Source organism: Bartonella gabonensis (assembly GCF_903679515.1).
Lineage (GTDB): Bacteria > Pseudomonadota > Alphaproteobacteria > Rhizobiales > Rhizobiaceae > Bartonella > Bartonella gabonensis.
Genome location: NZ_CAHOYM010000002.1, coordinates 1 through 57,671 on the forward strand (window position 1 = coordinate 1; position 57,671 = coordinate 57,671).

Annotated in this window: 40 protein-coding genes and 1 pseudogene (1 of these 41 running past the window's edge); 21 read left to right on the forward strand and 20 right to left on the reverse strand. The window is 37.4% G+C overall.

The genetic code is table 11. The annotated features are described in order from the left end of the window. The first annotated feature begins 93 nt into the window (after positions 1-93). The 6 genes and pseudogenes from HWX04_RS00765 (at position 94) to polA (ending at position 6,925) form a co-directional block, all read left to right on the forward strand. On the forward strand, positions 94-918 hold the full coding sequence (locus HWX04_RS00765) for a pyruvate, water dikinase regulatory protein (protein WP_175868342.1): 825 nt from the start codon (positions 94-96) through the stop codon (positions 916-918). 10 nt (positions 919-928) lie between these two features. Continuing rightward, complete coding sequence (locus tag HWX04_RS00770) at positions 929-1,525, forward strand: Maf family nucleotide pyrophosphatase (RefSeq protein WP_175868343.1); 597 nt, start codon at positions 929-931, stop codon at positions 1,523-1,525. Then, positions 1,518-2,389 (forward strand): annotated as a pseudogene (locus HWX04_RS00775) (shikimate dehydrogenase). The gene HWX04_RS00770 and the pseudogene HWX04_RS00775 overlap by 8 nt, the downstream one beginning before the upstream one ends. Further along, positions 2,386-2,973, forward strand: coding sequence for a dephospho-CoA kinase (coaE, locus tag HWX04_RS00780; protein ID WP_175868344.1), 588 nt, complete (start codon positions 2,386-2,388; stop codon positions 2,971-2,973). Before HWX04_RS00775 ends, coaE begins: the two are co-directional and overlap by 4 nt. A gap of 4 nt (positions 2,974-2,977) precedes the next feature. Continuing rightward, a complete protein-coding gene (dnaQ, locus tag HWX04_RS00785) occupies positions 2,978-3,685 on the forward strand; it encodes a DNA polymerase III subunit epsilon (RefSeq protein WP_175868345.1) in 708 nt (235 codons plus the stop codon). Positions 3,686-4,015: 330 nt separating this feature from the next. Then, positions 4,016-6,925 (forward strand): DNA polymerase I, encoded by a 2,910-nt coding sequence (gene polA / locus HWX04_RS00790; RefSeq protein WP_175868346.1) that lies wholly within the window; start codon positions 4,016-4,018, stop codon positions 6,923-6,925. Between the two features lie 6 nt (positions 6,926-6,931). On the opposite strand, the gene HWX04_RS00795 is transcribed toward polA, so the two are convergent. The 7 genes from HWX04_RS00795 to ihfB form a co-directional block, all read right to left on the reverse strand. Continuing rightward, positions 6,932-7,795, reverse strand: a complete 864-nt coding sequence (locus tag HWX04_RS00795; protein ID WP_175868347.1) for an endonuclease/exonuclease/phosphatase family protein — start codon at positions 7,793-7,795, stop codon at positions 6,932-6,934. A gap of 112 nt (positions 7,796-7,907) precedes the next feature. Further along, positions 7,908-8,681, reverse strand: coding sequence for a Bax inhibitor-1/YccA family protein (locus tag HWX04_RS00800; RefSeq protein ID WP_175868348.1), 774 nt, complete (start codon positions 8,679-8,681; stop codon positions 7,908-7,910). A gap of 688 nt (positions 8,682-9,369) precedes the next feature. Then, positions 9,370-9,873, reverse strand: coding sequence for a signal peptidase II (gene lspA / locus HWX04_RS00805; protein WP_175868349.1), 504 nt, complete (start codon positions 9,871-9,873; stop codon positions 9,370-9,372). After that, positions 9,870-10,718, reverse strand: a complete 849-nt coding sequence (locus tag HWX04_RS00810; RefSeq protein WP_175868350.1) for a TrmH family RNA methyltransferase — start codon at positions 10,716-10,718, stop codon at positions 9,870-9,872. The genes lspA and HWX04_RS00810 overlap by 4 nt, the downstream gene beginning before the upstream one ends. A 2-nt stretch (positions 10,719-10,720) precedes the next feature. Next, positions 10,721-11,653: an RsmD family RNA methyltransferase gene (locus tag HWX04_RS00815; RefSeq protein ID WP_175868351.1), complete on the reverse strand. Its 933-nt coding sequence runs from the start codon at positions 11,651-11,653 to the stop codon at positions 10,721-10,723. A 177-nt stretch (positions 11,654-11,830) separates the two neighbouring features. Next, the gene (locus tag HWX04_RS00820; protein ID WP_175868352.1) at positions 11,831-12,127 is read right to left on the reverse strand and encodes a LapA family protein; all 297 of its coding nucleotides are present in this window, start codon (positions 12,125-12,127) and stop codon (positions 11,831-11,833) included. 7 nt (positions 12,128-12,134) lie between these two features. After that, a complete protein-coding gene (gene ihfB, locus HWX04_RS00825; protein WP_175868353.1) occupies positions 12,135-12,413 on the reverse strand; it encodes an integration host factor subunit beta in 279 nt (92 codons plus the stop codon). A 184-nt stretch (positions 12,414-12,597) separates the two neighbouring features. Between ihfB and lptC the strand changes: the two genes are divergently transcribed. From lptC to rlmN, 6 genes are all read left to right on the forward strand, one after another. Then, positions 12,598-13,242: an LPS export ABC transporter periplasmic protein LptC gene (lptC, locus tag HWX04_RS00830; protein ID WP_175868354.1), complete on the forward strand. Its 645-nt coding sequence runs from the start codon at positions 12,598-12,600 to the stop codon at positions 13,240-13,242. A gap of 102 nt (positions 13,243-13,344) precedes the next feature. Beyond that, the gene (locus HWX04_RS00835) at positions 13,345-13,917 is read left to right on the forward strand and encodes an LptA/OstA family protein (RefSeq protein ID WP_439330023.1); all 573 of its coding nucleotides are present in this window, start codon (positions 13,345-13,347) and stop codon (positions 13,915-13,917) included. 6 nt (positions 13,918-13,923) lie between these two features. Continuing rightward, entirely contained in the window at positions 13,924-14,718 is a 795-nt protein-coding gene (lptB, locus tag HWX04_RS00840; RefSeq protein WP_175868356.1) for an LPS export ABC transporter ATP-binding protein, read from the forward strand. 1,155 nt (positions 14,719-15,873) lie between these two features. Further along, positions 15,874-16,338, forward strand: coding sequence for a PTS IIA-like nitrogen regulatory protein PtsN (gene ptsN / locus HWX04_RS00845; protein WP_175868357.1), 465 nt, complete (start codon positions 15,874-15,876; stop codon positions 16,336-16,338). A 1,180-nt stretch (positions 16,339-17,518) separates the two neighbouring features. Further along, positions 17,519-18,022: an invasion associated locus B family protein gene (locus tag HWX04_RS00850; protein ID WP_175868433.1), complete on the forward strand. Its 504-nt coding sequence runs from the start codon at positions 17,519-17,521 to the stop codon at positions 18,020-18,022. A gap of 42 nt (positions 18,023-18,064) precedes the next feature. After that, positions 18,065-19,294, forward strand: a complete 1,230-nt coding sequence (gene rlmN, locus HWX04_RS00855; protein WP_175868358.1) for a dual-specificity RNA methyltransferase RlmN — start codon at positions 18,065-18,067, stop codon at positions 19,292-19,294. Between the two features lie 2 nt (positions 19,295-19,296). Here the strand turns inward: rlmN and HWX04_RS00860 are convergent, their stop codons facing one another. After that, complete coding sequence (locus HWX04_RS00860) at positions 19,297-19,935, reverse strand: LysE family translocator (RefSeq protein WP_175868359.1); 639 nt, start codon at positions 19,933-19,935, stop codon at positions 19,297-19,299. Between the two features lie 183 nt (positions 19,936-20,118). On the opposite strand from HWX04_RS00860, the gene HWX04_RS00865 reads away from it, so the two are divergent. From HWX04_RS00865 to trxA, 6 genes are all read left to right on the forward strand, one after another. Continuing rightward, positions 20,119-21,336: an argininosuccinate synthase gene (locus HWX04_RS00865; protein ID WP_175868360.1), complete on the forward strand. Its 1,218-nt coding sequence runs from the start codon at positions 20,119-20,121 to the stop codon at positions 21,334-21,336. Positions 21,337-21,744: 408 nt separating this feature from the next. Continuing rightward, a complete protein-coding gene (locus HWX04_RS00870) occupies positions 21,745-23,406 on the forward strand; it encodes a lysine--tRNA ligase (RefSeq protein ID WP_175868434.1) in 1,662 nt (553 codons plus the stop codon). Further along, positions 23,406-24,980, forward strand: coding sequence for a peptide chain release factor 3 (locus HWX04_RS00875; RefSeq protein ID WP_175868361.1), 1,575 nt, complete (start codon positions 23,406-23,408; stop codon positions 24,978-24,980). The genes HWX04_RS00870 and HWX04_RS00875 overlap by 1 nt, the downstream gene beginning before the upstream one ends. Before the next feature lie 460 nt (positions 24,981-25,440). Further along, entirely contained in the window at positions 25,441-28,560 is a 3,120-nt protein-coding gene (gene addB, locus HWX04_RS00880) for a double-strand break repair protein AddB (protein ID WP_175868362.1), read from the forward strand. 2 nt (positions 28,561-28,562) lie between these two features. Next, positions 28,563-32,039, forward strand: coding sequence for a double-strand break repair helicase AddA (gene addA, locus HWX04_RS00885; protein WP_175868363.1), 3,477 nt, complete (start codon positions 28,563-28,565; stop codon positions 32,037-32,039). A gap of 174 nt (positions 32,040-32,213) precedes the next feature. Next, positions 32,214-32,537 (forward strand): thioredoxin, encoded by a 324-nt coding sequence (trxA, locus tag HWX04_RS00890; protein WP_175868364.1) that lies wholly within the window; start codon positions 32,214-32,216, stop codon positions 32,535-32,537. Positions 32,538-32,717: 180 nt separating this feature from the next. On the opposite strand, the gene tsaE is transcribed toward trxA, so the two are convergent. The 11 genes from tsaE to gyrB all read right to left on the reverse strand — a co-directional run bounded on the left by tsaE (position 32,718) and on the right by gyrB (position 49,846). After that, complete coding sequence (gene tsaE, locus HWX04_RS00895) at positions 32,718-33,185, reverse strand: tRNA (adenosine(37)-N6)-threonylcarbamoyltransferase complex ATPase subunit type 1 TsaE (protein WP_175868435.1); 468 nt, start codon at positions 33,183-33,185, stop codon at positions 32,718-32,720. A gap of 11 nt (positions 33,186-33,196) precedes the next feature. Further along, positions 33,197-35,662 carry a sensor histidine kinase gene (locus tag HWX04_RS00900; protein WP_175868365.1) on the reverse strand — a complete coding sequence of 822 codons (2,466 nt, stop codon included), beginning with the start codon at positions 35,660-35,662 and terminating at the stop codon, positions 33,197-33,199. Positions 35,663-35,698: 36 nt separating this feature from the next. After that, on the reverse strand, positions 35,699-37,096 hold the full coding sequence (gene ahcY / locus HWX04_RS00905; RefSeq protein WP_175868366.1) for an adenosylhomocysteinase: 1,398 nt from the start codon (positions 37,094-37,096) through the stop codon (positions 35,699-35,701). Between the two features lie 706 nt (positions 37,097-37,802). Next, positions 37,803-38,801 carry a complex I NDUFA9 subunit family protein gene (locus HWX04_RS00910; RefSeq protein WP_175868367.1) on the reverse strand — a complete coding sequence of 333 codons (999 nt, stop codon included), beginning with the start codon at positions 38,799-38,801 and terminating at the stop codon, positions 37,803-37,805. Between the two features lie 43 nt (positions 38,802-38,844). Next, a complete protein-coding gene (locus tag HWX04_RS00915; RefSeq protein WP_175868368.1) occupies positions 38,845-40,164 on the reverse strand; it encodes a bifunctional folylpolyglutamate synthase/dihydrofolate synthase in 1,320 nt (439 codons plus the stop codon). A gap of 4 nt (positions 40,165-40,168) precedes the next feature. Beyond that, positions 40,169-41,089, reverse strand: a complete 921-nt coding sequence (accD, locus tag HWX04_RS00920; RefSeq protein ID WP_175868369.1) for an acetyl-CoA carboxylase, carboxyltransferase subunit beta — start codon at positions 41,087-41,089, stop codon at positions 40,169-40,171. Positions 41,090-42,083: 994 nt separating this feature from the next. After that, positions 42,084-42,803 carry a sulfate transporter family protein gene (locus HWX04_RS00925; protein ID WP_175868370.1) on the reverse strand — a complete coding sequence of 240 codons (720 nt, stop codon included), beginning with the start codon at positions 42,801-42,803 and terminating at the stop codon, positions 42,084-42,086. A gap of 631 nt (positions 42,804-43,434) precedes the next feature. Beyond that, entirely contained in the window at positions 43,435-44,856 is a 1,422-nt protein-coding gene (gene coaBC, locus HWX04_RS00930) for a bifunctional phosphopantothenoylcysteine decarboxylase/phosphopantothenate--cysteine ligase CoaBC (RefSeq protein WP_175868371.1), read from the reverse strand. Positions 44,857-44,924: 68 nt separating this feature from the next. Beyond that, positions 44,925-46,511: a 2-polyprenylphenol 6-hydroxylase gene (ubiB, locus tag HWX04_RS00935; protein ID WP_175868372.1), complete on the reverse strand. Its 1,587-nt coding sequence runs from the start codon at positions 46,509-46,511 to the stop codon at positions 44,925-44,927. Between the two features lie 2 nt (positions 46,512-46,513). After that, a complete protein-coding gene (gene ubiE, locus HWX04_RS00940) occupies positions 46,514-47,296 on the reverse strand; it encodes a bifunctional demethylmenaquinone methyltransferase/2-methoxy-6-polyprenyl-1,4-benzoquinol methylase UbiE (RefSeq protein ID WP_175868373.1) in 783 nt (260 codons plus the stop codon). A 117-nt stretch (positions 47,297-47,413) separates the two neighbouring features. After that, entirely contained in the window at positions 47,414-49,846 is a 2,433-nt protein-coding gene (gene gyrB, locus HWX04_RS00945; RefSeq protein ID WP_175868374.1) for a DNA topoisomerase (ATP-hydrolyzing) subunit B, read from the reverse strand. A 1,046-nt stretch (positions 49,847-50,892) separates the two neighbouring features. Here gyrB and HWX04_RS00950 point away from each other — a divergent pair. Beyond that, positions 50,893-51,807, forward strand: a complete 915-nt coding sequence (locus HWX04_RS00950) for an ABC transporter substrate-binding protein (protein ID WP_175868375.1) — start codon at positions 50,893-50,895, stop codon at positions 51,805-51,807. A gap of 10 nt (positions 51,808-51,817) precedes the next feature. Here the strand turns inward: HWX04_RS00950 and HWX04_RS00955 are convergent, their stop codons facing one another. Continuing rightward, a complete protein-coding gene (locus tag HWX04_RS00955) occupies positions 51,818-53,350 on the reverse strand; it encodes a YifB family Mg chelatase-like AAA ATPase (RefSeq protein ID WP_175868376.1) in 1,533 nt (510 codons plus the stop codon). Positions 53,351-53,739: 389 nt separating this feature from the next. Here HWX04_RS00955 and HWX04_RS00960 point away from each other — a divergent pair, with 389 nt between their 5' ends. Continuing rightward, entirely contained in the window at positions 53,740-55,704 is a 1,965-nt protein-coding gene (locus HWX04_RS00960) for an autotransporter assembly complex protein TamA (protein WP_175868377.1), read from the forward strand. After that, positions 55,704-57,671, forward strand: the 5' end (the start) of a protein-coding gene (locus tag HWX04_RS00965) for a translocation/assembly module TamB domain-containing protein (RefSeq protein ID WP_175868378.1). The gene runs 2,685 nt beyond the window's last position; only the first 1,968 of its 4,653 coding nucleotides appear in the window; its start codon is at positions 55,704-55,706; the stop codon falls past the right edge of the window. Before HWX04_RS00960 ends, HWX04_RS00965 begins: the two co-directional genes overlap by 1 nt.

Genomic DNA, 57,671 nt, shown 5'->3' on the forward strand with positions numbered 1-57,671 from the left:
TGTGCATAATAATGGAGAATTTTTCCTAAATTTTAGTTTTATAAAAAATTCTAAGGATATATACACATATCTTAACAAGGAGTTAATTTTTTTGTGATAAAAGAAAAAAAATCCTTTCATTTACACATGCTTTCTGATGCAACGGGGGAAACATTAATTTCTGTTGGAAGAGCTGTAGCAGCGCAGTATACAATGATTCAGGCAACAGAGCATATCTATCCTATGATTCGTAGTAAAATACAGTTACAAAAAGCTCTTGATGAAATACAACAAGAGCCAGGCATTGTTCTTTACACAATAATTGATGAAGAACTTAAGCTTCTCCTTCAAAAAAGATGCGAAAAAATAAAAGTTCCCTGTATTGATATATTACATCCTGTTTTTAATGCTTTTCAGTCTTACCTTGGTATGCCAACCCACTTACGTGCGAGTGCACAACATAATCTTAATGCAGATTATTTTCGCCGTATTGAGGCATTGGATTTTACAATAGAGCATGATGACGGACAGTCTTCCAATAGCTTATCTGAAGCGGATGTGATTATTGTAGGAATTTCAAGGACTTCTAAAACACCAACAAGTATTTATTTAGCAAATCGCGGAATTAAGACAGCCAATATCCCTCTTATTCCTAATATTGATTTGCCAGAATCTCTTTTAGAGGCAAAAAATTCTTTGATTCTTGGTTTAATTGCTTCAGCTGAAAGAATCTCACATATTCGTCAAAATCGGGATTTGGGAGAAGGTTTTGCTCTTGATAGTTATACGAATCGTCTTAACATAGCTGAAGAATTAATCTATGCAAAACGCATTTGCGAACGTTTTGGTTGGCCTATTATTGATGTCACAAGGCGATCTATTGAAGAAACTGCTGCGGCAATATTTGAGCTTTTATCACGATTTCGTGGAGGTAAATGAGAAAAAATTAATGAATTCAGAGATATTAATATTAGCATCTGTTAGTTTTTATCGTGCGCAATTATTGAAAAAAGCAGGTTTAAATTTTTTCATTGAAGGAGCTTCTTTTGATGAAAGAGAAGTAGAAAAAAAAGCAAAAGAAAAAACACCTAAAGAACTCAGCTGTTTTCTTGCGAGTGCAAAAGCAAAAAATGTTTCAGATCGTTTTCCTGCTGCTTTCGTTATTGGTTGTGATCAAGTGCTTGATTTGGAAGGTAAAGTTTTTCATAAAGCAACAAATATTAAGGAAGCACATCAACGTTTATGTGAGTTATCAGGAAAAACGCATTCTCTTCATAGTGCGGTAGCTTTATTTAAAAATGGTCAAAAAATTTGGGTTGAAGCTTTTAGTGCACATATGTCTGTACGTTTGCTTTCATCAAAATTTATTGAACGTTACTTAGCGCGCGTAGGAAAAGATGTTTTAAACAGTGTGGGAGTCTATCAAATTGAAGGGGAAGGGATCCATCTCTTTGAAAAAATTGATGGAGATTTTTTTACCATTGTTGGTTTACCTTTACTGCCTATACTCGTAAAATTACGTCATTTGGGGATTATTGATGGTTGACTTAACAATAAAAAAAAAAATTACCCCTGTGCTTTTGTTGTTGGTTTTCCTATTCATCATTCAAAATCGCCTAGAATTCATAATTTTTGGCTTAAACAATATGGTTTACAAGGGGAATATCTTGCACAGGAAGTAACCTCTGAAGAATTCAATCATTTTATTATGTCTTTAAAAAAAATGGGATTTTGCGGAGGAAATGTTACTTTACCTCATAAACAGGAAGCCTTTCGTTTAGCAGATTATAAAGATGAGAGAGCAACAATGATTGGTGCTGCTAATACACTTTGGTATGAAGGAGATAAACTTTGTGCCACAAATAGTGATGCCTATGGTTTTAGCGCTAATCTTGATGATTTTGTATCTGATTGGGGAGGGGAAACAGCTCTTGTTTTTGGGGCAGGTGGCGCTGCACGCGCTATCCTATATGCTTTAAAAAAACGTGGATTTGAACAGATTTATCTTGTTAACCGCACAAAACAACGCGCTGATAATTTAGCTCAGCATTTTGGAAAATCCATCAAAGTCTATGATTGGCATAAAATCCATGAAATAATTTATCAAGCTGATTTGATTGTTAATACAACTTCCATTAGCATAAAAAATCCAGAAGAAAAGAGTGCTGCTTTTTTTTGTGATTTTCATAAAGCAAAAAAAACGGCATTAGTAACAGATATTGTTTATACACCATTGATAACCCCCTTTTTACAACAGGCAAAAGCTTGTGGTCTAAGGACTGTTGATGGGTTTGGAATGCTTCTACATCAGGCTGTTATAGGTTTTGAACGGTGGTTTGGAATAAGACCACAGGTAACAAAAGCGTTACGAGCAGCTATTTTAGAGGATATGAGTAAAGAAAGAAAATGAAGATCGTAGGATTGACGGGATCAATTGCTATGGGAAAATCAACAGTTGCTGATTTTTTCAAGCAAATGGGTATTTCTGTTTTTAGTGCAGATGAGGCGGTACAACAGCTTTATAAAAGTGAGCCAGCTTTGTCACGCATAGAGCATATTTTTCCTGGTGTTGTTGAAAACGGGGAAGTTAATCGTTTGAAGCTTTCTGAAATTTTGATTGATGATAAGGAAAAATTACAAACATTAGAAAAAATAATTCATCCTTTGGTGCAAGAAAAAGAAAAAGAATTTATTGATACAACGCGCCATCAAGGAGAAAAATTAGTTATTCTTGATATTCCACTTCTGTTTGAAAAAAATGGTGAAAGTCGTGTAGATAGCGTTATTGTTGTTTCTGCTTCACCAGAAATACAAAAAGAACGTGTAATGATTCGCCAAGGTATGAATGAGAAAAAATTTGCCTTTATCAATGCGAGGCAAATGCCGGATGAAAAAAAACGGGAACGTGCTGATTTTATTATTGATACAGGGAGAGATTTGGAGAATACACGTCAACAGGTTTTTGATGTAATAAAAAAATTGCTAAAGAATTGAAGTTATGCGGGAAATTATTTTTGATACAGAAACAACAGGTTTAGATAAAGAGAAAGATCGCATAATCGAAATTGGTTGTGTAGAAATGGTTGATCGTTATCTTACGGGGCGCCAGTTTCACGTTTATTTAAATCCTGAAGGCGTTATTATTCCTGATGAAGTTGTCGCAATTCACGGATTAACCAATGAACGCTTAAAAAACGAGAAAAGCTTTAGTGATATTGTTGATGAATTTTTGGAATTTATCAATGGTGCGACCATGATTGCGCATAATGCGAGTTTTGATATAGGCTTTATTAATGCAGAATTAAAACGCGTCAAGAAGCCGCTTATCAGTGTTGATAATATTCTTGATACATTGGCTATGGCACGGCGTAAATTTCCTATGAGCCCTAATTCTCTTGATATTTTATGCAAACGTTTTGGAATTGATAACAGTCATCGTGTTCTTCATGGTGCTTTGCTCGATGCAGAGATTTTGGCCGATGTTTATATTGAACTGATTGGTGGAAAGCAGGGCGTATTGGGTTTTGAAAACAGAAGAAGTGTTGATGAATATACCCAAAATGATAAAGATACGTCTTATGCAGTTAAATCTCGTCCACAGGCTTTACCTTCAAGATTGAGTGCACAGGAAAAAAGGTTGCACGCTGATTTTATCAATAAAATGGGTGAAAAAGCGCTGTGGAATAACTTCAAAATTCACGAATAACATCCTTACCTTTTTAAAAAAATTACTTAAGATTAAAAATAAAAAATACGGATGCCAAAAAAAACGGTCGTTGTGGGGAGGGGAACACCACAACGACCTTGTCGCTACATCGTACCTCAGCTATCATAGGAGGAGCAAAATGAAAGCTATTAATCCTGTAACAGCAAAGAAAAGCTCTAGGTACGTAATATAAAGTGTAACGACTTCATGTCTTATGGAAATAAAAAATGGCTTTTTAGAGGCAAAGTGAAAAAAATTAAAATAAAAGTGAAAAAAATATATAAGGGTGATGTGTGTTTTTTTTAGCTGAAATGGAGAAATAAAATTGTCATGAAAGCAACAGATCATCTTTTGTTGGTTGACGGATCAGGCTATGTTTTTCGTGCTTATTACGCTTTGCCGCCTTTAAAACGTAAAAAGGATGGGCTTCCTGTAGGAGCAGTAGCTGGTTTTTGTAATATGTTATGGAAATTACTCTGTGATGCTCGTAATACAGCGACAGGTCTTGTTCCAACCCACTTTGCTGTTATTTTTGATTATTCATCTGATACTTTTAGGAAACAAATTTATCCTCAATATAAAGCGAATCGCTCTGAACCTCCTGAAGATTTAATTCCTCAATTTGCGTTAATACGCCAAGCAACAAAGGCTTTTAATTTGCCTTGTATTGAAAAGGAAGGCTTTGAAGCAGATGATTTGATAGCAACCTATGCACAATTGGCAACAAAGGTTGGTGCAAAAACGACGATTATCTCTTCTGATAAGGATCTTATGCAACTCGTCAATAAGCATGTATCCTTGTATGATGGAATGAAAGACAAGCATATAGGTATCTCAGAAGTTATAGAAAAATGGGGGGTTCCCCCTGAAAAAATGATCGATTTACAAGCGTTAATTGGAGATTCTACGGATAATATACCGGGTATTCCAGGCATTGGACCCAAAACTGCCGCTCAGTTGTTAAAACAGTTTGGTTCTCTTGATATTTTGTTGCAACGTGTGATGGAAATTAAACAAACAAAACGACGTGAAAACATACAAGCTTATAGTGAACAGGTTAAAATTTCTCGTGAACTTGTTAGGCTTAAAACAGATGTCCCTATAGACAGTTATTTAGATGATTTTATTTTAGAGCCACAAGATGGACCACGCTTAATTGCTTTTTTGAAAGCTATGGAATTTTCAACATTAACACGTCGCGTGGCAGAGGCAACAACATGCGATGCAGCTGTTATTGATGCACTTGAGGTAGATATTGAATGGGAAAAACTGAGTCACGAGCATGATTCTGATATAAAAAATATTGAGAAAGCATCTCTTCATAATTTTTCTGAAAATTCTCCCCAATTTTTTGCACAAAAACGCAAAGAACAAGCACTGACTCAAAAAATTACAAGAGAAGCTTATACCACAATTCTTGATGAGGAAATTTTAAAAGAGTGGTTATCACAAGCACAAGAGCAGGGTTTTTTTTCTTTTGATACTGAAACAACCTCTCTTGATCCTATGCAAGCAAAGCTTGTTGGTTTTTCACTCGCATTACAGCCAGAAAAAGCAGCTTATATACCTCTTGAACATTTTTATGAAGGAGAGGAAGATCTTTTAAGGGGTGGGCGTATTGCCTCGCAGATTGAGACTCGAAAAGCTTTAGCACTTTTAAAACCGATATTAGAAGATTCTGCGGTGTTAAAAATTGGTCAAAATATAAAATATGATTGGTTGGTGATGAAGCAATACGACATTGTGATACGTTCTTTTGATGACACCATGCTTTTGTCTTATGCTTTGGATGCTGGAACTTTGACCCATAATATGGATGATTTATCTGAACGTTGGCTTGAACACCAACCAATCGCTTATAAGGATTTAACACATAACGGAAAAAAAATTACTTCTTTTGCACAAGTAGATTTAAAACAAGCGACCCTTTATGCGGCAGAAGATGCCGATATAACGCTACGTCTTTGGCAAGTATTGAAACCGCAACTTGTTGCTCAGGGCATGACAAAAATTTATGAGCGCCTTGATCGCCCTCTTGTAGAAGTTTTAGCAAGAATGGAAGAGCGTGGAATTCTTATTGATAGGCAGATTTTATTGCGTCTTTCAGGAGAATTGGCGCAAGCTGCTTTGATTTTAGAAGAAGAAATTTACAAACAAGCTGATGAAAAGTTTAATCTTGCTTCGCCAAAGCAATTAGGCGATATCCTTTTTGGTAAAATGGGATTGCCTGGAGGCGCTAAGACCAAGGGCGGACAATGGTCAACTTCTGCACAAACCTTAGAAGAGTTGTCTGCTGAAGGTCACATTTTACCGCGTAAAATTATTGAGTGGCGTCAGCTTGCAAAGCTAAAATCTACCTATGCCGATGCTTTGCCTTCTTATATTTTACCCAAAACAGGGCGTGTTCACACGAATTATTCTTTGGCAATAACATCAACAGGGCGGTTATCATCATCAGAGCCAAATTTGCAAAATATTCCAGTACGAACTGCTGAAGGACGTAAAATTCGAACAGCTTTTATTGCTCCCAAAGAACATGTTTTGCTTTCTGCTGATTATAGTCAGATTGAATTACGCATTCTTGCACATATTGCGGATATAAAAGCATTAAAAGAAGCTTTTGCTAAAGGGCATGATATTCACGCTATAACGGCATCACAAATGTTTGGCGTTGCCATAGAGGAAATGCATTCAGATATACGACGGCGTGCAAAGGCGATTAATTTTGGTATTATTTATGGTATTTCAGCTTTTGGATTAGCCAATCAATTAGGAATTTCCCGCCAAGAAGCGAGTCGTTATATTCAACTTTATTTTGAAAGATTTCCAGGAATTAAAGATTATATGGAACAAACCAAAAGATTTGCGCGTGAGAATGGTTATGTAGAAACAATTTTTGGACGTCGTATCCATTATCCAGAAATAAAAGAAAAGAATGTAAAAATTCGTTCTCTTAATGAGCGAGCAGCGATCAATGCTTCAATTCAAGGTTCAGCGGCCGATATTATTCGCCGTGCTATGATACAGATGGAAGATGCTTTAAAAGAAGAAAAACTATCAGCAAAAATGTTGCTGCAAGTGCATGATGAACTGATTTTTGAAGTACCAGAAAATGAGCGTGAAAAAACCATGGCTGTTGTTAAAAATGTTATGGAAAATGCTACAATGCCGGTTTTATCTTTGTCTGTACCCCTTGAGGTAAAAGTTATGACGGCTCAAAACTGGGATGAGGCACATTAACTTTTTTCATTTATTTTTAAGGATATTTGTTGCGTTAGCAAGATTAAGATAAGCTTTGATTGGCAAATGATCTGAGGCAATGCGCGCAAGTGGTGAATGGTGATTTTCAAGATTTGTTACCAATTGGTGAGGAAAGGCAAAAACGCGATCAAGGGCTAAAAGAGGAAAGCGAGAGGGAAAGCTTGGTACAACTTCAAATGTGCTATCAAAATAGGGATAAAAATGATTTAAAGATGAGCCTTTTCCTATCCGCCATTCGTTAAAATCTCCAATAAGGAGTGTAGGCATAAGGGAGCGTTTTTGTAAAATTGCAAGGAGCGTTTTTGTTTGTTGTTTACGAGAATAACGTAATAAGCCGAAATGAGCCGCAATAATACGAAGAGGGCCTGCTGCCATTTCCAGTTCTACAATGATAGCTCCACGTGGTTCAATACCAGGAAGAGTGACTTGTAAAATGTCACGTATATATCCCTTTCGCAAAAAAAGCACATTCCCATGCCAACCGTGACCATGAGGTGACATAGTATTGAGAGGCACAGGGATCAAACCGGTTTCAGCTTTTAACAGCTGAAGATTAATCAAACCAATGCGTTCCCCAAAACGTTTATCTGCTTCTTGAAGAGCAAGGATATCAACTTGTAATTCAGTAATAACACGGACAATCCGTGTAGGATTAAAAATTTTATCAACACCTACACATTTGTGCACATTATAGGAAGCAACAGTCAGATCATAATGATTATTTTGGTTTAGGGTATTTGATTGATGATAAGCGCGATTATGAATAACCTTTAAAAGGGAGTTATGGAGCTTTTGTTGGATAAAAGCGCTAAACCAAGGGAATTTTTGCTTATAAGGTATTTTTGTCATTTTGCTAAAAGAATAATCCCTAAGAGGCAAAGGGTAAAAACTTACACTAAAAACAAAAGAACCTTGTCTCTTTTAGAAACAAGGTTCTTTCATTAAGCGATGATTTTTGTAATCAATCACGGTTTGAGCCGAGAAATTGTAGCAAGAAAATAAACATATTGATGAAATCAAGATAAAGACTCAACGCGCCCATAATAACTTTACGACCTCTGGTATCGTATTCATCTCCTTCATAATACATCAACTTAATGTTCTGAGTATCGTAAGCTGTTAAACCAGCAAAGATAAAAACACCAATAACAGAGATAGCAAATTGCAAAGCACTTGATCCAAGAAAAATGTTCACAACCATAGAAAGCAACAAACCAATCAATCCGATGAATAAGAACGAACCAATTGCTGTAAGATCACGCTTTGTTGTGTATCCATAAAGTGAAAGAGCTCCAAAAGTTGCAGCGGAAATGACAAAGGTTTGTACAATACTCTCTGTCGTATAACGCAAAACGATTGAAGATAATGAAAGCCCAACCAGAGCAGCATAACCAAAAAAGAGGCTACGAGCAGTATTTGTGCTCAATGCATTAATTTTAAAACTGAGGAATAAAATTGCAACAAGAGGCGCAAACATCACAATATAAGAGAATGGCGATGTATAAAATGTTACTCCAAATGATGTTAAATAAACACTGCTACTGATTTGAGCTGCTGCTTGGCTCATATCTGTTGTCGTTGCTAATGATACAATTGCATAAGCGGCAGCCGCTGTAATAAGCAAACCAATGGCCATTGTATTGTAGACGCCCAACATATAGTCGCGCAATCCCAAATCAATTGATGCATCAGCATGAGAGGCAGGCGCTGAACGTAAATTTTTAAAATTAGCCATAATATAAAATCCTTTAGCATTATGTCCCGTCAGGTATCGGGCTTTAGAGTCTCTTACATTCCAGAGACAAAGCCTTAATTTGGCGAATACAAAGAAACCTTCAGAATCACTGGCGGAATCCCAGCATATTTCCCTTTATTATGGAGATTTATTTAAAAATTACAAGAGATTTATCTAAGTAAATAACCTTACAAATTGGTAAGGAAAAGGTTTATTTTTATGAAAAATATTTCCATTTTTTTACCACATTTTTGCAAAATAAAAAGATGATAAGAAAGTTTTTTTATTATTCACAGGAACCCTATAATTTCCAGCTACAAAATATCTATTTAAAACAGTGATGAGGAGAGTGGGGCCTAATATCACGCTATTTTTCAATCTTTAAAGATTATATTTTCTCTGTCCAATAATGAAGACTTACTTGAATTGAGTTTTTATATAACACTTTGATATATAATGATATAATTAATTTTCTACTCTAAATACCCCAAAAAAATATCGTAAGATTCTCTGATGACAAATCTATTAATATTAAATCAATAAAGATCACTTTCTTGCACGACATGATCTGGATTAGCGTGCGGATAAAAAGCTGTAAAAAAGGAATAAAAAGATCTCTCATAAATCCTATTGTAATCAGGTTTACGATGGTTAACAATCTCTGTCTTTGATAAAGGCGATGAGAACCTCAATGAGAGGATGTACGGTTGGAATGACGTTTTTCTTTCATCCAAGTACATAATTCTTCAATAAGGATGGCAATAACACCGATAGTGATAAAACTATCTGCAAGATTGAAAATAGCAAAATAAAAAATGTCATCAATATAAAAGAGTATATAATCAGTGACATGATGAAAGCGAATACGATCAATAAGGTTGCCGATTGCTCCCCCAATAATAAGGATAAGGCCGAAGCGCATTAAAAATTTATGATATTCAGTGTTTTTCCATAACCATAAAAGAAAAACAATAATAACAAGCGTAATAGCAATGATTCCCCAGTGAGAAAAGGAGGAAAAAAACGAAAATGCAATGCCAGAATTACGCACATGATAAAGGGAAAGGAAAGGAATAAGCGGGATTTCTGTTCCTAAAGGCATATTGTGTATAACCCAGTACTTAACAGTTTGGTCAAGTCCCACTGTGAGGACTAGGCCCAAGAGAAGAAAAGAGAGTGATTTTCGGATCATATTTTTTCCTCACATGGTTCCAGTGTTAAATAAGGACGACGGATTTCATAAAGCATAACAGCTGTTGCTATAGCCAGATTAAGCGAGTCAGCACGTCCACTTTGTGGAATACGCGCAAGTTTATCACACCGACGTGTAAGAATGTCTGATAAGCCCTGTTTTTCATTTCCCATTAAAAGGATTATCGGACCATTTTTGAAATCAATAGTCCGATAATCCAGAGATCCTTTGAGGTGTGTGCCAACGATCATGCCTTTAAAGTGAGCTGACCATTTTAAAAAGGTGCTTTCATCAAAACGATAAAGAGGTATAGAGAAAATAGATCCCATGGTTGCGCGAACTGTTTCAGGTGAGAAAGGATCTGTTGTTTCGCCAATTAAAAAAACACCTTTAGCACCTACAGCATCAGCTGTGCGAATAATGGTCCCAAGATTTCCAGGATCACGCACGCGATCAAGCGCGATGTAAACATCTTTAGCTTGCCCTTTTATCATTTCAAGAGGGTGCCATTTTTGTGTAAAAATACCAATAACAGTTTGTGGATTATCGCGTCGAGTAAGTGATTCCATAACCTTTTGTGAGGCTTTGATAACCAAACCACCATTGGCTACAGCGCGTGCAGCAGTATTTTCGATGGTGGCATTACCAATTTCGCTTTTAGAAAAAATAAGTGTCTGTATTGTCCAACCGAGATTGAGAGCATCAATGACCAATTTCAATCCCTCTGCCATAAAAAGACCTTCTCGATGACGGTTTTTCTTTTGGTTAAGTGCTTTAAGATCTTTTATAATAGGGTTGCTAAGAGAGGTAATTTCTTTTACTCTACCAGTATTGGGACCACACATATTCAAGCAATCCAACGGCTAAAAAGAGAAGTAGAAAGGGCACGCCCCGCAACTTCTTCACGCAAAATGAGCTCTCCTGATTCGACCGTACCACCAAGATTTACAAATGCATCGCGCATTAAAGCATGAAGTGCAAAGAAGGAAGCACGAATATAATAAGCTGTAAGGACAACAGAGAGCGGCTTATCAGAGAGAAGTTTACGACAATTTTCGATCATTGCTGGTAAATGATCAAACAGTTGCCAAACTTCGCCATGGGGGCCACGCCCATAAGCAGGGGGATCAAGAAGGATCATATCATAGCTTTTTCTGCGACGCAGTTCTCGCTCAACAAATTTTACAGCATCATCGCAAATCCAGCGAATAGAATAATCGGGTAATCCTGCTCTTTCCTGATTAGCTTTTGCCCACGTAATAGCTTTTTTAGAAGCATCAACATGGGTAACGTTTGCCCCCGCTCGTGCTCCAATCAAAGAGGCAACACCTGTATAGCCAAAAAGATTCAATAGCTTTATAGGACGTTTGGCTTTAATAATTTGTTCCTCCATAGAGCGCCAATGGGCATCTTGTTCAGGAAAAAAACCTACATGACGAAAGGAAGTAAAGCGACCTAGAAAAGACAATCTATTCCAAGAAAGTGGCCATGTTTCATCAAGTGGCTTTTTAGGAAAATGCCAACGACCAACGCCTTCTTCATCACGGTTTCCTGTGAAAATAGCATCAACATCAGCCCATTGTTTTTGCGATAAAGCGGGTTTCCATAGCGCTTGACCTTCTGGTCGAATAATTCTATAAGCTCCATAACGCTCTAATTTTTGTCCATGACCAGAATCAATGAGAGCATAATTTTCACTCATACCCGTTTCTAAAATAAGAGGCAAATTTTCCTGCGGATATTTATTTTTGCGGGAGGATTGAGAGCGTTGTACAGGCATGTTTTGTATCACGGTATATGAGGTATAAAAATTATATTATAAAGCTCTTAAATGTTTTGTAAAAGTACAAAAGAGCTAAAATTAATTAAAACACGTATAGAAAAAAGAAAAAGAGCTCTTTAAACTCTGTATTAAATATAAAATACTAAAGAGTAAAAAGATTTCCTTAAAAGACCATTATACCAGATTTGTGATAGATGTTTTCAATTTTTCGATCTCGGTTTGACTTTTTTTGAGAGCTTTTTTGCATTTGTGATAGGAAAACCAACGGATCAGATTTCCTAATAAAATACCAAAACTAAAAAAAATAAAGAGCCATATAAAGAGAGGAGCGTGATAAGTAAAACTCTCAGAATTTGCTCGAAAAGGATCAAGGGTTAACGGAACTATTTGACGATTAGCTACGATAAAAACAATCAAAAACGCTGTGATTATCACACCGATACTTGTTAGAAGAATACGTTTAATGATCATAAGTTTCTCACTGATTAAGACGGTCGCGTAAATCTTTGCCCGTTTTGAAAAAAGGAATCCACTTTTCTTCAACAGCAACGGCTTCCCCTGTTCGTGGATTACGTCCATTACGGGCTGAACGGCTTTTTACAGAAAAAGCTCCAAATCCACGAATTTCAACACGATCGCCATTAGCAAGAGCTGTTGAAATTTCTTCAAAAATAGCGTTTACAATATTTTCCACATCCCGTTGAAAAAGATGCGGGTTGTGACGAGCAATAATTTGCACAAGCTCTGATTTAACCACAATAGCCTCACTTTCACACAAAAAACTTTTTATAATTGTACACTTCATGCATATTACAATATATAAACGGATAAAAGCAAAATAAAACCAAGAAAAAACAAATTTTAAGAAACAAAATTTGAAAATACCTCTTATAAAGGTTATACAGATTAGAAATGCGGGATATTTAAGAGATTAGGAGAGTATGTCCCTACACAATCATTATGAAGTCTTTTCAATGCAATCATCTGTTGGAGATGTTTTTAAAAAAGCATCTCGGCATTCGCGTCGTATTAGCCTATTAAAAATTTTTTTGCCCCTCTTAACGTTAGTTTCAGCGCTGTTTTTTTACGGGTTTACGTTTTTCTTGGTTCCCGATACTTCTAATTCTATACCTTTTAATAATGAAGAGAGTGAGGTGACCAATTTGACGATGCTCAATCCAAAATTAGAAGGCTATACGCGTGCTCATGAACCTTATTGGCTTAAAGCAGAAAAGGCATTTCAAGATCATATGCGCTCTGGAATAATTGGATTACAAAACATCACAGCAAAAGCATCTATGGGCCAACAAAGACAGGTTTTTCTCGCAGCACAAGAGGGCGTTTACGATAACATTCATGGTTTTTTACAGTTGGATAAGCCATTCACCATTACGACGAATGATGGGATGATGGCACAATTTATGTCTGCTGATATTAATTTATCTGAGGGACAATTAAAAACAGATCAACGTATTAATATTCAGCGGGACGGTTTTCATCTTGCTGCCAATGCCTTACAAATTCGAGAAAAAGGAAAAAACATGTATTTCCATGGTGGTGTGCATTTAGTGATTCAAAAGCAGTGACGCAATATCAATACAAATTTAAAAGGGATATTTAAAAGAGAAGTATGTGTATATACAAACAGAAGAATTGAAAGAATGAGACCATACAAAAGATGGATAGGTATGACGTTGGCTTTTAACATGGGAATGTTAGGAGGAGGAGCGGTTTTAGGATATGCTGAAGGAACTCATTTTGGAATAAGTTTATCAAACGACAAAGAACCGGTAGAACTTCATGCAGATTCTTTAGAAATACGTGATAAAGAAGGGATAGCGCTTTTAAAGGGTGATGTTTCAGTGGTGCAAGGGGAACGTCTTTTACGGACGGAAAAATTAGTTGTTTATTACGATAAAGCCCATAAAGGAACGGATAGAAATAAGGAAGATACAAAGGCATCATCTGTTGCTTTTTTGGGTTCGTCGGGCATACAAAAAATGGAAGCCTTAGGAAAAGTCTATATAAAAATAGCGACGCAAATTGCTACGGGGGATAAAGGCGTTTTTGATGGAAAATCAAACATGATGAGTTTAACGGGGAATCATGTTGTATTAACGGATGGTGACAATGTAGCAACAGGATGCAAACTAACGGCAAATATGGAAAGCGGAAAAGCTTTTTTAGAAGGTTGTGAGATGGCTAAGAAAAAAGGTCGCGTTTCTATTATTTTAAAACAAAATCAAAAAAATGGCCATTAAGATTTCATGTTTGGAATCAAAAGAAAAAAACAGACTGATCAGTATGATCTTGCAAGTGACGCTTCAAAAAAGCGCTTAAAAGGGACTTTGATTGCCAGTCATTTAATTAAAGTTTATCGAGGAAGACCAACTGTTAATGGTGTTTCTTTTGGCATTCGCACAGGAGAAGCCGTTGGCATTTTAGGGCCCAATGGGGCAGGTAAAACAACTTGTTTTTATATGGTTACGGGGCTCATAAAAACTGATGGAGGATCCATTAAAATTGATGGATTTGATATTACGCATCTTCCGATGTATCAACGCGCACGTTTAGGTATTGGGTATCTTCCCCAAGAAGCTTCTATTTTTCGTGGTCTTTCCGTGGAAAATAACATTAAAGCTGTTTTAGAGGTTGTAGAGAAAAAACGTCTTAAACTACGAGAAGATTTAGATGCTCTTTTACATGAATTTAAAATTGATCATTTACGCAAAATGCCAGCCCTTTCTTTGTCAGGAGGGGAGCGTCGACGACTTGAAATTGCGCGCGCTTTAGCTTCTCGCCCCAATTTTATGTTACTTGATGAACCATTTGCAGGAATTGATCCTATCGCCATTTTTGATATTCAGCAGCTTATCCGTCATTTAACGCGGCGTGGCATTGGTGTTTTAATAACAGATCATAATGTGCGCGAGACATTAGGGCTTGTCGACCGCGCTTATATTATTCACAGCGGTAAAGTGTTAGTTCACGGTCGTCCTAATGATATTATCAACAACGTTGATGTTCGTAGAATTTATTTGGGAAATCAGTTTTCTCTATGATTTTATAGCCTTGATGCGTTTTCATTTAAGTTTCACAGAAACAACATAGTCGTTACAAACACTATTTTAAATAATCAAACACATTCCAAAGGAGGCAGATGAGGTTTTATTTTGATTATTAAGAAAGCATATTATCGATATATTTCTTTACAGAAACAAAGGCAATTGTTCTTTTGCTGTAGAAACCATGATAATGTTATTAAAGGCTATAAATCAATGAAAGAATACGACTTTAGGATAAATTTTTTTAATTGGGCTGTGTAATAGGATTTTCTCTGGCAGCTGTATTTATTACATTATTATTAAAAATCTCCTTATTTATGCCAAACTTCTTTTGTGAGTATAATCTAATAAATTTTCATTAAATGGTGCAAAGGGCTTCATCACTATAAGGTGAGTTTATTGTTTTATTGGTTGAGCTTACTCATGATTGTATCATAGAAAGGATATCACGAGATTAACTTAATAATTGAGTGATAAACGAAGCTGCAAATAAATGCGTGTGTTTTTAAAAGGTGAGAGATATTCATCATATTTTCTTTGTCGAATCAAAGCACATATCTATGATGCTTTTTTGGGTATTTTGTTTAGAGCATCTGTTATATATTGCGTTTATTTAATAGGAATTGTCGTGTTTTATTGGTTTGTACGGCGTATTTAAAAATAGGAGCGCGGCGACAGATATCAGGTTAAATCTATAACTCTTTTAAAATAATTATTAAATTTCTAAAAGCCTTTAGGTTCTTGTTATAAGGCTTTGTTTAAGCTATATAGTGATTTTCAAACTAAAGGTCTATTTTGCTCAATGCGCTTCTCATTCTATTAAGAGTTTATTTAAAAAGAAAGAAAACAACCTGATGGGGAGTTATAAATTAACTCTTGTGACAAGTTTAATAAATTTATGAATAATGCCGTTTTCTAGTGTCTTAAGGAAATTAATTTTATGAACAACTTCTTTTCTCATGCTGTTAATGAGGAGCTAAAAACTATTTATTGTTCTGTTAAAAGTGATATGAGACGTATTAAGCTATCACCCATTATAAATTGGAAAATAAAAACACATGCGATGTTGCGAAAAGTGCAAGAACTTTAAGTATCGATACCGTTTATAGGTTTATTGGTGAGCATTTGAGCGTGTAAGAGGAAAATTAAAGGATGAATTTGAGTGAGTTAATAGCACCGGAAGCAATTATTCCGGCTCTTAAGGCTAATTCGAAAAAACAAGTTCTGCAAATTTTAGCCGAAAAAGCGTCTCAGCTAACAGGTCTTAGTGAGCATGTAATTTTTGATATTGTTTTACAACGCGAGAAGCTTGGTTCAACGGGGCTTGGTGGTGGTATTGCTATTCCTCATGGAAAGTTACCTGATATTAATCGGATTATTGGTATATTTGCACGTCTTGAAAGTCCAGTTGATTTTGAAGCTCTCGATGACGAGCCTATAGACCTCGTTTTTCTCCTTTTGGCACCTGAAAATGCTGGTGCAGATCACTTAAAAGCTTTATCACAAATTGCACGTATTTTACGTCATGCTGATGTTGTGCAAAAATTGCGCACTACGCATAATGCCAATGCGCTTTATGCTTTATTGCTTCAAACTTCAGAATCAAATGCGGCTTAAAAGGGAGTATGAGTGTATAAATTGCTAAATATACACCATAGAGTGTAAAAAATAATATAATTTTTATCTTAGAGGAATGATAACAGCGAATTACTTTATGCGATAGTAAAAAATTGTTTCTAAGCAAACCTTTTTTTATGAGAAAGCGACAAAGATGAAACGTTTGTCTTTTATTTTTTTCATATATTTAAGGTACCTAATCGTTATGCTTTTGAATTCGTTTATCCTTTTATGCTATAAAATAATATCATGTGAAGTATAGTGAGATAAAGCATGTAAATTTCCTTCATACATTGAGTGCGTTTAGAATACTTCGTAAATATTCTTAAGCAGGAATTTCTCGTCGAATCTTTAATTTAAGTGAATCCTATGAATTTGAAGACGAGAGAAGCGCGATTGATAAAATCCGAACTGTTGATAGGCCAGATTGAGTTAAGAATCTTCACCCTTTGAGGGCGAATAAGAAATCAACAGAAAAATTTATTTTGTGCATAGAGATTTTTGTAACAGAAACGAAGATATTCTCTAACGCACTAATAATATGGTTAAGCTTGTATAATTGGTTAAAATCATTTTAGAAATTAACAATTGGAGATGAGATAGATAGAGAAATCGGAACATAAGAAACAAAGTTGCATGTTGTTATGGAGACAGAATCTAAGATTTCTATGTTTCATGATTTAATATGTTGATAATATTTGGTTATTTTTGCAAGATATTTTAAAGATTTATGAAAAGACGATATCATGACGATATTGAATACAAAGTATGAATACACTATAATGAGTGAAAGGTGGAGTATCTTACGGACCATGTATTGAATCTGTAAAGTTGAGAAGTGATATTCACGAGGCTATGAGATTTTTTGGGAGAGTGCAGGGTATATTTTCATCTTGTTTTGAAATCTTATTGCTTAAAGAGATCGTTTTTATGCAAAAACGAAATGAGCAATATGAGATCGGAAATGTTGTTTTTTAATGTAATTATTGAATAAAAAGTTCATATTTTGGTAACGATTAAAAGGTCACAATGGAACGTAAAAATATGTTCTGGTTTCTGTGAAAATATTTCGCTTATTGAAGGAATTAGGATAATTACACATGAGTATCGAGGAGTTTTTGTTTAAACTTTTCCAATGAAGAGAATCTTGTTAGAGATTAAAGAAGTGAGCTAAATGAAGATGTTTGAAAAGAATGTTATTGCTGCGTCTGTAATGGTTCTTGTTACAGCTGGAGTCGCGTGCGCACAAACGCCAAGCCGTTTAAATCAATTTGAAGCGTGGGGAGCTTATTCTTATAAATCGTCTCAAAATACGATTTGCTATGTGTTATCTGTTCCTTTGAAGGCTCTTCCAACGACGGTTAATCATGGTGATAATTTTTTCTTAGTTACCAAGCGTTCTCAATCGCCTGTTTCTTTTGAACCGCAGTTTATGGCTGGTTATACGCTTCAAGAAGGGTCGAGAGTGACGGTGACCATTGGAGATAAGGACTTTGATTTTTTCACGAAGGATTCCTCAGCTTGGTTGGCTTCATCAGAGCAAGAAAAGCAACTTGTTTCTGCTATGCGTGCTGGAAACAATATGACAGTGAAAGCAATATCAAAACGGGGAACGTATACCACCTATACTTATTCCTTAAAAGGGGTTACTGCTGCTTTAAATGCGGCTCAAAAGTGCCATTAAAGTTTTAATAACTTCTAGAATAGTAATGTAAATTGGGAAGCAATGGCTATTTCCTATGATCTTAGACCTGTTGGTTCATATGTAGCACGAAAAACAGATAATGTAATTGTGAAGGAGAGTTCTAAGCTCTCTTTAATTGGGTTATCGCAAGATGAAATAGTGCAAGCTTTAAAGATACTTGGTGTACCAGAGCGTCAAACGCGTATGCGTGCACGTCAGCTTTGGCATTGGCTTTATGTACGTGGCGTTTCAAATTTTGATGAAATGCGAAACATTTCTAAAGCAATGCAAGAAACACTTAAACGTCATTTTTCCATTGCACGTCCGGAAATTATTGGAGAACAAATATCAAAGGATGGTACACGTAAATGGCTCTTACGTTTTCCAGCACGGGGGGCTGGAAGACCTGTTGAAATTGAAACGGTTTATATCCCTGAAGAGGGCCGTGGAACTTTATGTCTTTCATCGCAGGTAGGGTGTACATTAACCTGCTCTTTTTGTCATACGGGAACGCAAGTACTTGTTCGCAATCTAACCGCGGAAGAAATTCTAGCACAGTTATTGGTTGCACGGGATTGTTTGGGTGATTTTCCTGATAAGGATACGCCTGATGGGGCAATTGTTCCTGTTGAAGGGCGCAAAATTACCAATATTGTTATGATGGGGATGGGAGAACCTCTTTATAATTTTGAAGCAGTCAAAAAAGCTTTATTAATTGCTTCTGATGGCGATGGGCTTTCTTTATCAAAGCGTCGGATTACACTTTCAACCAGTGGCGTTGTTCCTGGAATTATTCGAACTGGAGAAGAAATTGGTGTTATGTTAGCAATTTCACTCCACGCCGTACACGATACACTAAGGGATATGCTTGTTCCTATCAATAAAAAATATCCGCTTGCTCAGCTCATGGATGCTTGCCGTCAATATCCTGGTCTGTCTAATGCAAAACGAATCACATTTGAATATGTTATGCTGAAAGATATCAATGATAGTTTAGATGATGCTCAGCGATTAATACAGTTGCTAAAAGGTATTCCAGCGAAGATTAATTTAATCCCTTTTAATCCATGGCCAGGAAGTAATTATCAATGTTCTGATTGGGAACAAATCGAGCGTTTTGTCGATGTGCTCAACCAAGCAGGTTATCCCTCCCCTATTCGGATACCACGTGGGCGCGATATTTTAGCTGCGTGTGGTCAACTTAAATCTGTTTCAGAGCGTTTACGTAAATCTGAACGTTTGCAGTTGGAAAACGCTATAAACAGCAGGTAAACTCAATTTTCGGTTATAAGAAGATGGAGAGCAAAGCTGGTAAAGGTACCAGCGATAAGCCAATTTAAAAAGCGCATATAAAGAGGATTTTGTTTGAGACTTTTGAAAAGTTTATGCGCTATAAAGACTGTTGAAATTGTGATAGGGAGAGAAATAGGAATATAAGAAAGCCCTAAGATAAGTAACTTTTGCGTTGCCATAGGGTCATTCGCATTAATAAATTGCGGCAAAAAGGTTACATTAAAAAGAATAACTTTGGGATTTAAAAGATTAATTCCAATACCAGCAAGATAGTTACGTCTAGAGCTCTTGTATTGAGAGGATGTTTTTTCAATAGAAAATGTTGATTGTTTACGTAATGCTTGAATGGCAAACCATAGAAGATAAAAAGCGCCAGCAACTTTAAGAAGAACAAAAGCACGTGGTGAAGCAAAAATAAGAGCAGATAAGCCAAGTGCTACAGCTGTTACTTGAATAGCAAAACCCGTTGCACTTCCAAGAGCACACATAATACCAGCTTTTTTGCTTTGTGTAATGGTGCGCCCTATAGAAAGCATCATATCCGGTCCTGGAATCAGTGCTAAAATCAATGATGCCACAGAAAATTGTATCAAAATAGGCCATTCAGGAAAAAATGACATATAAACCTCTTTATTATTGTGTAAAAATATTCAAATAATTCACACTTCTTACAAAAAGTGCTTCTTTACACTTTCTTGTATTTTTTTGCATCTTTTAAATATTGTTCAAAAGGAATTTATTTTCATTATTTACACAGTTTTTAAGCTTTAAATTTTAAAAAATATATATGGTGGAATTTTACAGTGAAAAAGTGGCAAAATATTAGAAAAGTTGTTTTAGCTTATTCTGGGGGGTTGGATACATCTATTATTCTTAAATGGTTGCAAAGAGAACGGGGTGCTGAGGTTGTAACCTTTACAGCTGATTTAGGGCAGGGGGAAGAATTAGCTCTTGCGCGTTGTAAAGCAGAAATGCTGGGGGTGAAAGAAATCTATATTGAAGATTTGCGTGAAGAGTTTGTCCGTGATTTTGTCTTTCCAATGTTTCGCGCTAATGCAGTTTATGAGGGGAGCTATCTTTTGGGGACGTCAATAGCGCGTCCACTCATTTCAAAACGCTTGATTGAAATTGCTAAGGAAACGGGTGCAGATGCAATTGCCCATGGGGCAACAGGAAAAGGTAATGACCAAGTACGCTTTGAACTTTCTGCCTATGCTCTTAATCCTGGTATCAAAATTATTGCTCCGTGGCGGGATTGGGATTTTAAGAGTCGAACAGATTTGATTAATTTTGCACATGTCCATCAAATTCCTGTAGAGAAGGATAAGCAAGGAGAGGCACCTTTTTCGGTTGATGCAAATTTATTGCATTCGTCATCAGAAGGAAAAATTTTAGAAGATCCCGCAATCCCTGCTCCTGAATATATACATATGCGGACTCTTTCACCGGAAGCTGCTCCAGATCAAGCAACTATCATCACTATTGGCTTTAAAAAAGGCGATGCTGTTTCGATTAATGGGAAAAATTTATCTCCTGCAAATTTACTTACTGAATTAAATAATTATGGACGCGACAATGGTATCGGTCGGTTAGATTTGGTAGAAAATCGTTTTGTTGGCATGAAATCACGGGGCATTTATGAGACACCGGGAGGAACCATTCTTTTAACGGCGCATCGGGCAATAGAATCGTTGACATTGGATCGGGGAGCAGCGCATTTGAAAGATGAATTAATGCCGCGTTATGCAGAACTCATTTATTATGGTTTTTGGTTTTCACCTGAACGCAAAATGTTGCAGGCGGCTATTGACTTATCTCAAGAAAATGTTGAAGGTGAAGTGACAGTAAAGCTTTATAAGGGTAATGTAATTGTTGAAGGACGCCAAAGCAAAAAGTCACTATATTCCAGTCAATTAGTAACTTTTGAAGATGATGAAGGCGCCTATGATCAAAAAGATGCGGCAGGTTTTATTAAATTAAACGCCTTGCGTTTACGTACATTGGCAGCGCGTTCATCATAATTATAAAGAAATGATCGCATATTTCACTGACAGTATAACAAAAGGATATTTTTTGTATAAAAGGTTTTTATTTTGTCATTTTTCTAACTTATTGATGTTGGCAAAGTGGTTTGTTGTCCAACTTTTAGTTCAATGCTAGAAGATTTTTTTCTTGCTCATAAGTGTAATAAACGAAGCCTAGAATAATAGCAATTAAAACACCAATAACCAAAATGAGCAAATTACATTTCATAATATTTATACTTCATTGATATAAAAAAACACAAGTGAAAGAATAGGGCAGAAGTTAGTTATAGCAAGAGCATAATAAAAAGATTTTTGGCAGTTTTTCGCTTGCTATTATTGACGAATGAATCCAAGAACCATACACCATACCGTTAAAGAGTTTAATTTTTTAGGATAAAGATGATGATGCGTGATCAATATGATGCTCTTAGCCTTACGTCTGAATTGAGAGATGCGGCTGCTCAATCAAAAACTTGGCCCTTTGAAGAAGCACGTAAAATTATCAAACGGTATGAGAAAATAGGTTATCCAGAAAGTGTAATATTTGAAACAGGTTATGGGCCTTCTGGTTTGCCACATATTGGCACCTTTGGGGAGGTAGCACGTACAACTATGGTGCGCCATGCTTTCCATATTCTCACAGAGAATAAGGTGAAAACAAAACTGCTTTGTTTTTCTGATGATATGGATGGTTTACGTAAAGTTCCTGATAATGTGCCCAATCGCGAAGAGATGGAAAGCTATCTTGGTCAACCGCTTAGCCGTATACCAGATCCTTTTGGTGATATTTATCCTTCTTTTGGAGCGGCAAATAATGCACGTTTGCGCACTTTTCTTGATCGTTTTGGTTTTGATTATGAATTTGCGAGTGCCACTGATTATTATAGCTCCGGTCGTTTTGATGAAACACTTTTAAAAATACTTGCCTGTTATGACAAAGTCATGGCAATTGTTTTGCCAACATTGGGTGAAGAAAGACGGGCTACTTATTCGCTCTTTTTACCTATTTCTCCATTTTCTGGTAAGGTCTTACAGGTGCCGATGATTGCTCGCAATGTTGAAAAAGGCACTGTCACCTATATTGAGCCTGAAACAGGAGAAACCATTGAAACGGAGGTAACGGGTGGCAAAGTAAAATGTCAGTGGAAAGTGGATTGGGCTATGCGCTGGACAGCACTTGGTGTTGATTATGAAATGGCGGGCAAAGATCTTATCGATTCCACAAACCTTTCTTCTAAAATTTGTAAAACACTTGGTGGAAAACCACCAGAAGGATTTAATTATGAGCTTTTTTTGGATGATAAAGGACAGAAAATTTCTAAATCTAAAGGAAATGGCTTAACGATTGATGAGTGGTTAACATATGCACCAACGGAGAGTCTAGGTCTTTATATGTTTTCAAAGCCCAAAACAGCAAAACGGCTTTATTTTGATGTTATTCCCAAAGCTGTTGATGAGTATTATGCGCATCTTTCTGCTTATGGTCGCCAAAGTTGGCAAGAACGACTTAATAATCCAGTATGGCATATTCATAATGGTTGTCCTCCACAAGTTGATTTACCCGTCCCCTTTACTCTTCTTTTGAATTTGGTAAGTGCTTCAAATGCAGAGAATAAAGACGTTCTCTGGGGATTTATTTCTCGCTATGCGAAAGGAGCAAATGCACAAACTTATCCAGAACTTGATCGGTTAGTGCAATTTTCCCTTAAATATTTTGATTTTTTTGTTAAACCCAACAAAAAATTTCGAGCAGCAGATGATCGTGAACGGGAAACATTAGCGCAAATTGATGCAAAATTAGCCAGTTTGCCTGAAACTGCTGATAGCAATATGATTCAAAATGCACTTCTTGATGTTGCGCGTTTAATAGAACGCTATCAAGATCATAACAAAAAAAGCCCTGAAGGGGGGCCGGGTGTTTCAAATGTCTTTTTTCAAATGATCTATGAAGTCCTTTTAGGTCAAGAACGAGGACCTCGATTGGGGTCATTTATTGCCTTATATGGGATTAACGAAGTGCGTGCACTGATTTCTGAAGCGCTTGCGCGACCTGTGGAGGAATAATGGAAAAGCGTGTGCAAGAGGTAAAACGGCGTCGCACATTTGCAATTATCGCCCATCCAGATGCAGGGAAAACAACCCTAACAGAAAAGCTATTATTATTTGGTGGAGCTATTCAGCTTGCCGGAGAGGTAAAAGCGAAAAAAGACCGTATTCAAACCCGTTCCGATTGGATGCATATTGAACGTGACCGCGGTATTTCGGTTGTGACATCGGTGATGACATTTGAATATGAAAATCACATTTTAAATTTGTTAGATACGCCAGGCCATGAAGATTTCGCAGACGATACCTATCGCACGTTGACAGCTGTTGATAGTGCTATTATGGTGCTAGATGGTGCACGCGGAATTGAACCAAGAACACTAAAATTATTTGAAGTGTGTCGGATGCGCGATATTCCTATTGTTACTTTTATTAACAAAATGGATCGTGAGGCACGTGATCCACTAGAGCTTTTAGATGAAATTGAAGAAAAACTAGCCCTTGATACCGCACCAATAACTTGGCCCATTGGGATGGGTAAAGATTTTGTAGGAACATTTGATCTTCATCATAATCGGTTTCGTCAAAAAGATGATGAGGTAACACAACAGAAAGTTTCTGGCCCCCATGAGGTTATAAATCTGCTTCCTGAGTATCAACGTTCAACTTTTCTTGAAGGGGTAGAACTTGCACGAAATGCTTGCAAAAATTTTGATCTTCAAGCTTTTCGTGAAGGGCATATGACTCCGGTTTATTTTGGTTCAGCGTTACGCAATTTTGGGGTTCGTGATTTGATCAATGCGCTCATTGATTTTGGTCAAAGTCCTCGTGATCAGGATGCAGATCGCCGCAGTATTGTTGCAACGGAATCTAAAATGACAGGGTTTGTTTTTAAAATTCAAGCGAATATGGACCCTAATCACCGTGATCGTATTGCATTCTTTCGGGTTTGTTCTGGAACACTTGAACGTGGCATGAAAACAAAATTGGTGCGAACGGGAAAACCTATGACACTTTCAGCACCCCAATTTTTCTTTGCGCGTTCACGCCAAATTGCTGATCAAGCCTATGCTGGTGATATTGTAGGAATTCCTAATCATGGCACATTGCGTATAGGTGATACCTTAACAGAAGGAGAAGATATCCTTTTTAAGGGGGTACCCAATTTTGCACCAGAAATCTTGCGTCGTGTGTGTTTGGGTGATTCGATGAAAGCAAAAAAACTCAAAGAATCTTTGCAACAAATGGCAGAAGAAGGGGTTGTGCAATTATTTATCCCAGATGATGGTTCACCTTCGCTGATTGGTGTCATTGGTGCTTTGCAGATTGATGTTTTAAAGAAAAGACTGAAAATAGAATATGGCTTGCCGGTAAATTTTGAACCAGCACGCTTTAATGTATGTCGTTGGATATCAGCACAAAGCAAAGATGAATTGCAAAAATTTCTCAGCAGTCACCATTCTGCCATTGCCCATGATCTGGAGGGGGATCCAGTGTTTTTAGCAGAAAATCATTTTTCATTAAATTATGAAGCAGAACGAGCCCCGAAAATAAAATTTGCAACTTTTAAAGATTATCAAGTACGCTCTTAATGTAAAGAAGAATATTTTATGTAACAATTTGCTTGATAATGATTTTTCATATTGAGTGCGGAATCTGAATATTGTTACTTTTTTCTGAAAATGATGTAGCATGTAAAAAACACTTTTAAAGTGCGTTATATGAAGAAAAAAAGTAAATTTATTTATAATATTCAATAAGTTATAATATATTTGTAAAGTCTTTTTAAATTTTAATGTTTGTTTTTTAGTGCTTATGTGAGTTAAAGAACAAGTCGTAGCCAATTCTTCATTGAAAAATATCAGAAAAATTTTGATATTTTTTTCACGATGATTTGAAGCGTAGCGGATTTTTCAATATTTTAAAAATCTAAGCTAAAAATCTCCTTTATAAATAGAGCTTTTCAGTTTTTCATTGTATGAAAATTGTATACAGTCAAAATAATGCAAATAATCAATAAGATGGAATTTGTTGTCCAAAATATGAGATCATATGACTTATAAACCACGTGTCTTTTCTATTTCTCCGGGAACTGCTTTTTTGCCTCACTTTGTTGATGCGCTGCTCTCTGGTACTCTTATTGATAATTTTGCTGCCAATGGAGATATTCAAACGGCTCTTGCCGATAGCATTATTTATGTTCCGACTCGTCGTGCGGCTCGGGCTTTGCGTTTAGCCTTTGTTGAAAGAAGCGAGACACAATCAACCTTCTTGCCAACCATTCGTGCTCTAGGAGATATCGATGAAGACAGTTTCCTTTTTGTTGAAAATTATACCAGCGCTCTCGAACCGCCTATTGGAGAAAGCGAACGCCTGCTGCTTTTAGCGCGTCTTATTCGTCCATGGCGTGAAAATTTGCCTGCACATCTGCGTGCCATGTTTGGTACAGAAGATGTGCTTATTCCTGCGCATAGTGCTGATGCAATTTGGCTTGCTCAAGATTTAGCACATTTGATGGATGAAATTGAAACAGAAGAAGCAGGTTGGACAAAACTTAAAGATATTGCCCCTGATATGGTCGCTGAATGGTGGCAAATAACGCTGGATTTTCTAACGATTGTGACGCAAAATTGGCCACAAATCTTAATGGAAAGGCAGAGAAGTAATCCCGCTGAATGGCGTAATCAAGCGCTTACAATGCATGCAGAGACTTTACAACGTGTACAATCTGATAAACCGATCATTGCGGCTGGTGTTTCAGGTTCTATTCCTGCAGTTTCTCATCTTTTAAAGGTTATAGCTTCTCTACCAAAAGGGGCTGTTGTTCTTCCTGGCCTTGATTTTCATATGGATGAAGAACAATGGAATGCACTCAGCATAAGCAATAAAGAAAAAACAGCGAGTGATTTTTTTTATCATTCAGAAAATGTTTTTAGCCATCCTCAATATCATTTAAAAAAACTTCTTTCTCTTATGGAGTGTCAACGCGATCATGTTTGCGAAATTGGCCAACAAAGTGCAACAAAGAAAAGGCGAATGGCGCTTTTATCAGAAGCATTCCGACCAGCTTCTACAACAGATAAATGGATACAAATTGTCCGTGATGATTATGAGGAAATTTGTGCAGATTGGTCATTTATTGAAGCTATAAATGAACGTGAAGAAGCTCTCGCTATTGCTGTTGCCTTACGCAAGGCTATTGAAGAACCCAAAAAAAACGCAGCCCTTATTACAAATGACCGTAATTTGGCTCGCCGTGTTGCTGCTGAATTGCAGCGATTTGGTATTGAAGCAAATGATTCAGGGGGAATACCCCTTGCACAAACATTGCCTGTAACGCTCTTACGACTGATCTTAGAAAATGTATTGCAACCTGATGATCCCGTTGCTTTTCTTTCTCTTCTTAAACATCCACTGACAACACTCCAACAAAACCGTCATCGCTTACGCGAACTGGCAGAAAATTTTGAACTTTTTGTACTTCGAGGGAATACAGGGCGCATCAATCTTTATGAATGTGATCAATTTCTTGAAAAATGGATTGAAACATATTCCCATGATCGTTCTGAAATTAACGCTCTTGATCAGCAGAAATGTGAAGAAGCACGTTTCCTTTGTCAGCTTTTGAAGAAAGCTTTTGAACCTTTAGCTTTTCTCATGAAACAAGAAAAAGATTGCACTATCACTGAAGCTGCGATAGCAACTGTTGAGGTTTTTGAAAATTTTGGTCGCAATGAGGATAATTCTCTTGCCCATCTTTATCAACACGAAGCAGGGCAAGCTCTATCAAATTTTTTGCGGGAATTGGTCAGTGATCAATCAGGATTAACATTTCATCTTAGCGAATGGCCTGCTATGTTTTCTGCATTGATCGCAACGCGTTCCGTCACACCTTCACCTGGAGGACATCCACGTTTATTCATCTGGGGTACTTTGGAATCACGTTTGCAAACGGTTGATACAGTGGTTGTTGGCGGTCTTAATGAAGGGTCATGGCCGATATCAACCAAAAATGATGCTTTTTTATCACGACCGATGAAAATGATGTTAACGCTGGAACCACCAGAGCAGCGTATCGGTTTTTCTGCGCATGATTTTCAATGGGCTATGGGAATGGATAAAGTGGTGATGACTCGCGCATTGCGTGTTAATCATACCCCTTCTATTCCTTCACGCTGGCTACAGCGCATAGAAACCGTTGTAGGAAAACAGGTTTGGAAGCAAATTCGTGCACGAGGTAACATACTCCTCTATTGGACAAAGATGCTTGATCATACAAGCGTAAATTCTGAGGTGGAACGTCCTTGCCCTATCCCACCCCTTGAGATGCGACCGCGTCATTTTTCAGTCACTGAAATAGAAACATTGCGATATGATCCTTATGCTATTTATGCCAAAAAAATATTACGAATCAAACCCCTTAAAGCACTTATTCATGACCCCAGCACACTTGAGCGCGGAATACTTTATCACGCTATTCTTGCAAATTTTTGCACACAAATAAAAAATCCAAATACTGTAAATGCATTAGATGTCTTGCTTGCTATTGGACGTAAAGAATTTGATAAATTCAATTTTCCACCTGATATTGAAACAGTTTGGTGGAACAGTTTTGAAAATCTTGCTCCATTTCTTATTCAATGGGAAAAAAAATTAGGGCCGCGAGAGCGATATGCTGAAGTGGTCTCACAAAAAATCCCTATAGGGACTACAGGGGTAACCCTTTCAGGAAGGGCTGATCGACTTGATGTTTTGCCAGACAAAACGGTTGAAATTTTAGATTTCAAAACTGGAACCCCTCCTTTATCAAAACAAGTTCGCGAATTATTATTTCCACAATTGGCTTTAGAAACAGCTTTGCTGATGGAAGGGGCATTTCCAGATTTTCAAGATCTTACTCCCTCAAATTTATTTTGTATTCCCCTGAACGGAAAAGGTGAAATTAAATCCCAATCTATTCTTTTAAAGAAAAAAGAAGAAAAAACGTACCTTAGTGCCGTTAATCTTGGTGAAATTGCCTGGAAAAATCTTATTGCCCTTATAACGTATTATCAAAATCCACAACAAGGCTATCTCTCACATGCTGTTCCCATGGAAAAACGATATGAAGGGGACTACGACCATTTGGCAAGGTTATGGGAATGGTCAATTGATTTTCGTAAAGAAGAGTGATCATGACTTTTTTTTCTATTCCTCAAGCTGCTCTTGATGCACAAGCAACGGCAACACATCCCCAAAAAAACGTGTGGGTTTCTGCAAATGCTGGGTCTGGAAAAACCCACGTTTTAAGTGAACGTGTTATTCGTTTGCTTTTAAATGGTACGCCTCCAGCACGTATTTTATGCCTTACTTATACAAGAGCTGCTGCTGCTGTTATGCAATCACGAATTTTTCGCACACTTTCCAGTTGGAATGAACTCGATGATGCACAGCTGCAAGAAACCTTAACACGGTTTGAAAATAAAACCGTCAATGCGCAACAATTAACGTATGCACGACAACTCTTTGCTCGTGCGCTTGAAACGCCTGGTGGTTTAAAAATTCAAACGATTCATGCTTTTTGTGAATCTCTCTTGCATCAATTTATGTTAGAAGCCAATATTGCAGGACATTTTGAACTCCCCGATGATATCAGTCGCAAAAAATTACGACAAGAATCTCGTCGCCAACTTTTAGCATGTCGTGATGTACAACCTGCTTTGCAGCAGTTACTTCAAGTTATCAGCGAACATACTTTTAACCAACTTCTCGATGAAGCAGTTGAAAAGCAACATAAGCTCTTTGATTTTTTATTTTCTCTTCTATCTGAAAATGGAGAAGAAAAATTGCGAGCGCTTTTTAACTTAGCGCCCGATGAAACAAATCAATGCCTACAGGAACAAATTCAACAAACTGCGCGCCTTCCTCTTTATGTTCTTAAGCATTGTGAAACCAATGGCAGTCAACGTCTGAAAGATATTGTGGAAAAGTTTTCCCAACTAGAAAAGATGCGTGATGAGACCAATATTATCAAGGTTATTTCTGATATTTGTTTTACAACAAAAGGTGAGCCGCGTAATTTTTCACATTTATCTCGTAAAAAATCAGACGAAATTTGGCCTTTTATTCAACAAATGCTTGAAGATAAACAAAGCAAGCTTTCTGTTCTTTTAGAAAAATATCAATGTGCAAAGGTTGCCACTCTCAATATGGCTGCTTTTCAGCTCTGTGCCATTTATCTCAAAATCTATACGAATCTAAAAAAGGCCAATGGCTTATTAGACTTTGACGATCTTATTGAGCGTACACTTCATTTGTTACAGCGCAAAGGTGCAAGCCAATGGGTACACTATAAACTTGATCAGGGGCTTGATCATATTCTACTTGATGAAGCACAAGACACCAACTCTGAGCAATGGCAAATTATACAACTGTTGGCACAAGAATTTTTCTCAGGGTATAGCCAACGAACAAATATACGGACTCTTTTTGCTGTTGGAGATGAAAAGCAATCTATTTATTCTTTTCAAGGCGCTGCTCCAGAAAATTTTGCTGCAAATGGACGAATCATTCAAAAAAAAGTGCAGCAAACAAATCAGCAATTTGAAAAAATACAACTGCATTATTCTTTTCGCTCTACAGCAGATGTTCTTAAAAGCGTTGATCTTGTTTTTGAAACATCAGAAAATTATAAAGGACTTTCAGCAGAAAATACAAAGACGGTGCATGACGCTATCCGTGTTCATAGTCCGGGTGAGGTTGTTATATGGGATGCCATTTCCAAAGAAACAAGCGAATTTCCGCACGATTGGCATTTAAGTGTTGATCATTTAGATACCCCTGAAATCCGTTTAGCAGAAAAAATTGCTGAAATGATTGCTGACTGGTTACAAAAAGGCGAAATGCTTCCAGCAAAGGGACGCTTAATACGGGCAAGTGATATTATGATCTTGGTCCGTAAACGTGATAAATTTGTTTCAGCGCTTTCCCGTGCTCTTAAACACCGTAATATTCCTGTAGCAGGGGCTGATCGTTTACAACTCACCAAACATATTAGTATCCGTGATTTAATGGCACTTGGGCGTTTTGTTTTGCAGCCACAAGATGATCTTTCTCTTGCTTGCGTATTAAAAAGCCCCCTTTTTGCTTTTAGTGAAGAGGAACTTTATCAGCTTGCCGCACACCGAACCGGCTCTCTTTGGCAAAGTTTATGTGAGCACGCATCATCGAAAGCGTCTTTTAAAGATGCTTTTGAAAAGCTGAATCATTATAGGGCTTTAGTAGATAAAATACCGGTTTTCGAGTTTTATAGCCATATTTTGAATAATGATAAAGGAAGACAAAAAATTCTGTCTCGTTTAGGATCAGAAGCAAATGATGTGCTCGATGCTTTTATGGATTATACGCTTAACATTCAAAAAACAGGCTTACCAGGATTACAAGCTTTTTTAGAAACATTAAGTGCAAGCGAACCAGAAATTAAACGTGAATTTGAACAAAACAATGAAGAAATTCGTATCATGACGGTTCATGCCGCAAAAGGGCTAGAGGCTGCTGTTGTGTTTTTGGTTGATCCTGGTAGTGCGATTTGGCATTCGCAGCATGCGCCTCACTTGCTTAACGTTTCTTTAAACAATGTACAAGGGGACGGACAACAAGCTTTTATTTGGCGCCCCAATGAAAAGTTGGATACAAAACTCTCTAAGCAGGCAATTTCACATTTAAAAGAGCGTGCAGAAGAGGAATATAGGCGCCTTCTTTATGTAGGAATGACACGCGCTGAAGATCGTTTATTTGTTTGTGGATATAAAGGTAAAAAAACGTTCTCTGATACATGGCTACAACTGGTAAAAAAAGCCCTTGAACCCCATGCAGTTTCTATAAAAGGTCCTGCGGAGGATATTGCAGCTTGGCGTTATTGCATTACCCCTCCTTCTGCTGTTTCTATAAACCAAGAAGTCGCTTTCGCTAAGAGTCAAGACTTACCACCTTTGCCTGCCTTTTACTCCCATAAAGTACCAACAGAACCAGTACTCCCAAAACCGTTAAAACCTTCAGTTGCGAGCCTTTCAATTGAAGCTGATACAGAGCTTTCCTCAAGCTCAAAACAACTTTTCACTTCACCTGTTTTAGGAGAAATAAACACCAACAGAGCTTTTTTCATTGAATATGGTAAGCTCATTCATCGATTATTACAATATCTACCCGACTGCCCCCCGCAAAAACGTCAAGATTATGCTCGAAACTATCTCAATATCAAAGCCTCTCATTGGGATAAAAGCCAAAGAGAAGAGGCTCTTCGCCATGTTTGGAAAATGTTAGATCACATTTACCTAAGACCCCTTTTCTCGGAGTATTCACGTGCTGAGGTTCTCTTAATGGGTATTGTAAAAATTCGTGGAAAAGAACAAGCAATTTCTGGTCAAATTGACCGTCTCTACATCACAGAAAATAGCATTATCTTTGCCGATTTTAAAACGGGAATCCCACCAGAAAATGAAGCCGCTATTGCTCCTCATCATTGGTTGCAAATGGCTCTTTATCGAAAATTGTTGCAAGCCATTCATCCCAATAAAGATGTTCAAGCTCTGCTTATCTACAGTAAAGAAGCCAAAATTTTTAAACTTCCTCCAGAAAAGCTTGAGGCATTTCTTGATGAAATTGCCTTATAAGTTATTTTTTCCTTCCAAGTATCTTTACGCTTTTTTACTTTCATAAAATTTCTCAAATGAACACACTCCACAATTTTGGGTGCAAAAAAGCTCCTTAATAATTTATTTTTGCAATGACTTGATATGAATTGTTATCATACCAATCTATAAAAAATAACTATAAAGGATAAACCAATGACGTGTGTAAAAGTTGATAAGGACAATTTTGAAAGTGAAGTTCTAACCTCTTCCACCCCTGTTGTGGTTGATTTTTTGGCAGAATGGTGCGGTCCTTGCAAAATTATTGCTCCAATTTTGGATGAAATTTCAACGGAAATGCAAAACCAAGTTAAATTTGCCAAAGTAAATATTGATGAAAATCCGGAATTGGCTACCCAATATGGAGTACGCTCTATCCCTACATTATTAATGTTTAAAAATGGAAATGTTTCATCGAATATGGTTGGCGCTACCTCTAAAGGACGTCTTTCTGAGTGGATAAAAGATGGGCTTAGTTAATGCCATACATAGGGAACAATAAAGGAGAGACACTATATCTCTCCTTTTGGCTTTTTAAAAAAACATTCTTTTCTACAATATATTGTAAGAGCAATTCAATTAAATCAAAAAGTTAAATGCATGTATTTTAATGCTTTCTAAGAATCTATACTATTATGTATGATCATATTGATGTTCTTTTTATGTGCGAATTGCAAAAGACTGTTGCAAACGTTCGATGGAATATTGTGCAGATCTCAGTGTCACATGACGCCCATGTACTTTATATTCTAAGGTAAGTGCAAAAGTGGCCATCTCTAAAAGATCTGTACTTCTTTCTGGCCATTCAACCAGTAAAATGTTTTTCTCACGTGCTTCATGAAGCCCTAATTCATCAATTTCTTCTACCATAGAAAGGCGATAAAGATCAGCATGAATAATTTCAAACTGTGGAAGTTGATAGCTTTGCACAAGAGTAAAAGTAGGGCTTGGAACATCTATAGTGTTATCGTTTGCAAGCGTTTGGATGATTGTCCGTGCAATGGTTGATTTTCCAGTTCCAAGATCTCCTTGCAGCGTTACAAGATCCCCTGACTTTAAAGAAAGGGCTAAATTTTTTGCAAAAAGCTTTGTTGCCTCTTCATTTTCAAGGAAAAAATCAAAATTTATTAAGCGTTCCATTAAAAAATCTTATCTCCTTTGGAGAGTGGAAAAAAACACTTAACGGTTGTTCCTTTTCCAGAACCTGTAAGAATTTCAACATATCCACCGTGTAATTCAACGAAACTTTTCACAAGCGAAAGACCAAGCCCCGCTCCTGCACGCCCACCATGGTGTGAATGAGAAGAAAAACGTTTAAAAATACGATCAAGAATGTCTTCAGGGATGTCAGAGCCCTCATTGTGAACGCTAAAGACGATATTATCATCTTGTTCATCGACACAAAATTCAATCGTACTCGCCTCTGTTGCAAAATTAATAGCATTACTCAAGACATTTACAAAAATTTGATGTAAGCGTTTTTCGTCAGCAGAAATAGTGTTTAAGGAAGGAGAAATTTGTTGTAAAAGCGTAATATGACGTCCATTAAGGCGATCTTCTACACGGGCTACTGCTTGTATCATAACATCGGCAATGTTAACTGGTTTTATATCTAACTCCATAATTCCTGCATCAAGGGTGGCAAGATCAAGAATATCGTTAACAATATTTAAAAGAGTTCCTGATTCTGAATGAATATGCCCAAGATATTCTTGTTGGCGTTCATTGATAGAACCGAAAATTTGATCCCGTAAAATATCGGAAAATCCAATAATATTGGTGAGAGGTGTACGTAATTCATAGGAAACATGTTGGACGAATTCATTCTGCAAACGATCAGCGCTTTCTAATGCTTCATTTCTTTGTTGAAGAGCACGTGCTACATGGACAGTGTCTGTAACATTCACAAAAGTAAGCATTGTTTGTCCATCGGGAAGAGGGACCAGAGTATAGTCAATAATCATATCATTTTTAAGATCTATACGACCTGAAAATGTTTCACGTTTTTCAGCAAAACCGGTAATGAATTTGGTAAATTGATCCCATTCTTTCCCCAAGGTTAAGGCTGAACAATGGCTTTTTAACTGTGTAATATGGGTTCCTTCTACCATTAAATTATAAGGAAGCGACCACAATTTCGATAGGGAAGGATTCGATAAACGAAGGCGTCCATCAGTACCAAAAACGACCACGCCTTCAGAAAGTTTATCAAGTGTTTCACCTTGTATTTTAATAAGTGTATTATAACGGCGTTCAAGATCAATTTTTTCTGTAAGGTTTTCATAAAGCCAAGTGACCCCTCCTTGTGGATGAGGGTTCGAGACAATGCGCACCGTACGGCCATCTGGAAGATTCCAAATTTGTTGGTTTGATTCTGTTTGCCGATAGGCTTTAAAAAGTTCTTCTTTCCACGCGCGCCAATCAGGATGTTCAGCAATGAGTCCTTTTTCACGTAAACGTTCAAGAAATAATGTATGGCTTGGTTCACTTTCTAAAAAGGAACTCTCTAACGGCCATAAAATTTTAAAAGCATGATTGCAGAATTTTAATTTTTGGTTTGTATCAAAAATGGCTACAGCTGTTGAGATTTGGTCAAGGGTTTCACAATGGCTTTGAAGAACATATCTTAATTCATGAGCAAGATTTTCATAGGCACTGTCATCACGTGCAAAAGCGGCCATTCCTTCAGCTGTTGTGAGACGTGTGAGATGAAAACGGCGTCGTTCTCCATCAATGACGGTATGAACATGTTCTTGAAAAATAGTTTCTATTTCATCTGTTTTGCGTTGTGTGTTTTCATTGAAAAGATCGCCTACTTCATCACTATCTTCACGAAAGTTTGTCATTTCCCTAAAGGCGCGATTGATAAAACAAACTTTTCCTTCGCCATCTTTTATCCATACAGGCTCTTGAATAAGATCAAGAAGATTACGCTGCATTCTCAGTTCAGTAAGAATGCGAGCAATATCTTTCTGTAAACGAGCATTTTCGTTCTGCTGTTTTGAGGTATCTTGAAAACGAGCAATGGCAGCTGTTCTCGCGATAACCCCTGTAACTTGTAGCAGCACATTATTTGCGGTGGTGATAGAAAGTTCAAAAGGGTGAGATTTACAACGCAGTTGAGTCAACGCATAATCAAGTTCTCGCAGAGAATTTTCTTCAACCCAGAGTTCAAAGCGCTGAAAATCTTTCTGATCAATGCCTATTTTTTGCAATGTGGAAAGACCACCAACAACACGAGGTAAGGTTGTTGGATTTTCCCAAATAAGAAGGAATTGTTCAGTTTCTTCCAAAAGCCATTCATAATATTTAAGTTTTTCAGAAAAATCTGTCTGAATTATTTTAAAAGGCTTCTGTGCTACTTTTTTTGCATGCATAATAACAGCCATGCAGGTGAGCAATGAAGCACAAGAAATTCCTCCACACAGTGCTAAAAGCAGCCATGGACCATTTGGCAAAGTGAAGGAAAATGGTAAATAATCTTCCAGCGATTGAGCAACAGTACGTGTTGGAGAAAAAAAGAAAAAAAGGCAAAATATATACGTATAGATTCGAATCATTTTTTGAGCTTTTTCTTTGGGGGTATGGTCACCAAAGCTGAGCACGACATTTTTCCCTTTTTAAAAACCCAAGGAGGCATTTTAGTAACGATAATGGTTTGGTTTATAAGGTCCTTGCGGTGTGACTCCAATATAATTGGCTTGTTCTTCTGATAAAACAGTTAATTTTATTCCTAACCGATCAAGATGGAGACGTGCAACTTTTTCATCAAGATGTTTAGGTAAAAAAGTGACTTCATTTGTATAGTGTTCGGCATGGGTAAAAAGTTCAATTTGCGCTAAAACTTGATTGGTAAACGAGGCTGACATGACAAAAGAAGGATGCCCTGTCGCATTACCGAGGTTTAACAAACGCCCTTCAGAGAGCAAAATGATGCGTTTTCCATCGGGAAAGGTGATCATATCAACTTGAGGTTTAATATTTATCCATGGTAAACTTCTAAGAGCTGTGACTTGGATTTCATTATCAAAATGACCAATATTTCCAAGAATACACATATCCTTGACTTGTCGCATATGGTCTAGACGGACAACATCTTTATTACCTGTTGTTGTGATGATAATATCAGCGCTGGAGGCAGCATCATCCAAATTAACAACTTCATAGCCATCCATAGCCGCTTGAAGAGCGCAAATAGGATCAATTTCTGTTATTTTAACACGAGCTCCAGCACCAGAAAGAGACGCTGCTGAACCTTTTCCTACATCACCATAACCACAGACAATGGCTGTTTTACCAGCAATCATCACGTCTGTTCCACGTCGAATACCATCGACCAATGATTCTTTACAGCCATATTTATTATCAAACTTTGATTTAGTGACGCTATCATTGACATTAATAGCAGGAAAAGGCAGAAGCCCCTCCTTTTGTAATTGATAAAGGTGGTTTACACCTGTTGTGGTTTCTTCGCTTACACCTTTAATTGCTGCGCGTTGTCGTGTAAAAAATCCCGGTGTTACATCCATACGCTTTTGGATTTGTTTGAAAAAAATTTCTTCTTCTTCTGTTTTGGGATGTGAAAGGATATCTTTGTTTTGTTCCGCACGACTTCCCATTAAAATATAGTTTGTAGCATCTGCTCCATCATCTAAAATCATATTAGAAAGATTACCATCAGGCCATTGGAAAATTGCATCTATATAAGTCCAATATTCTTCCAATGTTTCACCCTTAACGGCGAATACAGGAATACCCGTTGCGGCAATAGCTGCTGCTGCATGATCTTGTGTAGAAAAAATATTGCTAGAGCTCCACCGTATATCGGCACCAATCGCTTTTAATGTTTCAATTAAAACAGCTGTTTGAATTGTCATATGCAATGAGCCAGAAATACGTGCACCACGCAAAGGTTGACTGGGGGAAAATTCTTTGCGACAAGCCATTAAGCCAGGCATTTCAGTTTCAGCAATATCAAGTTCTTTACGACCATAATCGGCAAGGGCAATATCTTTGACAACAAAATCTTGAGCTGTCATTCTTCATTCCTTTAAAACTAGTTTTTTAGAAGACGGTAGGAGAAATTAAAAAAAAATGCAAGATAAGAAGAAAACTTCTTTATGTGAAAAAGCTCTTTTAAAATCTCTCTAAATTTGTACAACAAATATGCATTTATGGCTCTGAGTAATGATGTTGCGAATAGGACAAGAGATCTCATGATAAGTCTTATCATAAAAACAAAATTCTATTCTTTTCACGTAATTTTAAAGCTTTTAAAAATCTCCAGAGGAGTACCTTTTAAAGGATAAAAATGATGCATTGCTTCATAGTTTTTATGAGATAACCAGATAGTATACTCTTATTCTATTCACGCATACGGCTGTTTAAAAAAGGCGTTATGCCCTTGTTTCATTCCATTATTAAGCTTTTTAGCAAAATAATATAATGCAAATCCATACATTGTTATCTTTATATTTATGAATAAGCCAATCCAAATCCAGTTCTTCTGGTTTCCTATGTTGCGTCTGCTCTTGCATAAAGACAGTTTATAAGAGATGCTTTTTTCCTGTTTTCAACGATTTTTATCAAAAGACTATAAATGTGTGAAGAAACACTTTTTTAATCCTGAATAGAGTATTTAAAATACAAAAACATCAATTTATTGAACATTCTGATTTTAAAATAACGAACGACAAGTGATGAATTATAAATCAAATAATTAACTCAGTTTTTGGAGAATTTATTTTAGACGAGTAAGTTTTGGGAAAATTGACCATGTGGACGAAATCTCCAGAGATAACTTGGCAAGAATGCAGCTATTGCCTTAGGAGTAATTCCCACACCTTCTAAAGTATATCCATTTTCAAGAGCTTCTTGAGAAACAATGTTATCCATTTGCAGAAAGCGTATCTGATTAGCCGTTACAAGTGTTGGTATAAAAGGCAATTTACCGATTGTTCCCCAAATTCCTCCAATCAATAAACCAGTAGAGAGAGGCATGGATAGGATTATTTTTTTACGGTGAATAATTTTGAGTATATTTTCAAGAGCATTTTGGAAGGTGATAATCTGTGGACCACCAAGATCGTAATTTTTCCCCCAAGCAGCTTGTCCATCTAAAGCGCGCGCAATAAACTCGGCAACGTCACCAACATACACAGGTTGCAATTTACTTTGTCCCCCTCCAAAAAGAGGCATAATGGGTAAAAAACGCGACAAATCTGCCAAGGTGTTAAAGAAACAATCCTCTGGTCCAAAGATAACGGATGGACGGATAATCATTGCTTGAGGATGCTTGTTATGAATGATTTGCTCACCCGTAAATTTGACATGCGAATAAAGACATGAAGTGTTCTCGTTAGCCACAAGTGTTGACATATAGATGAGTGGAATACCAGCTTCTGCTGTCAATTCAGCAACATTGTAAGAACCATCAATTTGTGTACTTTTAAAATTCGATTGATTTGCTTGTTTTAAACTACCAGGCAAAAACACTGCAGCATCAGCTCCAAGCAATGCGCGTGCAACAGAGGCACGATACTTTATATCTGTTTTAAGCATTTGGGTTTGCCCTACTTCTCCTATTTGGAGCATGTAATAAGCTTTTTGCGGACAACGAACAGCGATACGAACGCGATATCCCCGCTTAGTCAAAGTTTCAACGACATGACGTCCTACAAAACCAGATCCGCCAAAAACAGTGATAAGTTTAGGATGTTGATAAAGTGCATAATCAAGTTGCATGATTAAAAATTCTATCTTTCAAAGCTTTTAAAATAGCCAATTTCTAGCACGGTGGTGTTTTATTGTCACGCAAAATATCGCCCGCAAGATAAAGGGAACCTCCAATAAGGACAATAGCCTCTTTATATTCTTCCTTAATTTTATGCAAAGCATCTTGTAGGTGCACTTGGGGGGCTGCAAAGATTCCTGCTTGTTGCGCTGATTCAGCTAAATTTATTGGACAGATACTGGCATTATTGTCAATAAGCGGTATCGTATACACTTTATCGACAAGATTCGCTAAAGGACGAAAATAACCAACAGCATCTTTGGTATTGATCATACCAGCAATCATAATGATGGGACGATCTGTTTTTTTTCTCCATTGTTTAAGTTCAGCCGCAATAACTTTTCCAGCAGCAGGATTGTGACCACCATCGAGCCATAAATCAATATGAGGAGACTGTTGAACAACCAAATGTCCATGGGTGAGATGTTGCATCCGTGCGGGCCAATAAATATTTTTCAAAGCGTCATTTATGACTTGTTCTGAAAGTTGAAAACCTGCTTGATAGATGGCTTCAAGAGAAGCACCAGCATTGGTAACTTGGTGGTCTCCAATAAGGTTAGGAAGTGAAAGATCCATGAGACCTTGATTGTTTTGAAAAAACATACGTCCATGTTCTTTATAACTTTGATAATCTTGATCAAATAGAGAATAAGGTGCTTTATTTTTATCGGCAAGGGATATTAAAGTAGCAAGGGTTTCTTCATAATTTTGCTTTCCGATAACCACTGGAACATTTGGTTTGATAATCCCCCCTTTTTGGAAAGCGATTTGAGAAATTGTGTTTCCAAGAAAGTTCTCATGATCATAATCAATGGGCATAATAAGCGATACAGCTGGTTTATTAATGACATTGGTCGCATCAAAACGTCCTCCCAACCCAACTTCTAAAATGACAACATCAGCTGGATGTGCACTAAACAGCATAAAGGCAGCAGCTGTAAAAATTTCAAAAATAGTAATCACCTCTTGACGATTTACTTTTATAATTTCACAGATCGTTTCAGCCAATAAGGTCTCTGTGACAAGTTGACCTCCTCCTTTTTGGCCTAATCGGCAGCGTTCATTCCAGTTGACGAGATGCGGTGAGCTGTACATATGAACGGCGTATCCTGCACTTTCTAAAAGAGCACGACAAATCGCTGATGCAGATCCTTTGCCATTTGTTCCAGCAATGTGAATAACAGGGCCAAGTTTTAAATGTGGATTACCAAGATGCTCTAAAAGGCGAACAATACGTTCTAAAGAAAGATCAAATTTTTTCGGATAATTCTTTAGTAAATCATCCACCATCCTTTGTACTTGACTTTGTTGCATAAATTTAAGCTGCTTGTGTTGTAGAAAGCGATGTTTGAGAATCTGTTGGAGATGGGTTGGAAGGGTTAACAATAGCAGGATGTTTCATCATTAAGCGTAAAAGACGTGCAATGGTTGTTTTCATTTCTAAACGCGATACGACCATATCAATCATACCATGTTCAAGTAGATATTCACTACTTTGAAAACCTTCTGGTAGGGTTTCACGTATAGTTTGTTGAATCACACGTGGGCCAGCAAAACCAATCATAGCGCCGGGTTCAGCAATGTGAATATCACCAAGCATGGCGTAAGAAGCAGTAACACCACCGGTGGTAGGGTTGGTTAGAACAACAATATAAGGAAGTTTTGCTTCTTTCAGCATTTCAATTGCTACTGTTGTACGGGGCATTTGCATCAATGAGAGTGTTCCTTCTTGCATGCGCGCACCACCAGACGCAGCAAAAAGAACCAACGGACGCCTTTCAGCAATGGCCGTATCAAAAGCTTTGATAATAGCTTCTCCTGAAGCCATACCTAGAGATCCACCCATAAAGGCGAAATCTTGAACGGTTGCAATAATAGGTAAGCCTTCAATTGTACCACGTGCACTTAAAATATTGTCATCAACACCCAGTTTAGAACGATAATCTTTTAACCGGTCAATATAGCGTTTTTCATCGCGAAATTTTAAAGGATCGGTGACAACTTTTGGATTTTCAAGAGCTGTATAGATACCATCATCAAAAAAATGCATGAAACGATTTTTGGCACTGATACGCATATGATAGCCAGAATTTGGAGCCACAAATTGATTGGCTTCCAGATCTTTATGGAAGATCATTTCACCATTGGTAGGATCTTTAATCCATAGATTTTCTGGAATTTCACGGCGTCCCAATATAGAGTTAATTTTAGGACGAACATAATTTGTAATCCAGTTCATCTTTATAGCCTTCCTTTAAATATTATACATTTTTGCATGATTTGAAAGAATATAGAACTTAAGCAGTTATCTTTGCTTTTCCGGCTGAACAAGAACGAATTCATTTAATACTTTTATCCGTGCACGTACAGCTCTAACGCTATTGTTTTTTTATTTTTAATATTTCCACTATCATAACAATTATATGCATGAAGAGTATTCCCTATAACAAATTTCTCAGAATTTTTAAGCACTTACATGTTTTATTTTTTGACTTTGGCATTAAAACACACCTCTTGCGCTGGTTAACAAACGGCTTATTTTCTTTTAATAAAAATGACTCTCCAATTAATCATTAATATCGAAAGCCCTGAAGCCAAGAAGCCTTAACAAGATGATACGTATCCATTAAAAAATAATGGATAGATAATGTTATGTTAGCGAAACGCTAATACCAGAGCAAGATTTTTTTCAAACGGTTTCCTTGAAGCGTGCACGTTTCATATAAAATAAAGCACCAAAAAAATATCATTTTTATTGTGTATCTACGCGGCGCTAGATTTAACCATCTCACATATTCCAAAAATTTTTTCCTGGTAAATGCCTATGAAGAGTATGCCTCTCCATCAAAGGCATAAAATTTATATGCTCTCCCATTTTTACTGAAGTAGAAGGAAGGTAGAAACCGATATCCTCATACTCTTTGCCAGTTTCCAATGTAACAATAACTCTTGCATTGAGAGAGGGCATGAGAGGTCTTTTATGCCTTTTAATAAAGTGTTTTTTCCACAAACCGCTTCCGTTTATGATAGCTCAACAAACAATTATAATTAATTCAATATGAAGAGGATTAAAATGAGAAAGTTTTATGATATTTAGGTTTTTGGCCCATGTCATAAAAAGATAAATTATCATTATAAGTCAATGTATTGACTTCAAATAAGGTCAAACATAAAATTTTATATTATAGTTTCTTTGGCTGGCAAATTTTGTTAAGTTTACAGTGCGAGGAACATTATTTTTGAGTGATGTGTGCTATGGTTTTTTGCGAAAGCATTTTGTGTAAATGTGTCATAAAGGTGGCTGCAAAAAGTGGTGTGGCTAAATTAAGTATGGGAATCGAAACAAAAACTGCGATCAACAATCCAGCGCCAAAAACCGTTGTATAATGAGTATGTAAAAAAGCACGCGCATCTTGCTCTGTTCGAAAACGATAAGCAGCAAACAAGAAATATTCATGCCCAAGCAAATAACCATTAATAACATAAAAAGCAATGAAATTGACACCTGGTATAAAGAATAAAATAAAAGCAATTCCATTACCAAGAAGGCTTAAAATAACAAATTTAAAGGAAAGGATAAGAGAACGCCCAAAAGGCATCGCTTGTCCAATAGGCTCATTGGAATAATCTTCCTTTTCAATGATTTCAGCAGCAGAGTCAATGAAAAAACTACCAATCATAGCTGTTATGGGAGCAATCAAAAAAGCCAACAAAAGAGCCAAACCAAGATTGAAGATGATAAGCATGCTAAATCCCAACCAGCCTGCCCAACTGGGGAGTCCAGGAAGAAACTGAGAAACCCAAGGCCACAAGTAAGACACAAAAAGCTGGTGCACACATAACCATAAAATGGCGAGCACAAAAAAAGTAACCCTCAATGTTTTCAGTATCATAATGCTATATTGCGAGGTCAAAAGACGTTGTAAAGCACGATAGGCAGCAGTAAAAATCATAGATTAATAAATTAAGGAAAGAAGCAAAAAAAACAAGAAATATATTTAAAAAAGGTATCGTGTAATTTTTTCTTTCTTGAATTACAAGATCTGTTTTCAATAAAAATAAGGAAATACATCGATACTGTTTTGTAAAAAAAGAGAATTTTTCACTTTATATATAAATCAGGCTAAATTCTTTTTATAGAATGGGTAAAATAACGAAGCCCCCTTCGTTTAAAATAGAAATTTTGGTTTTAAAAAACTGAGAAGGATTTAAGAGGCAGCTATTGTAGAAGAATGTTTAAATATTTTTGTATAGAGTTTAGCTGATTGCGTTTCCATAATATATATAAATTAAGGTGGTAAGAGATATTAAGTAGGCGTTTTTTACTGACATTTTTGATTTAGTATAGCTGTCGGATTTTGTCGATATCCTTATTTGTTTTACACGATCCCTAATATTTTATACTTTTATATCGCTTAGCGCGGCACGTCTTGGTTCTCGCTTCTATTCAAACCCAAAATGCTAGATTATCATTATAAATTAATATGTTATCTAATCTAGTCGAGATGATATAGATATCTTCTGTGTATTCAAAAGTTTAGTTCTTATTTTATGAGATGTTTTAATAAGGTGTTTGAAGAATTATTATTTGGAATGGTGTATTTTTTTCTCATGAGGAGTAGGTGTTTGGGGTGCAAAAAATGATACGATCATGTTTGCTAATTTTTGCGCTACGTGTTGTTTACTCATATGGGGCCATTGTTCAACTTTTTCTTTACTTACGAGATAAACTTGATTTGTATCAGCACCCATGACACTTGTACCATCTTGTTGAAAAGAAATATCATTAGCAAGAATGAAATCAGCTCCTTTTTCAACGCATTTTTTTTGTGCATTGACAATGAGGTCAGAAGTTTCAGCAGCAAATCCAATAACTAATGAGGGGCGGTTTGGAGCGTGTCCAATCGTTGCTAAAATATCAGGAGTTTCGACCATATGAAGGGATGGTGGTGTTTTATGCGCATTCTTTTTAATTTTGTGTAAAGATTGCGTTTGACTGCGCCAGTCACAGACTGCAGCAACAAAGATAGAACCATCAGCAGGCAATGATTCTTGAACGGCTTGTAACATCTGTTGGGCTGTTTCAACATGAATAGTTTTTACTTCTTGTGGGTTAGCAAGATGAACAGGTCCACAAATAAGTGTTACTTTTGCCCCCAAATGCGCAAGAGCGGTCGCAATAGCATGACCTTGTTTACCCGAAGATCGATTAGCAAGATAACGCACTGGATCAATTGGTTCATGGGTTGGGCCAGAGGTAACGATGAAATGGCGGCCATAGAGAGGTTTTTCACGCACATTCAAAAGAGTCTCTATGGCAGCGACAATGGTTAAGGGTTCGCTCATGCGTCCATAGCCTGTTTCGTCACGTTCAGCCATATTTCCTATTTCTGGTCCGATAATATGAACACCATCTGCGTGCAATTGTGCAACATTTCGAACAGTGGCTGGATGCATCCACATGGTTGGATTCATAGCAGGGGCAATTAAGAGTGGACAGCGTGCTGCTAAAAGGACGCAATCGGCAAGATCATCTCCTATGCCATGGGCTATTTTTGCTATCCGATTGGCTGTAGCAGGGGCTAAAATAATGAGATCAGCATCACGTGCTAGTCGGATATGTCCGATATCATGTTCTTCTTTGCGTGAAAATAAATCAGTATATACAGTACGACCGTTGAGAGCTTCAGCGGCTAAAGGTGTGATAAATTTTTGCGCTGCTTTTGTCATTACGACATTTAAGTGTGCTCCACGTTCTTTTAAACGACGAATGAGATCAAGCGCTTTATAGGCCGCAATACTTCCACCAATAATAAGAAGGAGTGATTTTGATTGCAATGATTGCACTTCAGCGACGCTTGCATGAGAGGGGGGCGTGGTGAGAGTGATGGGATTGTTTAAAAGACGGCGCGCTTCTTCTTCCATAGAAATGCCATTTTGCGCTGCACGTACGCGCAAAGCTTCTTTGATTTCAGGGGAGAGGTTACGAATAGTAATACTGGCCATAAAATACCTCCAAGAAACAAAATGATTGCAATGATTTCATTGTTGATATTTTTAGCATATTAAGGAGATTAGAAAAGATGAAAAAAGTAAAAAGTGAGACAAGCGCAACAAATTGCAATGATAAACAGGCTATAACGACCATAACGGTTTCTACGACTTTGTTCAGCAGCAAGTTGTGTGAGGGTTGCAGGAGAAAGATTAAAACCTGTTTTTCTTATTTGATTGAAATCTTCTTCTATACGTTGGAAATTTTGTATCAATTGTGGTGTTTTGCGTGCCAGAGAAAGGAGAGCCTGCGCTCCTTCACTAAAGTCTTTTGCAATACCTATGGGGCCTAAATTTTTACTAATCCATTCTCTGACAACGGGTTCAGAAGCTTTCCACATATTAAAACTGGGATCTAATGTGCGGGCAACACCTTCAACGACAACCATCGTTTTTTGCAGCAATAAAAGTTCGGGCCGCGTTTGCATGTCAAACAATTCAGTAACTTCAAACAACAACGTGAGCAACTTAGCCATGGAAATGCTTTGTGCTGATTGTCCGTGAATTGGTTCACCAATAGCACGATTGGCTTGCGCAAAGCTTTCAATATTATGGCGTGAAGGAACATAGCCTGCTTCAAAATGGGCACGGGCTACCCGATGGTAATCGCGCGTAATAAAGCCATAAAGAATTTCAGCAAGGAAATGTTTTTCTTTTTTGCCAAGTCTTCCTGTAATACCTAGATCAACAGCAACAATACATCCATCGGAGTCTACAAATAGATTACCAGGATGCATATCGGCATGAAAAAAGCCATCACGCAATGTGTGGCGTAGAAAAGATTGAATAAGCGTAACAGCGAGTGCCTGCAAATCAAAACCTGCTTTTTTGAGTTTGGCTGTTTCCGATATTCTTATCCCATCAATCCATTCCATAGTGAGAACATTACGCCCTGTCCGCTCCCAATCAATTTTTGGCACTCGAAAACCTGTATCCTGTCGAATATTTTCAGCCATTTCAGATATAGCTGCTGCTTCTAAGCGTAAATCCATTTCAAGACGTGTTGTTTGTGCTAAAGTATCAACCACACGAACAGGACGTAGCCTTCGGGAAGCAGGAATATAACGCTCTTGTAAATGCGCAATGAGATAGAAACTTCTCAGATCTTTAGAAAAACGCGCTCGAATATTGGGACGAATGACTTTTACAGCACATTTTTTCTTATGACCGGTTTCATCACTATATTCAGCAGGATGAACCTGAGCGATAGAAGCGGCGGCAATGGGAGGATAGAAATTGACGAATAAATCATCAATAGAGCGACCAAGAGAACTTTCAATTTGAGCAATAGCAGCGGTGCAAGAAAATGTTTGAACACGATCTTGTAGTTGTGACAAATCGTCTGCAACATTACGCCCGACAATATCAGGTCTTGTGGCAAGAAATTGACCAAGTTTTATGTAAGAGGGTCCAAGCTTATTGATAGCATACGAAATATTTTCAGATCGCTGTTTATCTTTCGTTTTACGTCGTGCTAACGCAGTTGCTATACGATGACATAACGCTGGAAATCCTTGAAGATCATCATGAGGAAGAGCACTTAAAACACCTTCGCGTGTTAAAATCCATCCTGCACGCATCAATTGAAAGTAAGGAGAAATTTGCACCATTTTTAAATTTTCCAACCTGAATGCAGCGCTGCAATCGCACCGGTGAGATTTCGGTACGAGACGCGTGAAAATCCCGCTTTCTTGATCATATAGGCAAAATCATCTTGTTTAGGAAATTTGCGAATAGATTCCACCAAATAACGATAAGCATCGCCATCATTTGCAATAAATTGACCTAGTTTCGGGATAGCATGGAAAGACCAAAGATCATAAATTTTATCGAGCAGAGGCATCTCGACATTTGAAAATTCTAAACATAAAAAACGTCCACCGGGCTTTAAAACACGAAAAGCTTCTCTAAGGGCTTGGTCAATATGAGGAACATTGCGAATTCCAAAAGCAATCGTGTAAGCGTCAAAGCGTTGATCTTCAAAGGGGAGTTGTTCTGCATTGGCTTCAACAAAATCAATCAGAGGGGCAAGACCATTTTTTTGTGCGCGTTGTTTACCAACGCTGAGCATAGAGCCATTAATATCAAGCACTGTAGCATGAGCTTTTTGGCGTGAAGCATTAAGAATGCGAAAAGCAATATCACCTGTACCACCAGCGACATCAAGAACTTTCCAATGAGAAAGTGCTGGTGGAGAAAGCCATGCAACCATAGAATTTTTCCACACACGGTGTAGCCCTAAGGATAAGATATCATTCATCTTGTCATAATTTTCAGCAACAGAATGAAACACACCATCCACCAAGGATTGTTTTTGTGTTTCATCAACTCTTGTAAAACCAAAAGAGTGCTCCATACCGCCTTTGGTTCCTACACGTTCTGTTTCAATTGCCATGTATATGACCTTCCTTATTTTTCTTTTATCGTAAATGAAAGAGGGAGGTAATGTTCAAATACGAAAAACAATGTACAAAACTGCGACGTTTATACAGCCAAAAACAGAAGAGTACCTTTAGATATCAAGATTGGCAACGCTTAAAGCATTGTCTTGAATAAAAATACGTCTAGGTTCAACTTCATCACCCATGAGACGAGAAAAGAGTGAATCTGCATCAGTTGCATCATTAATTTTTACTTGTAAAAGAGAACGTGCATTGGGATCAAGTGTTGTTTCCCAAAGCTGTTCAGCATTCATTTCCCCAAGCCCTTTATAACGTTGAAGCGTAACCCCCTTTTTCCCATTTGCAAAAATACTCTCTAAAAGGCTCATAGGACCAAAAATTTGCTCTGTTTTATCTTTGCGGCGTAAAAGAAGAGGAGGATGATATATGTCGATAAAATTTGGGGACATGCGATCAATTTGACGCGCGTCCGTTGAGTTTATAAGTCCTGCATCAAGCGTCATAACATCTTTAACGCCACGCAAAATACGCTCAAAACATAAGTTTCCGTCTGCTGTATATTGTCCACTCCACCCTTGTTCCATATCATCAGCAATCAGATTAAGACGGTGCGCGATAGCATCTGCTGTTTTTTGCGCTTTTTCTTGTGTTGCAAAGGCTTCAGGGTTAAAAGCGCCAACAATTGCTGCTTGTTCAACAGTGTTGCGGTCATAGCGGGTATGAAGACCATTTAAAAGCTGACGTAATACACGAGCATCTTTAGCAAATTGATATAAATCAGCTCCTGCACGAACTTCTCCCGTTGAAAGTTCAAGCGTTGTTTCTTCTAGTCCACTATCAATCAAAAATTCTTCAAAAGCTGCTTCATTTTTAATATATTGAGAAGATTTTCCACGCGATACTTTATAAAGAGGTGGCTGAGCAATATAAAGATGTCCACGTTCAATCAACTCTGGCATTTGTCTAAAAAAGAAAGTGAGCAGCAGAGTACGAATATGGGCTCCATCAACGTCCGCATCTGTCATGATAATAATCTTATGATACCGTAATTTATCGGGTGAAAATTCATCTTTACCGATAGACGTTCCAAGAGCTGTAATAAGTGTTCCGATCATATCAGATGAGAGCATGCGGTCGAAACGTGCTCGTTCAACATTAAGAATTTTACCGCGCAGCGGCAAAATTGCTTGATTTTGACGTGAACGCCCACCTTTTGCTGAACCACCCGCCGAATCCCCTTCGACAATAAAGATTTCTGATTTTGTAGGATCACGTTCTTGGCAATCGGCAAGTTTTCCTGGCAGAGAAGTGATATCAAGCGCTCCTTTTCGCCTTGTGAGTTCACGTGCTTTGCGTGCTGCTTCACGTGCTGTTGCAGCTTCCACCACTTTACTAATGAGAAGCTTTGCTTCATTAGGATGTTCTTCCAGCCATATTGAAAGACCTTCATTGACTAAATTTTCAACAATAGGGCGCACTTCAGAAGAAACCAATTTGTCCTTTGTTTGTGAAGAAAATTTAGGATCAGGAACTTTGACAGAAAGAATAGCTGTTAATCCTTCACGGCAATCATCACCGGTTAAATTCACTTTTTCTTTTTTGGCAATCCCTGAAGATTCCGCGTAACCATTAATTTGGCGTGTAAGAGCACTTCTAAAACCGATTAAATGCGTTCCACCATCACGCTGAGGAATATTATTGGTAAAACACAAAACCTTTTCATGATAGGAATCATTCCACCATAGAGCAACATCAACGCTCATACCATCTTTTTCACTTGCAATGTAAATAGGCGTGTCAAGCAGAGCTTTTTTTGTTTGATCAATATATTTGACAAATTCTATTAATCCACCTTCATAATGCAATTCAACGGATTTAATGTCAGCACGGCGTTCATCAACAAGAAGAATATGAACCCCAGAATTTAGGAAGGCCAATTCCCGTAAACGTCGCTCTAAAGTTTCAAAATCAAACTCAACCATAGTAAAGGTTTCAGAGCTTGGTAAAAATCTAATTTCTGTTCCACTTTCTCGATCACAATCGCCAACAACTTTTAATGGGGCATCAGCCACCCCATGGGTAAAGGACATTTCATGAATTTTACTATTGCGTTTGATTTGCAATTTAAGCCAAACAGAGAGTGCATTGACAACAGAGACACCAACACCGTGTAATCCACCTGAAACTTTATAAGAGTTTTGATCAAATTTTCCGCCGGCATGAAGCTGTGTCATGATAACTTCAGCGGCAGAAATACCTTCTGTTGGGTGGATATCTGTTGGAATTCCACGTCCATTATCACGAACAGAACAAGAACCATCAGCATGGAGTGTGACGTTTACAAGAGTTGCATGACCGGCTAAAGCTTCGTCAATAGCATTATCTACAACCTCATAGACCATATGGTGCAAGCCTGAACCATCATCAGTATCGCCGATGTACATACCTGGACGTTTACGTACAGCATCAAGACCTTTGAGAACTTTGATAGAAGCGGCGCTATACTCATTGCTAGATGTCGGTGAGGTTATTTCATCACTCATAAGTTAATCCACTTCTGTATCCAATTTACAATATTTTATCCGCTTTTTAAAGCTCAAGGCTCTACTCAGTTATTTATGGAATAACCACATTAAACATTTACCGTATATCAGCTCTAGATTCAATATCTGTCGATATATAATGGAGAGAATGATGAAACAATATTACACTATTATACAGTAAAACATCGTCATTTGGGCGGTTATATAAAACAAGTAAACACTTTTTTGATATATTTAAGTATTTTTACAGAGCGTAGTGAATATTCAGGGCAGGAATTATCCGTATAGCCTTTCGTTAAGTGAATCACATGAATGGGAAGACCAAAGAAATTAAAAGCGTGATTTATCGAGAGAAGCCGACTGTTTACAGGCCAACGTTGGTACAAATTCTTTTCCTTTAAGATTTGGGAATGGGGCCAATTAAGCTTTAAACGTAAATTTTAAAATTGTGCGAAGAGTGAGATTATTGTTTATTTTCGCATATGCGTAATATTTCAAAATGAGTTGTGCATCTTTGTATTATACGAGCAAAGCTTTTACTTTTACCTCTCAATCAATCTTCAATGCTAAGAAGTTATCATTTAAAACAAAGCTGACGTTTTCTCTAAGCCGCCCAAGTTTTTGTATGTTAGATTAAGGCGAGAATATAAGAATATATTGTGTATATTTGTTTGCGTTCTCTTATGGAAGTTACATCTTTCATTCAAAATAAAACGCTATTATATTGCTTATTCACGTACTTTTTAAAAAGCACCTCTCAATGTTCCAAGATTTATTTTACGATGATGTTTGAAGACTATAACGTTAAGTACCTTGTGAGTGCTGTAAGGTTCATTTCTTCATTATATACTTGTTTAGGAAAAATTGAGATCAAAAGTTGAAGCATTTTCAATGTATTAAAAAAATATATGAAAATTGTTAAAATTTTTAACAGTTTTAGAAAAGAGCAAGAATTTTATTTATTAAGCCGCAGATATTTTGGTGAAGTGCATTAGATAATAACGAAGCAGAGTTGCATCTTAGCTTTTAAAAGGGGGGGAGAGATTTTGAAAATAAAAAAAACTATACATGTAAAACATTTTCAATGGCGTTTACGGTACTTTTTACTCAATACGCTATACAATATTTTTATTCGCATTTTATTTGTAGCGGGGGGGGGGGTATTTTCCTCTTACGCACAAGCTGAAATAGCTGGAAGGTTGCCTTCTTTTTTTGATTCGCATGAATATTTTGTGCAACCTGATACCAAGGATATCATTCGTTTGCGTTTTGTAACAACTTTTGATTTTCCTCCTTTTAATTTTCTTGATCAAACGGGGCGTCTTGCAGGTTATAATATCGATTTGTTGCGTGCTATTTGCTCAAAATTAAAATTAGAGAAATTGTGTGAAGTAGAGGTGGTTCCTTGGAAAGAGCTTGTAGAGCATGTCAAAAATGATGGTGCAGAAGTCATTATTGCGGGTTTAAAAGAAACAAGTCAAACTCAACAAGATCTTGTTTTTACAAAGTCATATTTGCGCTTTCCCGCGCGATTTGTTGCTTCTCGACAGTTAAATTTCGATGAGCCAATAAGCGATCAATTGGCTCATTTAACCAGTGGTGTTTTATCTAAAAGTATTCACGAAAAGGTCTTTCATGATTATTTTCCTAAAGCAAAATGGCAAAGATTTAAAGAGAGAGAAGAACTCTACAAAGCCTTACAGGAGCATAAAATTGACCTTATTTTTGATGATGGATTTGCTTTATCGTTATGGTTCAAAAATCAAAAATCTGTTGATTTCTACCATTTTGTTGGGGGGCCATATATGGCACCACAGTTATTGGGTCAAGGAATGCAGCTTGCTGTTGCAAAAAAGAACGAAAAATTAATTGATATCCTCAATTATGCACTAAAATCTCTAGAAGAGGATGGTAAACTTACAGAGCTTTATTTGCGTTATTTTCCAATAAGTTTTTACTGATGAACAGTTTTTAGTTAAGAGCTGTTAATCTTTCCGTACCGAGTCGATAAGAGATGGCTTCTGCGAGGTGATGGCGTGAAAGATTATCGGATTCATCAAGATCAGCAATCGTACGCGCAACTTTAAGAATGCGATGATAAGCACGTGCAGAAAGGTGCATTTTTTCACTCGCATCTCGTAAGAGTATGGCGGCATTTTTATCAGGAATGGCAATTTGTTCTATAATTTTGGCAGGGCAATCGCCATTGGTTCGAATATGACCCAACCCTAGTGTTGCAAAACGTTTGGCTTGAATGGTACGGCACCGTGCGATACGTTTGGCAACATCGCAGCTTTTTTCTGATTGCTCTGGTTGCATAAGGTCCATCGCTGTCAGAGCAGGAACATCAATCCGTAAATCAATTCGATCGAGAAGTGGACCAGAAATACGGGATTGATAATCGATTTGACAGCGTATTCCTTTAGCACAAACATGGCTTTTTTCACCCGCCATGCCACATCGGCAAGGATTCATAGCGGCAATGAGTTGGAAGCGAGCAGGATAGCTGATATGGTGATTAGCTCTAGCGATAACCGCTTCTCCACTTTCTAAAGGTTGACGAAGGGAATCAAGAACTTGCGGAGAAAATTCAGGCAATTCATCAAGAAATAATACACCATTATGAGCAAGTGAAACTTCTCCTGGTCGTCCTTTAAGTCCCCCACCAATCATTGCAGCCATAGAAGCAGAATGATGTGGAGCTCGAAAGGGGCAATGAAGTGAAATGGTATTATGAACTGTTTCTCCTGTAATAGATGCAATCAGACAGACATCTAAAAGTTCACGACTATCAAGAGGAGGTAAAATGGAAGGTAAGCGTTGCGCCAACATGGATTTTCCAGCACCAGGAGGACCGACAAACAAAAGGTTGTGGCGTCCAGCAGCACAAACTTCTAAGGCACGTTTGGCTGTTTTCTGTCCTTTGATTTCGCAAAGATCTGGCAGTTTCGTTTCAATAGTATATTGGCGCGGTTGCGGACGTTTTTGAATTTGAGTTCCTTTAAAATGATTGACGATAGTGAGAAGAGTTTCTGGGGCAAGAATATTTATTTCTGCATTTACCCATGCAGCTTCAGGTCCACATTGAAAGGGACAAATCAGTCCTTTATCGAGTGATACAGCTGTCATGGCTGCTGGTAAAACGCCATTGACAGCGGTAAGGGAACCATCCAATGATAATTCGCCTAAAATGACATAGTCTTGCGCTACTTCGGGAGGAAGGATTCCCATAGCAAGCATTAGGCCTACGGCAATTGGCAAATCATAATGTGATCCCTCTTTAGGCAAATCAGCTGGTGCAAGATTAATGGTAATTCGTTTGGTCGGCATAGAAAGCCCACAAGCATGGAGAGCTGCTTGTACGCGTTCACGGCTTTCCGCAACTGCCTTATCGGCTAATCCGACAATAGCCATTCCTATTTTACCGGATGAAATCATAACCTGTACATCGATAGGGACTGCTTCTAGACCGCGAAAAGCAACAGTTGTAATATGTGCGATCATTTATCACTCCCCCTTTAGACTTGGGAGAGACAATCATATCTACGCATAAAAATCAAGAAGCATCTCTATGGTTTTTTTTTATGGAGAGACCTATATATATACAGATTTTTGTAGCGTTTTCATGGCAAGTTATTTGTACAAATTTAACCATGATAATATGGAACGCAATAAAACACTTATAATAAGCTAAATGAATATGTTAAGAAAAAGGAATGAGGCTGTTCGTATGACGCAACAGAGCAGAATATTGTGAAGATATGAGGGGAGGGTGACGTTATGTATCGCAGAGTGTTATATGATGTGATAAAACGTGTAAAGTAGGCATATTTACCTTCCTTATTATTATTTAAAATGTAGTAGATGAAAAGTGTATTAAAGGTATCGGATTTATGGTATCCCAAGCAAAAATTTTGTTAAAATCAGGAACTGTGCGCTGTGTCTTTATAGGCTTGTGTTTCATTTTTTCTTTTCCACAACCACTTGCTGCATTTGATTTTTTCGGCATCCCTCTTTTTGGTCAAAAAGAACCAAATTCTTCTTCACGTCATGTCAAAAGTACAGAGAGATTTTATAAAGTTGATATTGTTACCCCGCCAGGAGCGCCACTGGAAGGTATAAAAATAGTTAAATCTGTCTCTTCTCTTTTTGCAGATAGAGAGAAAGCATCTGCGAGTTCTTCTGGTTTGTTAGCCAAAGCGCGTTCAGATTATCGGGCTATTCTTTCTGCTCTTTATGCTGATGGGCGCTACGGTGGTGTTATTAGTATTCAAATTAATGGTTTAGAAGCTGCTGATTTAAGTCCGGTAACTCAACTTCCAGCACAATCCAATATCGTTATTACAATTAATGCTGGACCACAATATGTTTTTAGTATTGCAAATATTGATAAAGTCGCGCTTTCTGAAAAACGTAAAGCGCATAAAATGCCGACAATTGAAGAATTAGGCTATAAAGTTGGAGCTATTGCCAAATCTGAAACAATTTTGAAAGCAGAAAAATGGGCGGTAGAAGGATGGCGTCAACAAGGTTATGCGAAAGCTAAAGTTATAAAAAGTGAGATTGTGGCTGATCATGCTGCGTTGCGTATTGAAGGAAGGATTGTTGTTGATCCTGGACAAAAGGCTCATTATGGTCCTTTAAGTATCCGTAATATAAGTAAGAAACCACGTGTAGATTCAGCTTATATCGCATGGATGACCGGATTGAAGCCAGGACAGAAATATGATTCCGATGCGTTATCTAAGGCAAATGAACGTCTTGCGCGCCTTGGTGTTTTTCGTGCTATCAATATACGTGAGGCTGATACCATTAACCCAGATGGCAGTTTACCGCTTATGCTTGTTGTGCAAGAACGTAAACCGCGTCGTTTTGGTATAGGGGGTGGTTATTCAACATTAGATGGTGCTGGTTTTGAAGCTTATTGGATGCATAACAATCTTTTTGGTCATGCAGAGGTCCTTAAAATTGAGACAAAAATAAATGGTGTTGGCAGCGACAAAAAACAATCATATAATTTTAAGAATTTTGATTATCTTTTCGGTAGTACGTTTATAAAGCCTGGTGTATTCACACCTGATACCGATCTCAGATCAGAATTAAAAATACAGCAAGATGTTCTAGAAAATTATACAACAAAAGCCATCAAAGGGAAGGTAGGTATTCAGCATATTTTCAATAGTAATCTATCGGGACAAGCTGCTATAGAAGTTTCAAATGGTTACTCACGTGATATCTATTTTGGGAACCGTAATTTTACAACAATTGGGTTTCCTACCGGTTTGATTTACGATAATCGTAATAATAAGTTCAATGCAACAAAAGGTTTATATGGCGAAGTTCTCATTGAGCCCTTTTATGAGATGCGTTTTAGCAACTTTATTGCAAAAGTAACGGCAGAAGGTCGTTCTTATTGGGCATTGGATGAAGGGAGTCGTTTTGTTTTTGCTGCACGGGCAAAGCTTGGTACAATTCTTGGGAATGATACAGCACAAGTTCCTGCGGATACGCTCTTTTTTGCTGGTGGTGGGGGCTCTGTTCGTGGTTATTCTTATCGTAATATTGGTATCAAAACAAAAAATGATGCGGTTGTTGGCGGACGGTCGCTTATTGAAGGATCGGCAGAATTACGTATTTCTTTAAATGACAAAATAGGATTTGTCAGTTTTCTTGATGGAGGTATCGTAGGAGAAAAGGCAAAATTTGATTTTTCTCAAAAAATTAAATGGGGGGCTGGTATAGGAGGTCGCTATATGACGGGTCTTGGTCCTTTACGCGTTGATTTAGCCTTTCCGTTAAAAAGAGAGCAGGGTGATCCTCGCGTTGGTTTTTATGTAGGTATAGGACAAGCATTTTAATGAAAAAAGGTGTACGTTTATCAGCTTTCTTCTTTGGACTTTTGTTTTTTGGGGGCGGTGGTTTTGTTTTTGCGCAAAGAGGAGATATTCTTCCCGCTAGCGAAGAGACAGCAGATGATCGTTCATGGTTTGTTTCTTTAATTGAACGCAAGCTTTCAGCACCCAATCGTCGAGTTCGTTTACACAATATGCAAGGTGCATTGTCTTCCCAAACATCAATTGATATGATTACTGTCAGTGATAAAAAGGGGGTTTGGCTTAAAATTACCAACGCTAAAATGGATTGGAATCGTCTAGCGTTGCTAAAGGGGCGGATGGATATTAATCAGCTTTCGGCAGAACAGGTTATGTTTTTACGCAAACCACAAGGGAATTCTTCTTTTAATTCTTCCCATGAGATGGGTAGGTTTTCTTTACCCAAATTGCCTCTTGCTCTTTCGATCAATACGCTTACAGCTCAACATGTAACGTTTGAACAGAATCTTTTTGGTTTTTCTGCTGATATGTCCTTAGAAGGCAATTTGACTTTGGCGGGTGGTAATTTTAATGTTGATATAGCAGCGCATCGTTTGGATGCACAGGGCTCTTTTTCTGTTCTTACCAAGATATCTAAAAACAATCGTACAGCTCAAATTGATATCTCTGCTGATGAACCACAAAATGGTATTTTGGCAAATATTTTTAACATTGAAAAACGTCCAGCATTAAATCTCGCCATTAAAGGTGATGGTACTTTTGATGATTTGGTTATCAAACTTTCTTTAGAAGCCGATCATCATTCTATTTTAGATGGTAATGTTATTCTTGCAAGTGCTTCAGAAGGACACAGTTTTTCCACGAAACTAGAGGGTAGATTGGCTCCTTTAATGCCTTCTCAATATCGTCCTCTCTTCGCATCTGATATAACATTAAAAGCAGAGGCAAGAAGAACAAGAGAGGGGGGGGCACGCCTTGATCAGATGGTTATTCAGAGCAAAGCAATGAATGTTATCGCTAATGCTGAAATAACTGCCGATGGTTTTTTGCGGCGGCTTTTTGTTGATGGCAAAATGGCTCTTGATAACGAAAAAGAATCTGTTCATTTACCGGTATCGGAGGCGCCAAAACCTGCAAGTGATGTTGCTTTAAACATTGACTATGGTCGCGAAGGACAGCAATCTTGGAATGGGCGGCTTGTTGTACATCATTTTAGAAATAAAAATATTTATATTCGCGATGCTGTTTTTGATATGGGGGGAGTAAGCGAAAATCTTGATAATGCGGCTTCTCGTCATGTTGGTGTTCAGGTTAATGGAACGCTTCAAGGGATTAAAAAGATTAAAGGAGCGCTCGTAGAAGATTTAAGCCAAGCGGTTCATATGCATTTAGATACGGATATTGTTTCAAATAAACCAATTTTGATTCATGATTTTAGTGCTACGGCTCAGGATTTTTCTTCTTGGTTAAAAGGAACAATGGAGCATTTTGTTTTTAAAGGCGATCTTGGTTTAAAAGCCCAAACATTAGCTCCTTTGGAAATGTTCACTAAACAATCAGTTTCTGGTAATGCAGATATTAAAGCCAAAGGAACGATCGGTTTATTGAGTGGCATTTTTGATCTGAAATTATCAGGAATGGCTGACAACATGAGAATAGGGGTGCAGCCTTTTGATCGTTTATTCAAAGGAAATATCACTCTTTCAGGTGGTATTGCTCGAGATACGAAAGGCTTCACTTTACGTCATTTGAATTTGAAAAATAAATATACAAGCATGCAGGCTAATGGTTATTTTTCGGATGAAAGCGCTAAAATGGACTTATCTGCTCAAATATCTGATCTCGCCAAATTAGATCCGAAGATAAGCGGTGCACTTACAGTTAAAGGAACTGCAAGAGGGCGCAATAGTCATATAGAGCTCAATACAAGTGCTCATATTGCTGAAGCGTTCGTCGTGGGGAAGAAACTTCAAAACACAACACTTAACATA

Coding starts and splice junctions, on each gene's coding strand:
- HWX04_RS00770 (WP_175868343.1), top strand. CDS start 929: ATGAATTCAGAGATATTAATATTAGCATCTGTTAGTTTTTATCGTGCG.
- coaE (WP_175868344.1), top strand. CDS start 2,386: ATGAAGATCGTAGGATTGACGGGATCAATTGCTATGGGAAAATCAACA.
- dnaQ (WP_175868345.1), top strand. CDS start 2,978: ATGCGGGAAATTATTTTTGATACAGAAACAACAGGTTTAGATAAAGAG.
- polA (WP_175868346.1), top strand. CDS start 4,016: ATGAAAGCAACAGATCATCTTTTGTTGGTTGACGGATCAGGCTATGTT.
- HWX04_RS00795 (WP_175868347.1), bottom strand. CDS start 7,795: ATGACAAAAATACCTTATAAGCAAAAATTCCCTTGGTTTAGCGCTTTT.
- HWX04_RS00800 (WP_175868348.1), bottom strand. CDS start 8,681: ATGGCTAATTTTAAAAATTTACGTTCAGCGCCTGCCTCTCATGCTGAT.
- lspA (WP_175868349.1), bottom strand. CDS start 9,873: ATGATCCGAAAATCACTCTCTTTTCTTCTCTTGGGCCTAGTCCTCACA.
- HWX04_RS00810 (WP_175868350.1), bottom strand. CDS start 10,718: ATGTGTGGTCCCAATACTGGTAGAGTAAAAGAAATTACCTCTCTTAGC.
- HWX04_RS00815 (WP_175868351.1), bottom strand. CDS start 11,653: ATGCCTGTACAACGCTCTCAATCCTCCCGCAAAAATAAATATCCGCAG.
- HWX04_RS00820 (WP_175868352.1), bottom strand. CDS start 12,127: ATGATCATTAAACGTATTCTTCTAACAAGTATCGGTGTGATAATCACA.
- lptC (WP_175868354.1), top strand. CDS start 12,598: ATGTCCCTACACAATCATTATGAAGTCTTTTCAATGCAATCATCTGTT.
- HWX04_RS00835 (WP_439330023.1), top strand. CDS start 13,345: ATGACGTTGGCTTTTAACATGGGAATGTTAGGAGGAGGAGCGGTTTTA.
- lptB (WP_175868356.1), top strand. CDS start 13,924: ATGTTTGGAATCAAAAGAAAAAAACAGACTGATCAGTATGATCTTGCA.
- ptsN (WP_175868357.1), top strand. CDS start 15,874: ATGAATTTGAGTGAGTTAATAGCACCGGAAGCAATTATTCCGGCTCTT.
- HWX04_RS00850 (WP_175868433.1), top strand. CDS start 17,519: ATGTTTGAAAAGAATGTTATTGCTGCGTCTGTAATGGTTCTTGTTACA.
- rlmN (WP_175868358.1), top strand. CDS start 18,065: ATGGCTATTTCCTATGATCTTAGACCTGTTGGTTCATATGTAGCACGA.
- HWX04_RS00860 (WP_175868359.1), bottom strand. CDS start 19,935: ATGTCATTTTTTCCTGAATGGCCTATTTTGATACAATTTTCTGTGGCA.
- HWX04_RS00870 (WP_175868434.1), top strand. CDS start 21,745: ATGATGCGTGATCAATATGATGCTCTTAGCCTTACGTCTGAATTGAGA.
- HWX04_RS00875 (WP_175868361.1), top strand. CDS start 23,406: ATGGAAAAGCGTGTGCAAGAGGTAAAACGGCGTCGCACATTTGCAATT.
- addB (WP_175868362.1), top strand. CDS start 25,441: ATGACTTATAAACCACGTGTCTTTTCTATTTCTCCGGGAACTGCTTTT.
- addA (WP_175868363.1), top strand. CDS start 28,563: ATGACTTTTTTTTCTATTCCTCAAGCTGCTCTTGATGCACAAGCAACG.
- trxA (WP_175868364.1), top strand. CDS start 32,214: ATGACGTGTGTAAAAGTTGATAAGGACAATTTTGAAAGTGAAGTTCTA.
- ahcY (WP_175868366.1), bottom strand. CDS start 37,096: ATGACAGCTCAAGATTTTGTTGTCAAAGATATTGCCCTTGCCGATTAT.
- HWX04_RS00910 (WP_175868367.1), bottom strand. CDS start 38,801: ATGCAACTTGATTATGCACTTTATCAACATCCTAAACTTATCACTGTT.
- HWX04_RS00915 (WP_175868368.1), bottom strand. CDS start 40,164: ATGCAACAAAGTCAAGTACAAAGGATGGTGGATGATTTACTAAAGAAT.
- accD (WP_175868369.1), bottom strand. CDS start 41,089: ATGAACTGGATTACAAATTATGTTCGTCCTAAAATTAACTCTATATTG.
- HWX04_RS00925 (WP_175868370.1), bottom strand. CDS start 42,803: ATGATTTTTACTGCTGCCTATCGTGCTTTACAACGTCTTTTGACCTCG.
- coaBC (WP_175868371.1), bottom strand. CDS start 44,856: ATGGCCAGTATTACTATTCGTAACCTCTCCCCTGAAATCAAAGAAGCT.
- ubiB (WP_175868372.1), bottom strand. CDS start 46,511: ATGGTGCAAATTTCTCCTTACTTTCAATTGATGCGTGCAGGATGGATT.
- ubiE (WP_175868373.1), bottom strand. CDS start 47,296: ATGGCAATTGAAACAGAACGTGTAGGAACCAAAGGCGGTATGGAGCAC.
- gyrB (WP_175868374.1), bottom strand. CDS start 49,846: ATGAGTGATGAAATAACCTCACCGACATCTAGCAATGAGTATAGCGCC.
- HWX04_RS00955 (WP_175868376.1), bottom strand. CDS start 53,350: ATGATCGCACATATTACAACTGTTGCTTTTCGCGGTCTAGAAGCAGTC.
- HWX04_RS00960 (WP_175868377.1), top strand. CDS start 53,740: ATGGTATCCCAAGCAAAAATTTTGTTAAAATCAGGAACTGTGCGCTGT.